The organism is Pseudomonas sp. GM55 (assembly GCF_000282395.1).
GTDB lineage: Bacteria > Pseudomonadota > Gammaproteobacteria > Pseudomonadales > Pseudomonadaceae > Aquipseudomonas > Aquipseudomonas fluorescens_CC.
In genome coordinates this window covers 1-55,370 of the sequence record NZ_AKJJ01000002.1, presented here as the reverse complement: position 1 = coordinate 55,370, position 55,370 = coordinate 1, and the positions used below count along the sequence as shown (strand labels likewise).

Here is a 55,370-nt window from a genome sequence, read left to right as displayed (position 1 = left end):
GGCAATACCAGAAACCCAATCAACTGGTGCTCAACACCACCCCGGCGTTTGCCCGGCATTGGTTGCTGCCGCGCCTGGGGGATTTTCGCCGGCAGCATCCGCAGGTAGACCTGTGGATTTTCAGCACGAATGAAGTGCCGGACATGGCCAGCCAGACCATCGACCTGGCGGTGCGCGACGACATCAGTTCCCAGGCCGAATGCAGTTTCAAGGTGCTGCACGCCGACCGCCTCTACCCGGCGTGTCACCCGAGCCTGCTGGCCGTGCCCGTGGAACAGCGCACCACCCTGCATGGCGAGCGGGAAATGGACTGGAGCCACTGGGCGGTGGAGTCGGGAATCGATGTGGGGCAGATGGATCAGGGGCTGAACTTTTCCGATCCGGGTTTACTGCTGGACGCGGCCTGCACCGGGCTCGGCATTGCACTGGTGAGCCGGTTGCTGAGTCGGCAGGCGCGGGCCACCGGGCTGTTGCAGCCGATGGTGGAGCAAACCATCCGCGGCCCGAACTGGGCGCTGCTGACGCACCGTGACAGCGAGAACATCCCGATGGCACGGGCCTTCACCGGATGGCTGGTGGACAATCTGGCGGCCGACCAGCAGACCACCGCATGATTACTGCGCCGGGAAGGTTTGCAGGTAGGCGAGCAAGTCTTCGATTTTTTCCGGGTCGCTGAGGCCCCAGAAAATCATGCGAGTGCCGGGGACGACTTTCTTCGGCGCTTCGAGGTAGGCGATCAGGGTTTCGCGGTCCCAGACCAGGTTGGCTGATTTCATCGCATCGGAATACACGTAGTCCGTGGTGGTGGCGGAGTGGCGACCGATCACGCCATTGAGCTGCGGGCCAAAGAAGGCGCGGGCCGATTCGCCGATCTGATGGCAGCCGCTGCAGAGGCGCTTGAACACTTTCTCCCCGGCCTGTGCATCGCCTGCGGCAAGGGCGGGTGTGCTGAACAGGCCGGCGGTGAGTAGCGACGCGAGGGTCAGTGCGGCGATTTTCTTCATGGTCCGTTTCCAGTCGGGTGTTGCCGGATGGCTATTGGAACATGCGCGCCGGGGATATCCCAAGTGGTCAAATGGACGCAATCCCTGTGGGAGCGGGCTTGCCAGCTCCCACAGGAGTTCAGTGCACTGGCTTTTTGCCCCTTGTAGGAGCTGGCTTGCCAGCGATGGTCGTTAACGATAACGCGTATGAACTGGAAAAACGCGGCGCACTTGAGTCCATCGCCGGCAATCGAGCGTCGACCGGCCGTTCCTACAGTTTCCCAGGAATGCGGGAAGAACCTCATTATTTGCTGTGCGAGGTATTGAGTTCAACGGCCGCCTGAATCAACGCCTTCAGGGCCTTTTCATCGATTTGCTCACCCTCGCGAATATCGATGGCACGCCGCGTGTTGCCTTCAAGGCTTGAGTTGAACAGCTTCGCTGGATCGTCCAGCGATGCGCCCTTGGCGAAGGTCAGCTTCACCACTTGCTTGTAGGTCTCGCCGGTGCAGATGATGCCGGCACAGGACCACACCGGCACGCGCCACTTCCACTCTTCGATCACTTGCGGGTCGGCCTGCTGGATGATCTTGCGAATGTGGGCCAGGGTTTCGCCGCGCCAGTCGGCCAGTTCCCGGATTCGCTCGTCGATCAGCGCCGAGGCTTCGTTTGATTCAACGTTGTCCGTTTTCATCACCGTCTACACCCTCATCATGATGGTTGTGACCGATGAGGGTAGACGGTGTTCGAGGCTTGTCAGGAATCGCTGACTGACGGCACCTGGGCCACGTGTCGGGTTTTCACCGTGATGAACATTTTGATGCGGTCGCCAATTTCCTGAAGGGTATGGCGAAACGGGTCGTGCCTTTCGCTGGTGGTCGGGTCTTCGAAACTCCAGACGATCACTTCACCGCTAAACGGCATGCGCGTGGCCTCTTCGGAGGCCTTGTCGCACAGGGTGATGACGTAGTCGAACGCCTGGCCTTCGAAATCCTCGAGGGACTTGCTGTGCAGACCGCTGGCATCGACATTGATGTGTTCGAGGGATTCGAAGGTGCGCGGGTCGATCGCGCTGGCCTCGAGCCCGGCGCTGAAGGCCTGGAAGTCGGCAGGGTCGGTGTGGCGAAGCAAGGCTTCGGCCATGGGTGAGCGGACATCGTTTCTGGCGCAGACGAACAGCACGCGACGGGGGGCGGTCATGGTTTAACCTCGGCTGGCAGGTTTTTAGTGTTTGCTCATCAATCCATGCAGCACGCCGAACCGCAAACCCGGTTCCGACGCAATCATATGCGTGATGCCGAACACCTTGAACGCCGCCAGCATCACCACCAGACCGCCGGGCAAAATGCTCAGGCGATGGGTGGGCAGCCCCGCCAGCTTGAGGTGTTTCACATGTTTGACTTCCAGCAGGCGCAACGACAGGCGCAACAGGCCGCCGTAGGTGATGCCGCTTTGACCGTCATCATTCAGGCCATTGGCCTTGAGCACCTTGGCCAGCATCCGCGCCGTCCCTGAAGAACCGATCGCCTGCTGCCAGCCCATGGCCCGGTAACGTCGGGCAATGCGTTCGAATTGCACCGTGGCCGCGCGTTCGGCCTCCAGCAGCGCTTCGGCGATGATCCGCCCGCCGTGGAAGTAATGCGCACCGAAGGTTCCGCTGCCGATGGCAATGCTCTCGGTGACCAGCAACCGGTTGCCACGGCCGATGATCATTTCCGTGGAGCCGCCGCCGATATCCACCACCAGCCGCATGCTCTGCGCCGGCAAGGTGTGGGCCACGCCGGCGTAGACCAATTGCGCCTCTTCGTGACCGGAAATGACGTCGATGCGAAAACCCAGGTGACGCTCGGCACTGGCCAGGAACAGCGGCGCGTTGTCCGCTTCGCGTACGGCACTGGTGGCCACCGCCCGCACGCGCCCGGCCTCGAAACCGCGCAGCTTCTTGCCGAATCGCGCCAGCGCCTGCCAGCCCCGGTCCAGCGCCAACTCATCGAGTGCCCCACCCTGCAGGCCTTCGGCCAGACGCACCGGTTCACGCAGGGTCTTCACTTCCTGGATGACCATCTGCTGGTTCCGTCTCACCGACTGGCCAATCATCATGCGAAACGCATTGGAGCCCAGGTCGATGGCGGCAAACAGCGGGGCGTCTTTCATACGGGGTTCCTTGCACATTCGTCTGCCGGCAGGCTGGCGGTCGCCGGGCACTCAAGACGGATTGCGAGGATCTTGCCATTACTTCGATGACACCCGGATGACAACGCCGGGCATCACCACTTCGTAACAAACTGCGACCAGGATCGGCGGTGCCCCGGGTCTTCCGGGTGGCCGCCCTGCCCGCGCCCAATGACCGCGAGCGCATGCTCGCCCGCTCTGGCATCCAGCTGATCAAGTACGGGTTCTCGATTTCCGGGCGAGAGGGCGTCCCCTTCACCACCATTGCTTGCCTGTCATCGAATCGTCATGTACCGGACGCCATACTCAGCCCATCCAATGCGTGCTTTAACTTTCTGCTGCCTCTCCCGGCGGCTTTTTTTTGCCTGAAATTGCGCTTACAGACATTCCTGCGCCGCACGCTCGAACGCCGACGGCACGAACGCCGACGCCAGCAGCTTGCGCTCGTACAGGAACACCTTGCCGCCATTGGAGGCCTTATAGGTTTCGAGCACGTTGTCCGCCGCCACTTTGCTGGATACGACGATCCGGTAGCTGCGCTGGGTCTGCGACACCGTGGGCGCCAGCGCATCGTGCTGCAACTTCGGCACCACGCAATGGGTGTATTCCTCGGGCGACTTGGTGGTCTGCAAGGTCAGCGTCGGATCGTTCGGTGTGGCACAACCGGCCAGCAGCAACGGGGCGAATACCAGGGTCGGGGCGAAAAAAGCGCGCATGGATCAGTCCTGAATAGAAATCAACGATTGTCTGGGTTGCCCGCCGTTCAATGGACGCCGGGCTAATTAATTTGTTGTTGCGGTTAATCCGGCGGTTACCAGCGCCTTCAACGACGCATCGAACTGTTTCAATGCAGTCAGTTGCAGGTCGCGTTGCTGTTCGATTTGCGCGGCAATCTCGGGCGCGGCCTTGTCATGCACCCACACCGACGGCAGTTGTTTTTCCACCGCGCCTTCGGCCTTGCCGATGTATTGCAGGCTGGCGTCGTAGAACCGCGCGGCGAAACGCGCCTCGACCCGGTCGTTACGCTGGGTCAGCAACTGATTGTGGGTATCGAGCATCACCACCACATCCGGATGGGCCTGCACCAGGGCATCGAGGTTGTCGTAGACCGTCACCGACAGAAAGGTGTGGTGCAGCGAACTCATCAGCCAGTCGATGGCCAGGTCCGGATCGGAGCTGTTGACGAACGCCTGGCGAATCCGCGCATCCAGGGCGTTCTTCGCGCCGTTCACCGCGACCGAGTGGTATTGCTCAAGGTACTGCAGGTTTTCCACGGTGTTTTCGCTGTAGAGCACCCCGACCGTCTGCCCGTATTGCAGCCCGCCCTGACCAGCGGTGATGGGCGGCAGATGGCAGCGTGTGTCTTCGGCATGGGCCGATGCGGTGGATGCAACACTGCCCAGCAACAGGGCAATCACAGCCAGTCGGGCCAACATTTTCATCGCGCAGGTTCCTTGAGCAGCGTATTCAATGCAGGCGATTTTCCGCCTTTGCACAAAAAACAGAACTTGCGATTCTTGATGGTGACTATTGACTGAACCGATAGTACGGGGCCTCTAGCGCATGCATCTGGTGCAAAACTACCGGTCAATGTCGAACAAACGGCTGTGCCGGACGCCCACGGTTCATTACAGTGGCGACTGCCCTCAAAACCAGATCAAGGAACGAAACAATGGTGACCTGCTACCTGAAATACGTGCTCGATCCCTACCAGCTCGACGCCTTCGAGCACTACGGCAAATTGTGGATTCCCCTGGTGGAAAAGTTCGGCGGCCAGCACCACGGCTACTTTTTGCCGTCGGAAGGCGCCAACAACATCGCCATGGCCTTGTTCACTTTTCCCAGCCTCGCGGCGTATGAACATTACCGGCAACAGTCCATGAGCGATCCGGAGTGCCTCGCGGCGTTCAAGTACGCCGAAGACCGGAAATTCATCCTCAGCTATGAGCGTTCGTTCATGCGCCCGGTATTTGGCGATGAAAAACAGCCAGCCTCCTGATTGAGTCGAACCTTGATCCGCGCCCCACAAGCGGCCAGTGGGGCGTCGCTCAGCGAGAACGATTGCCCGATAGTTTTTGTTGCGCTTGAACCAGTGCGCGCCCCGTCATTGACCATACTCAACGGTGATCTCAATCTCTCTGCCCTGTCGGTGAGTGAACATGAACCCTGTATGGCGTTGCGCCCACAAACTGTCCCTGCTTCTGCTGCTGTGCTGGCTGAATCCAGCCCTGGCACAACCCCAGTCCGGACTGCCCGCCGTTGAGCTGACCCCGGCCGAAGAAGCCGAAGTGCAAAGCCTGGTATTGCCGGTGCCCCAGCCCTGGGTCGGCGACTTCGAGGGCATGCGCGAACGCCGCTTGATACGCATCCTGGTGCCGTACAGCAAGACCTTCTTCGAACTCGATCGCGGTCGCCAGCGGGGTCTGACTTACGAGTTGGGCAAAGGGCTGGAAGCCTGGCTGAACAAGACCCAGCCCTACGCGAAGAAATCGATGCGATGGCGGGTAATGTTCATCCCGACCGCCCGTAACGAGCTGATGCCCAAGCTGGTCCAGGGCGTCGGCGACATCGCCGCCGGCGGCCTGACCATCACCGACGGACGCCTGAAAACCGTGGATTTTTCCGCTCCGTTTGCGGTGAACATCCCCGAAGTGCTGGTCACCGGACCTGGCAGCAAGCCTTTTGAGAAAATCGAAGACCTGTCGGGACAGGAAGTGACCGTCCGCGCCTCGAGCAGCTACTTCGAGCACCTTCAGGCGCTCAACGCTTCATTCAAGGAAAAGGGCCTGGCGCCCATCGACCTGAAGGCCGCCGATGAAAACCTGGAGTCCGAAGACCTGCTGCAAATGGTCAATGCCGGGTTGCTCAAGGCCACGGTGGTGGATCGTTACATCGCCATCATCTGGTCGCCGCTGTACACCGACATGAAAATCCACAACGAAGTGTTCCTGCATGAAAACTCGGAATTAGCCTGGGCGATCCGCAAGGACAGCCCACAATTCAAAAGCCAGTTGGCCGGGTTCGCCAAAACCCACAAGCTCGGCACTGCGTTCGGCAATAGCCTGAGAACCAAGTACGTCACCAACAGCAGCAAACGGGTGCTCAATGCCACGTCCGAAGCGGAAATGAAGAAATTCCAGGAGATGGTGGATATCTTCACCCGCCATGCGGGCACCTACGGTTTCGACCACCTGATGCTGATGGCCCAGGGGTTCCAGGAATCACAACTCGATCAGGGTGCCCGCAGCCCCCGGGGCGCGGTGGGCGTCATGCAGCTGCTGCCGAAAACCGCCAGGGACCCCACGGTGGCCATCGGCGATATCGATAAGAGCGCCGACAAGAACATCGAGGCCGGCAGCAAGTACATGCGCCTGCTCGCCGACAAGTACCTGAACGACCCGCAATTGAACCAGATGAACAAAACCCTGATGACCTTCGCCGCTTACAACGCCGGGCCGGGCAACCTGCGCAAATTCCGCGCATTGGCGGAAAAATCCGGGCTGGACAAGAACATCTGGTTTGGCAATGTCGAGCAATCCGCGGCGCAAGTGGTCGGCCGGGAGACGGTGGATTACGTCGGCAACATCTACAAGTACTACGTGGCGTACAAACTGGTGGAGGAAAAAAACGCGGCAAGTACAGCCAACGCCGCTCAGCAATGACGGCTGGGCGGCAGCCCGGCTCAGTCTTTTTTCAGATCCAGGCAATAGGTGTAGTAACCGGGGTCGCGCACCCAGCCCAGGGACTCGTACAAACGCTGGGCGGTGACGTTGTCGGTGGCGGTTTCCAGGGTCATGCCTTTGCCGCCGGCCAGCCTGGCAAAGTCCCGTGCGGTGTTCATCAGCAATGTGCCGACGCCTTTGCCCCGGGCGGCGGGTGTAGTGAACAGATCACCCAGCAGCCAGGTGCGATGCGCGTCGATGGAAGAAAAGGTCGGAAACAGCTGGACGAAGCCGAGGTTTTCGCCGTCGCTGTCCCGGGCAAGAAATATCACCGATTCGTCCCGGGCAATGCGCTCGGCGATGAAGGCGCGCGATTGCGCCAGGTTCGACGGCTGCTCGTAGAACATCCGGTAGGCGTCAAACAAAGGGGCGATCTGGTCGATATGCGATGCGTCGGCGCGCAGGGCCTGAATAGCCATGAGGGTGCTCCATTGCGGTCTCAAGGAATTACAGACTAGCAATGGCGACGGACCAGCGACGCACTTTTTTTTCGACGAACATCAGCTGTAGGAGCCGGCTTGCTGGCGAGCCAGTCGGCACGGTGTATCAGGTATACCGCCTTCGCTGGCAAGCCAGCTCCTACAGGGTCATGTGTGGATCAAACCCGCACGTTACGCCCCGGCAACGAAGTACGCTGGCTGTGCTCCCAGCCCTCGACCAGCCCCACCGGCACATCCGACGCCGGCAGCATCTGCACACCACGCACCAGATCGGCGGCGCGCTCGGCGAGCATGATGGTCGGTGCATTGAGGTTGCCGTTCGGTTCGGTCGGGAACACCGACGAATCGATTACCCGCAGACCGGCGATGCCACGCACGCGCAATTGGGAATCGACAACCGCCATGTCGTCCTCGCCCATGCGGCACGAACCGCAGGGATGGTAGGTGCTTTCCAGGTTATCGCGCACGAAGGCGTCGAGGTCTTCGTCGCTGGTCACTTGCGCACCCGGGGCGATTTCGCCGTCGCGGAAGCGGTCCATGGCTTTCTGGCCGATGATCTCGCGGGTCAGGCGGATGCAGCGGCGAAAGCCTTCGCGGTCCTCTTCCCGCTCCAGGTAGTTGAAACGGATTTCCGGATGCTCATACGGGTCGGCCGAGCGCACGCGCACATAGCCGCGACTTTTCGGTTTGTTCGGCCCGGTGAGCACCATGAAGCCGTGGCCCTTGATCGGCTTGTTGCCGTCGTAGCGCATCGCTGCCGGCAGAAAGTGAAACTGGATGTCCGGCCAGCGCAGGCCCTTCTCGGAGCGGATGAAACCACCGGCCTCGAAGTGGTTGGTAGCGCCCAGGCCGTCCTTGAACAGCAGCCAGCGCAAACCGATCATCAGTTTGCTCAGCGGGTCCATCTTGCTGTTGAGGGTCACCGGTTCCTTGCAGCCGAACTGGATGTACACCTCGGCGTGATCCTGCAGGTTCTCCCCGACTCCCGGCAGGTCATGGCGCACGCCGATCCCGGCCTTGCGCAGGACTTGCGCCGGGCCGATGCCCGAGCGTTGCAGCAGGTGCGGCGAGCCGATCGGCCCGGACGAGATGAGCACTTCACGGTTGCAGTACACCTGGTGAGTCTGGCCACCGTGGTCATACATGACCCCGACCGCACGCTTGCCTTCGAGGATAACCTGCCGCGTCATCGCATGGGTGATCACCGTCAGGTTCGGACGGCCCATGGCCGGGCGCAGATAGGCGTTGGCCGTGGAGCAGCGCACGCCGTTTTTCACGGTCATGTGCATGGCACCAAAACCTTCCTGCATGTAGCCATTGCAATCTTCGGTCTTGATATAGCCCGCCTCCGCGCCGGCTTCGACCCAGGCACCGTACAACGGGTTTTTCATGTGGTTGCCGTTGGTGGTGTGCAGCGGCCCGGTTTGCCCGCGGTAGCTGTCGCCGCCCGATTCATAGCTCTCGGCGCGCTTGAAGTACGGCAGGCAGTTGCGATAGCCCCAGCCTTCCGCGCCGAGGGATTCCCACTCGTCAAAGTCCAGCGCATGACCACGGATGTACACCAGGCCGTTGATCGACGACGAGCCGCCCAACACCTTGCCCCGCGGGCAGTGAATGCGCCGGCCGTTGAGGAAAGTCTCCGGCTCGGTCTCGTAGCGCCAGTTGTACTTCTTGGTGTTCATCGGGATCGAGAAGGCACTGGGCATCTGGATCACTACGCTCTTGTCGCTGCCGCCGAATTCCAGGACCAGCACCGAAGTGGTCGGGTCCTCACTCAGGCGGTTGGCCAACACACAACCTGCCGAGCCTGCGCCAATGATGATGTAGTCGTATTTTTGCGTGGTCATGACTATCTCCCGACCGTTGATTCAGTGAATACCGTCAGTGGTTGCTGTTTGTGGGTCAGCGTGTCGCCGGTGGTGTATTGCGGGGAGGTCTTTTCAATCTGCTGGATAACGGCTTCTTCGCGCTTGAGGTCGATCGAGCGGCTCAGCCAGTAGTACGCCAGTCCCGACACGATCAGCCCGACCAGCCAGGCGATGTCGATGCTGCCCAGTGCCTTGGCGAGCGGGCCGACATACACCTCGCGCTGTTCAACGCCGTCGAAGATGTAGAAGAACGGGATCATCGAGATAAAACCGATGGCATAGGCTGCGATACCGCGCAGTCCCCAGCTGCCATAAATGTTGCCGTGGGGCATGAAGAAGTGCGGGATGGCGTAGCGGCCCTTGCGCACGAAGAAGTAGTCGGTGAGGTTGACCGAGGTCCAGGGCACCAGGAAGTACAGCATCACCACCAGGTAGATCCCCAGCACCGACAGGCCTTTGCCGGAACTCTGGATGCTCAGGGCCACGCCCAGTTGCAGCAGGATCACGAAGCCGATGGCCAGGATGCGTGCCTTGCGCGTTGGTTCGATGTGCTTGATCGAGTCGACGCAGGTCAGGGTGGTCAGCTTGGCGCTGTAGATGTTCATCGCGATCACCGGCAGGAACGCCAGGATGGTGACGACCACCACCGCCGTGCCCACCAGCGGCGACACGGTGTTGCCGACTTGCCCGAGGGCGACCAGCACGTCAGTGGAGTGCAGGTGATCGGCCAGCCAGCCACCCACGGAGATCATCCACGCACCGGACAGCGAAGCCCCGAGGAACACCACCGCGATCAGCTTGCCGCTGGACGTGTTCTTCGGCAGGTAGCGCGAGTAGTCCGACACGTACGGGGCGTAGGCGATGTTGTAACTGGCGGCCGCCGCAAACTGCGCGATGAAACCGGTCCAGTTGAAACCCAGTGGCGCCGGGGCCGTTTCGCCCGCCGCCAACGCCGGCATGGCCGCGTCCGGCACCCAACCCATCAACACCGCCACGGTCACCAGGCCATACAGCGGCAACGACAGGAACAACGCCCATTTGAAGCTGCGGTGCATCCAGTCATGGCCGAGAATCGCCAGCACCGCCGCCGGTATGGTCACCGCCACCGCGATCACCGCCGGGTTGAACCCGAACAGCGTATGCAGCCCCTGCATCATCAGCACCAGGTTGACGATGTTGAAGCCGGCGAACACGAACAGCGTCGCCAGCAATACGAGGATCACCCCGCGATAACCGAACTGCGCACGGGACTGGATCATCTGCGGCAGGCCAAGGTGCGGGCCTTGCGAGCCGTGAAATGCCATGAAAAGTGTGCCGAACATGATGCCCAGCGTGCCGGCGAGCGTGGTCCAGAGCGCGGTCAGGCCGACGCTCGGGCCAACGAAGCCGATGGTCATGGTGAAGAAGGTGAAATTGCCGAGGAACCAGAACGGGCCCTGGCTCGACAGTTTGTCGGTGCGCTCGTTCTCGGGGATGAAGTCGATCGAATGCCCCTCGACGACGGATTTTTCGTCGAGGGCGGACACGCTCGTGGCGGACTTGGCGTTAGTGTTCATGACGGACTCTTATTGTTGGAAGATCATGACGAGATAACCGCGTTCTTTCGGGTGAACGACTCCCCTGTGGGAGCGAGCTTGCTCGCGATGGTCGTCAACGATAACGCTGGCAACCTGACACCCCGTGGTGTTCTTGGGTTCATCGCGAGCAAGCTCGCTCCTACAGGGATTGAGTTCACTCGTGCCTACCTGGCGTTGTTGCTGAAACCGTACAGGACTGTAGGACCAAGCTTGCTCGCGATGGTCGTCAACGATAACGCTGGCAACCTGGCACCCCGCGGTGTTCCGGAGTTCATCGCGAGCAAGCTCGCTCCTACAAGGTGATCCACACTGCCTTGGTTTCGAGCAGGTAATCGAGCTGCTCGGCGCCCAGGTCCTTGCCGAATCCGGACTGTTTGTAGCCACCGAACGGCATCGACGGATCAAGGGTGCCGTGGGCGTTGACGTAGACCGAACCTGCCTTGAGGCGCGGGATCAGGCTGTGCACTTTCCCAAGGTCGTTGGAATACAGTGCGGCAGCCAGGCCGTAAGGCGAGTCGTTGGCCAGGGCCAGTGCCTCTTCTTCATCGTCGAACGGTGCGGTGACCAGCACCGGGCCGAAGATCTCTTCCTGGACAATGCGCATGTCATTGCGGCAGTGGGCGAAGATGGTCGGCTCGACGAAGAAGCCAGGGCCATCGACCGGTTGGCCGCCGTAGACCAGTTCAGCGCCTTCGGCCTTGCCGGTTTCGATGTACTCGGTCACGCGCTGCTTTTGCAGGGCCGAGACCAGCGGGCCGATGAAGCAGTCCGGGTCCAGGCCCGGGGCCATTTTCAGGGTGCGTGTGTAGGCGATCAGCTCACGCAGGAATTCGTCGTAGACACTGCTATGAATATAGGCCCGCGTACCGGCGTCGCATACCTGCCCGGAGTTGAAAAACACGCCGTTGGCGACCGCTTGGGCGGCGGCCGGGATGTCGGCGTCGGCGCAGACGATGACCGGTGATTTGCCACCGAGCTCGAGGGTCAGGCGCTTCATCTCGTCGAGCGCGGCACGACCGACGGTACGGCCTACCGGCGTCGATCCGGTGAAGGTCAGTTTGTCGATGCCGGGGTGGGTGGCCATGGCCGCACCGACCACGCTGCCGCGCCCGGTGACAATGTTGATCACGCCGTCGGGGATGCCCGCTTCCTGCACCAGTTCAGCGAAGCGCAGAGCCGACAGCGAGGTCAGCTCGGCGGGCTTGACCACCACCGTGCAACCGGTGGCCAGCGCCGCGCCGAGCTTCCAGGCCATGGTTTGCAGCGGAAAGTTCCACGGCACGATGGCGCCGACCACGCCGACCGCTTCCTTGCGGGTATAGGCCAGGTAATTGCCCGGCAGCGAGGGTTCGACGGTACGGCCGTGCAGCTTGGTGGCCCAGCCGGCGAAGTAACGCAGGGTATCGACGGTGCCCTGGATGTCCACGTCCTTGGCGAAGGCAACCGATTTGCCCATGTCGATCGATTCGATTTCCGCCAGTTCAGCAGCGTTTTGTTCGATCAGGTCGGCCAGACGCTGCATCATGCGCTCGCGCTCGGCCGGTTTGGCCTGACGCCAGGCGCCGCCGTCGAACTGGGCGCGGGCGGCTTGCACGGCGCGGTCCAGGTCGTCGGTGGTGCCCATGGGAATGCGGGTGATCAGGCCTTCGGTCGAGGGTTCGATCACATCGGAAGTCTGGCCGTCACTGGCTTCGACCCAGGCGCCGCCGATGAACATCTTCTGGACCTTGCTGAGGAAGGTCTGGGTGGCTTCGCTGACGCCGAATTTCTGCAGGTAACTCTTGACGATCGTGTCCATTTTTATTCTCTCTGCCCGACAGTCAGGCACTGCCGGGGTATGTGGTTTCGATGATCAGGCTGGCCAGCTCTTAAGCCAGCGATTCGTTTTCGGCGGCGGCTCGCACCAAGCCCCGCTCGTGGAAGATGAAACCGATGCTGTTGAGCAGCAGTTGCGCGGCGAGAATCGAGGTCATGCCGGTCGGGTCGTACACCGGTGCCACTTCCACCAGGTCCATGCCGACGATGTTGCCCTTGCTACGCTTGGCCAGAGCCTGGATGATTTCCAGCACTTCGTAGTAGAGGAAGCCGCCGTGGCTCGGGGTGCCGGTGCCGGGGGCGATGGACGGGTCGAAACCGTCGATGTCGATGGTGATGTAGTAGTTGATGTTCTGCGGGATCAGCGCCAACACACCCTCGACGCCGAGGCGACGCACGTCGCGCACCGAGAGGATTTTCGAGCCGGCTTCATGGGCAGCCTCATAGTCATCACGGTTGGATGACGACACGTTGCGAATGCCCATCTGGGTCATGCCGACAATGTGGTTCATTTCCGAAGCGCGGCGCAGCGGGTTGCCGTGGCCGTAGCGCACGCCGTGGCGTTCGTCGACGAAGTCCAGGTGCGCATCGAAGTGAATGATGTGGATCGGGCCACGCCCTTCGAAGGCCTTGATCACCGGCGCGTGCACCGAGTGATCGCCGCCGAGCACCACCGGCATCACACCGGCATCGAGGATTTTGCGCACGGCGTATTCGGTGTTCTTGTTGCTGGTCGCCATGTCGGTGTGGACGATGTCGGCATCACCGACGTCGACCATGCGCACGTCCGAGGCGGTGAGGTACATCACGTCATCTTCGTGATCGTAGGCACCGGCATGACCGAAGGAAAACAGCGTCGATGCTTCACGAATCCCGCGTGGCCCAAAGCGTGCGCCGGAGCGCCACTGGGTGCCCATGTCGTTGGGCACGCCAAGCACCGCGACGTCGGCATCCAGGGCATCCCAATCGGTGCACACCGGGGACTTGCCAAAGGTGCAATGACCCACGAATGGCAGGTTCAGGCGACCGGATTCATAACCGTTGTTCGACATTTCTAGCCTCTCCACTTCTTGTTATCGGCCTGGCGGACTGCAAGGCGACCGCCGTTGGAAAGACTATGGGCGCAGGTTTTCGTGGAAAAAATGCTAAACATCAGATACTCATATCGGCATTCCCGATGCATCCCCCTGCCGGAGGTCCCAGATGATCCAGCTGCACGATGTCGACCTGAAACTGCTCAGGGTGTTTGCCACGATTGTGCGCTGCGGTGGCTTCTCGGCCGCGCAGGCGGCGTTGAATGCCGGACAGTCGACCATCAGCGAGCAGATGACCCACCTGGAAACCCGGCTCGGCGTCAAACTCTGCCAGCGCGGGCGCAGTGGCTTTCGCCTGACCGAACAAGGCGTGGCGATTCATGAAGCCACCCAGCGCCTGCTGTCGGCAGTGGAGAACTTCTGCATGGACGCCGATGTGCTCAAGCAGCACATCAGCGGCAAGCTCAACCTGGGGATCATCGATACCACGATCACCGACCCCGATTCACCGATTCCGCGCACCACCCAGCGCTTCGTCTCCCGCGGGCATGACGTGCACCTGAACGTGTACGTCGGCACCCCGGCGGAACTCGAAGAACGGGTGCTCGACGGTCGACTTCATCTCGCCATCGGGCACTTCCCGATCCATGTGCCGGGCCTGTTGCAAGCGCCGCTGTACCAGGAAGCCCTGGGCTTGTATTGCGGCCGGCGACACCCGTTGTTCGGCAGCCAGGCCGAGGGCGCCGAACTGCTCGAAGAAGTCGGCGCGGGGCGCATCGTCGTGCGTGGCTACATGCAGCAATACGACCTGGAACACCTGGGCATCACCAAGGCGGCGGCCACCGTGGACAACATCGAGGCGTCGGCCATCCTGATCATTTCCGGCGCCTATGTGGGCTTCCTGCCCGAGCACTTCGCCAGCCAGTGGGTGAAGAGCGGCGAGATGCATCAACTGGCGCCCGCGAGCCTGCGCCTGAAGTCGCCGTTCGACGTGATCACCCGACGCGGCGTGGCACCGCCGCCGATCCTCCAGGCGTTCCTCGAGGACCTGGCCGCCAGCGCCCGCAAAACCGCCAGGCCGTGATGTGACACTCGCCAAATTGAAATTTTGCCGGGCATACTGATTCGGTTCGTCAACCTTGCAGGCCCGTCATGCGCATCCACGTCACCTTCATCGACCGCGTCGGAATCACCCAGGAAGTGCTGGCACTGCTCGGTGGACGCAGTTTCAACCTGGACGCCGTCGAGATGGTGCCGCCGAACGTCTACATCGACGCCCCGACCCTCAGCGCCGACGTGCTCGAAGAACTGCGAGAGGCGCTTTTCGACGTACGCGGCGTGCAAGCGGTGACCCTGGTCGACATCCTTCCGGGGCAACGCCGGCGCCTGCAACTGGACGCCTTGCTGGCCGCCAGTTCCGACCCGGTGCTGGCGGTGGATGACCGTGGCCATGTGCTGTTGGCCAACCCGGCGCTGATCGCCCTCTGCGGGCGCGAACCGGCCGGTGAATCGCTGACCGCGCTGTTCGACGATGCCGACTTGCAACGCATCCTGATCGATCACCATTTCCGCCTGCCCATGCACGAGGTCAGTCTCGGTGGCCAGACGTTTCTCCTCGACGCGATGCCGATCACCGACGCCGGCGCCCTGCTCACCCTGTATCAACCCAATCGCATCGGTGAACGCCTGTCGGCGCTGCACCATGACCATGCCGAAGGCTTCGATGCGCTGCTCGGCGAATCACCGCCGATCCGCGCGCTCAAGGCGCGTGCGCAACGGGTGGCGGCCCTGGATGCACCGCTCTTGATCCAGGGTGAAACCGGCACCGGCAAGGAACTGGTGGCCCGCGCCTGCCACGCCATCAGCCCACGGCATGATGCGCCGTTTCTGGCCCTGAACTGTGCGGCACTGCCGGAGAGCCTGGCCGAAAGCGAACTGTTCGGCTACGCCCCCGGCGCCTTCACCGGCGCGCAACGGGGCGGCAAGCTCGGCCTGCTGGAACTGGCCGATCAGGGCACGGTGTTCCTCGATGAAGTCGGGGAAATGTCGCCCTACCTGCAAGCCAAACTGCTGCGTTTTCTGAGCGATGGCTGCTTCCGTCGGGTGGGTGGCGACAAGGAAGTCCGGGTCAATGTGCGGGTGCTCAGCGCGACCCACCGCGACCTGGAAAAAATGGTCGCCGAAGGGCGTTTTCGCGAAGACCTGTTCTACCGCCTCAACGTGCTCAACCTGCAAGTACCGCCGCTGCGCGAGCGCGGTCACGACATCCTGCTGATGGCCAATCACTTCATGCAACAGGCCTGTGCGCAGATCCAGCGACCGGCGTGTCGTTTGGCACCGAGCACCTTCAGCGCCCTGCTCGGCAACCGCTGGCCGGGCAACGTGCGGCAACTGCAAAACGTGATCTTTCGCGCGGCGGCGATTTGCGAAAATCCGCTGGTGGACATCGACGACCTCGACATCGCCCGCACTGCGGTTGAACGGCAAAACGACGGCGAAGTCGGCAGCCTGGAAGAGGCTGTGGGCGACTTTGAAAAGAACCTGCTGGAACAGCTATATCGCAGCTACCCGTCCAGCCGGTTGCTCGCTGCGCGGCTGCAGACGTCCCATAGCGCCATCGCGATTCGATTGCGCAAGTACGGGATTCCCGGTAAGGCCTGAGGATCCTCTCTGACAGCACTGAACCCTGTGGGAGCGGGCTTGCCCGCGATGGCGGTGGATCAGCCAACATCAATGTTGAATGTCAGTCAGCCATCGCGGGCAAGCCCGCTCCCACAGTGGTTTGTGTTGTAGCTGAATTCTTTGTCTGCAAATCGATACAGCGTCGCGAAATCGATACACACCCTTCCCTGCCAGCAATCACGGTGCCTGCATCCAAGGCCTTGCCTGTCTGTATTGATTTCAATACGGGCGAGATGCCACGAATATCACAAAAATCTCTCAAGACATTGTTTTATAACAACTAAGCAACCTTGGCACCGCCCTTGCTTTCACTCCTCCAACCCCGCTCGTCGCCCCGCCTCGAGCCTTAAAACAATAAGGAGTTGATATGAGCCAATTGCGTTTTACCGCCGATCACGAATGGCTGCGCCTTGAGAGCAATGGCCTGGTCACCGTCGGCATCACGGCGTTTGCCCAGCAGGCGCTGGGGGATGTGGTGTTCGTTCAGGTCCCTGAATTGGGCGCCTTCGCTGCAGGCGCTGAAGTGTCGGTACTGGAATCGGTGAAAGCCGCCAGCAGTATCGGCATGCCGCTGGAGGGTGAAGTGGTCGAGATCAATGTGACGCTCGAGAGCACTCCGGAACTGGTCAACGAAGACCCATTGGGCGAAGGCTGGTTCTTTCGCTTCAAACCGGTCGATGTCCAGGCGTTGAGCGATCTACTTGATCAAGACGCCTATGAACGCCTGACCGCAGAACACGCCGACGCTTGAAGCCCCCTGGGCATTTCCCGAATCCGAAAAAGGACCACACCATGTTCAGCAAGCACGACCAGATCCAAGGCTATGACGAAGAACTGCTGGCGGCGATGAACGCCGAGGACGCGCGGCAGGAACACCATATCGAACTGATCGCCTCGGAAAACTACACCAGCCAGCGGGTGATGCAAGCCCAGGGCAGCGGCCTGACCAACAAGTATGCCGAAGGCTATCCGGGCAAGCGCTACTACGGCGGCTGCGAGCACGTCGATGTGGTCGAGCAACTGGCCATCGACCGCGCCAAACAACTGTTCGGCGCCGATTACGCCAACGTCCAGCCGCACTCCGGCAGCCAGGCCAACGCGGCGGTTTATCTGGCCCTGCTGCAAGCCGGCGACACCGTGCTCGGCATGAGCCTGGCCCATGGCGGTCACCTGACTCACGGCGCCAAGGTGAGTTTTTCCGGCAAGCTGTACAACGCCGTGCAGTACGGCATCGACACCACCACGGGCCTGATCGATTACGACGAAGTCGAGCGCCTGGCTGTCGAGCACCAGCCGAAGATGATCATCGCCGGGTTCTCGGCCTATTCGAAGACCCTGGACTTCCCGCGCTTCCGTCAGATCGCGGACAAGGTCGGCGCGTACTTCTTCGTCGACATGGCCCACGTCGCCGGCCTGGTGGCCACGGGTCTGTACCCCAATCCCCTGCCCTACGCCGACGTGGTCACCACCACCACACACAAGACCCTGCGCGGTCCGCGTGGCGGTCTGATTCTGGCCAAAGCCAATGCGGAGCTCGAGAAAAAACTCAACGCCGCAGTGTTCCCCGGCGGTCAGGGTGGCCCGCTGATGCACGTGATCGCCGCCAAGGCGGTGTGCTTCAAGGAAGCCCTGGAGCCAGGCTTCAAGACCTATCAGACGCAAGTGATCCGTAACGCCCAGGCCATGGCGCAAGTGTTTATCGAGCGCGGTTATGACGTGGTGTCCGGCGGCACCGACAACCATCTGTTCCTGGTCAGCCTGATCCGCCAGGGCCTGACCGGCAAGGACGCCGACGCCGCCCTCGGCCGCGCCGGCATCACCGTGAACAAGAACGCCGTGCCCAACGATCCGCAGTCGCCGTTCGTGACGTCCGGCCTGCGCATCGGTACGCCGGCAATCACCAGTCGTGGCTTCAAGGAGTCGCAGAGCATTGCGTTGGCCGGGTGGATCTGCGACATCCTCGATCACCTCGGCGATGCCGATGTGGAAGCTCAGGTCGCTCAACAAGCTGCTGCCCTGTGCGCGGACTTCCCGGTCTACCGCGACTGATAACACAACATAGAACACTGTGGGAGCGGGCTTGCCCGCTCCCACAGGTTCCGTGCCGCTCCCTGAATAGCTGTTGCACAAGGAAACAACGATGAACGCCAATGTCGAGTCGACCGGCAACAGCCCGGCCAAAGTGGAGGTCGGCACCAAACTGCGCGGCGCGCAAAAGGTGGCGCGGATTCCGGTGAAGATCATTCCCACGGATGAGTTCCCGCGCAAACCCGACTGGATTCGTGTGCGCATGCCGGTCTCTCCCGAGGTCGAGCGGATCAAGCAACTGTTGCGCAAGCACAAGCTGCACAGCGTCTGCGAAGAAGCCTCGTGCCCGAACCTCGGTGAATGTTTCTCCGGCGGCACCGCGACCTTCATGATCATGGGCGACATCTGCACCCGTCGCTGCCCGTTCTGCGATGTCGGCCATGGCCGGCCCAAGCCGCTGGACGTCAACGAGCCAATGAACCTGGCCGTGGCCATCGCCGAACTGCGCCTGAAGTACGTGGTGATCACCTCGGTGGACCGCGACGATTTGCGCGACGGTGGTGCCCAACACTTTGTCGATTGCCTGCGCGAGATCCGCAAGCTGTCGCCCGGCGTGCAACTGGAAACCCTGGTGCCGGATTATCGTGGACGCATGGACGTGGCCCTGGCGATCACCGCCGATGAGCCACCGGATGTGTTCAACCACAACCTGGAAACCGTTCCGCGCCTGTACAAGGCAGCGCGGCCGGGCTCGGACTTCGAGTGGTCACTGGACCTGCTGCAAAAATTCAAGCTCGCCGTGCCCCGGGTACCGACCAAATCCGGCCTGATGCTGGGCCTGGGCGAGACCGACGAGGAAGTCATCGAGGTCATGCAGCGCATGCGCGAGCACGACATCGACATGCTGACTCTCGGCCAGTACCTGCAACCCTCGCGCAGTCACCTGCCGGTACAGCGTTTCGTGCACCCGGACACCTTTGCCTGGTTCGCCGAGGAAGGCACGCGCATGGGCTTCAAGAACGTGGCGTCGGGGCCGCTGGTGCGTTCGTCCTATCACGCCGATCAACAACTTCATGGAGGTGCAGACGGTTTCAAGCCATGATGAGGTGACTGGTCATGCATGGAGCCGTTCCCGATGTTTCGTTCACCCTGTCTGTCGATGCTGTGCCTGAGCCTTGCCCTGCCGTGCATGGCCGACGAGCCGAAACCCGGGCACATGGTGTATGTGCGCAGCGTTGCCCCGGGCATCGCGCAGGACATCCGCTACGCCAGCGCCCACAACTTCACCGGGCACCCGCTCGACGGCTACCTGGCGGCAGAATGTTTGCTGTCGGCAGATGCCGCCAACGCCCTGGCCCGGGTGCAAACGGCGCTTGAAGCCGAGGGCTACGGCTTAAAGGTGTTCGATTGCTATCGCCCCCAGCGTGCGGTGGCAGACATGGGCCGCTTTGCCACAGAACCCGGCGACCCGCTCAAGACCGAGTTCTACCCACGGGTCGACAAGCAAGACTTCTGGCGCCTGGGTTATGTCGCCCGGGTGTCCAATCATTCCCGGGGCAACACCGTCGACCTGACCCTGACCGGCCCCGACGCCCTGCCCGCCGACACCTGGACACCTGCGGCCACGCCGGTGGATTGCACCGCACCCTACGGCCAGCGCTGGCACGACGGCGCACTCGACATGGGCACCGGTTTCGATTGCTTCGATGAGCGTGCGCATACGGACTCGACGCAGATCAGTGCGATAGCCAAAGCCAACCGACAGCGGCTCAACGACGCGATGCAAAAACAGGGCTTTGTGGGTTATTCGGCCGAGTGGTGGCACTTCACCTATAACGGGAATGCACAGAAGCCGGACGTCATGAACTTCCCCATCACACCGTTGATACCATGAACAAGCTGATCAAGACCCTGTTGCTGCTGTTGTTTCCACTGATCGCCATGGCACAGGGGCTCGACGGCAGCGATCAACTGATCGTGGTCACCAGCAAAAGCTGGGATGACATCCAGGCCACTGCCCAGCGCTATGAACGGCGCGGCAAGTCCTTTGAAAAGTTCGAAGCTCCGTTTGCGGTGGTGCTCGGCAAGAACGGCATGGGCTGGGGTAAGGGCCAACTCAACCCCGGGCGACCTGAAGGGCCGGTCAAACAGGAAGGCGACGGCAAGGCCCCGGCTGGAGTGTTCGGTCTGGGCACGGCGTTTGGCTACGAACCTTCGACCAATACCCGCCTGCCCTACCTGCCGCTGACAGCGACCATCGAATGCGTGGACGACAGCCAATCGGCTCACTACAACGCATTGGTCGACAGCTCGGCCGTTGCAAGAGACTGGAGCAGTTCCGAACGCATGCGCCGCAGTGATGACTTGTACCGCCAGGGCATATTCATCCGGCACAACACCCTGGCCACTCCCGCCGCCGGATCGTGCATTTTCTTCCACATCTGGCGCGGCCCCACGGCACCGACTCGCGGCTGTACCGCCATGGCCCCGGCAGATATCGCGCGGTTGTTCAACTGGCTGGACCCGGGCAAATCCCCGGTGCTGGTGCAACTGCCTGAAGCGCAGTACGAACAGTTGCGCCAGCGCTGGGAACTGCCGAAGCGTTAATCAACTGCTCCCTCGCCACAAATGCCGGTATCAACCCCGCTCAACGGCCACCGCACTCATCGACGGCTTGGCCAGCGCGTAATAGATCACACCCGGCACCAACAGCCCGACGATCCAGGAAATATCCACGCCGCCCAGTTGCGCAACCATTGGCCCGGAATAGAAGTGGGTATCGACAAAGGGCAACTGGATCAATACGCCGATCACATAGACGCTGATCCCCAACACGTTCCAGCGACCGTAGCGCCCTGCAGGGTCGGACAGTGCCGGGATGTCGTAACGCTCCTTGTTGATGAAGTAGTAATCCACCAGGTTGATCGCGCTCCAGGGTGTGAAGAACGTCAGCAAGAACAGGATGAAGTACTTGAACGAGTTGAGGAACGAGTACTGCCCGAGCAACGCCAGCGCAGTGGATGCCGCGACGATCAGCAGCACGAACAGCATGCGCTGGCGGGCGGTGATTTCCAGGCGGCGACGGAAGCCGCTGAGGATGGTCGCCACGCACATGAAGCTGCCGTAGGCGTTGAGGGTGGACACCGTGACCTTGCCGAACACAATGCTCAGGTACAGCAAGGCCGCGATCACACCGCTACTGCCCAGACCGACAATGGTCGCCACTTCATGCCCGCGGAAATTCGCCCCGGCCAACGCGGCGGCGAACACCCCCAGCACCATCGAAGCCTGAGCCCCCAATACGGTGCCGAGACCGACGGCGGCGAAGGTTTTCCACGACGAGGTCTTGCTCGGCAGGTAGCGCGAGTAGTCCGCCACATAAGGGCCGAAGGCGATCTGCCAGGACGCCGAGAGCGACACCGCCAGCAGGAAGGTGCTCCAGCCGAAATGACGGTTGTCGAGCAGCAGGCCGATGTCGTTGAGGGTCATCAACCGGGTGAACAGGTAGGCGAACGCGATGATGCCCAGCACGCTGGCCACCCGCCCCACCAGGTGAATCACCCGATAACCGAAGATCGTCAGGAACGCGATGCTCGCCGCGAAAATCAGGATGCCGGCGCTGTCGCTGACACTGATCAGCTGCGCAATCGCCTGCCCCGACAGCACCGCGCCGGTGGCGCTGAAACCGAGGTACATCAGGCACACCAGAACGATCGGGATCGCCGCGCCATACACCCCGAACTGCACGCGGCTGGAGATCATCTGCGGCAGCCCGAGCTTGGGCCCTTGCGCCGCGTGCAGCGCCACCACGGCACCGCCGAACAACTGCCCCACCAGCAAGCCGATCAGCGACCAGAACACATCGCCGCCCAGTACCACGGCGAGGGCGCCGGTGACGATGGCGGTGATTTGCAGGTTGGCGCCGAGCCACAGGGTGAACTGGCTGTAGAGACTGCCGTGACGCTCAGCCTCGGGAATGAAATCGATCGAGCGGGTCTCGATCAGGGGACTGCGTTGCGCACTCATGAGGGTGTTTCCTTTGAGGAACTGTTTTTGTTGTCGGGGTTGAACTTAGAAAGTCTTGGTTGCGCTGGCGACAATCGTTGCCGAACAAAGGTCGTCATAGCCGTACCAACTGCTGCACTCGCTTTTCGACAAGTCGGTGTCGACGTAGCTCAGGCCCCAGGTCACGCCGACAAAGTCGCGGGTCAACTTGGCTTCCCATTCGTAATAAGCCTCGCGGTTGTCGCCGTTGGCGGACCAGAAAGCCGGGTCTTTCACATCGTTGCGCCCCACCCGCAGCTCCAGGCCGACTTCGGCCGGCAGCGTGAACTTGTAGCCGACGTAGGTGTAGAGCGTGTCCTGGTCTTCGCCGAAAACGTTCGGTGTATCGTTCGAGTAATAGGCGCCGAGCTTCACGCCATAGACGTCGAGAATGGCGTAGATCTCGCTCAGGTTGAATTCGGAATTCTTCGGGTAGTCGTACTTGATGTAGCCCAGATCGAGACTGATCGCGTCCGTCGCCTGCCAGTAGTAACCGGCATAGTACTCAAGCTCCTGGCGGGTATCGAAGTCGCCGCCGAAATCCACGCTGGAAGTCCAGGCACCGATGTACAAGCCGCTGCCGTGCATCAGTGTCGCGCCGCCCTGCACGGCCGGATCGCCCAGGCTTTGCGAGATACCGCGGGAACGGTAGTCGCTGACGACACCCAGGGTCATGTCCAGGCTGAAATCATCGTTGAGGACCAGGGCCTGGCTGGTCAACGGAGCCAAGGCCAGCGTAGCGAGGGTCAATGCTGAAAATGCGTTCATACAATTCTCTTGTTGTTATGGCGTACGGGGAATTTCAGGCATGGCGATGCCACACCCCTCGCGCTGCGAGGGGCTGGCGGTTATTACGTGTGTCGGGGCGCGCGCAGGTCAGGACGCGGGGGCGTAGACCTGCTTGCCGGCGAAGAAGGTGTTCAGGACTTTGGTTTCGAACAGCTCGTCATCGCTGACCTTGAACACATCGCGGTCGAGGATGATCAGGTCGGCCTGCTTGCCCGGTGCCAGCGAACCGATCTGCCGATCAAGGCGCAGGGTTTTCGCCGCGTTGAGGGTGTAGGCGTAGAACATGGTCTGGCGGTCGATGCTTTCCTTGGCATTGAGTACGCCCAACGGACCTTTGCGCGTGCTGGCCTGGGCAATGGCGTTGAACGGATTGGCGCTCGACACCGGCCAGTCGCTGCCACCGGCAATCGTCGCGCCGGCGTTATGCAGGGACCGCGCGGGATACTGGTAGCCGTAGGCAAAGGCGCTGATGTAAGGCTTGACCAGTTCGACGGTGTAGGACTCGCCAGTGGCCCACAGCAGTTGCATCGAGGCGATCACGCCCAGTTGCTTGAAGCGCGGAAACTCCTTGGGGTTGACCAGTTGCAGGTGCGCGATGCTGTGGGGTACAGGTGTCGGGCTGAGCTTGCGCGCATACGCCACGCCATTGAGCGCTTCACGCACCGCGCGGTCGCCGACGGCGTGCATGTGCACGATCCAGCCGCGTTTTTCCGCCGCCACCACCAGTTCACCGAAGTGCGCCGGGTCGGTCAGCAACTGACCATTTTTATGGCTGTTCTTGAACGGCACGATGACCGCTGCGGTTTGCCCCGGGAATTCGAGAATGCCGTCGACAAACACCTTGATGCCGGGGAACGTCAGGTTTGGCACGCCCTCGAATTGCTTCATCACGGTGGCGATCACTTCCAGGTCGGCGGGTTTGCTCTTCGGATTGGTGACCATCAACGCGGCGACGTGGGCACTGAGTTCGCCGTTCTTCGCCAGCTCCTTGTACAGCGGCAGTACGCCGACACTTTGCGCGGTGGCATGGAAATCGAACAGCGAATCTTCACTGCCGCCGTTCGCCGCCGCGTCCATCCAGGCGGTGACGCCGAATTGATTGTTGATCTTCACCGCCTCGCGAGCGGCCTTGAGCATGGCCTCCGGGGTAGGCGCCGGAATCCCGTTGCGCACCACGTCCCAACGGGATTCGGCAAAGTAGCCGTTAGGGGTGAAGTCTGCTTCATGGCCGATGTAGCCGCGCTCTTTTTCCGGCAGGCTCTTGACCAGTGCCGCATCGATGTTCAGGCGTTTGAGCATCGCGTTGTTGGCCCAACCGGTGTGCCCGTCGATGCCGCTGAAGACAATCGGCTGATCGGCCCAGCGCCCCTGATTGAACACCTTGCCCAGCTCACGGCTTTTCTCCCAGTAGGCCGAGCTGACCCCGGCGACGCTGATCACATCGCCGGACCGGGCACGCCCGGCCTTGTCTTGTTCAATCAACCACTGCTCAAGTTCCGGCATCGGTTTGACTTCGTCCAGCAGGTTGGCCTTCATGCTGTCGAACGCCCCCACCACCGGGTGGCTGTGGGTGTCGATCATGCCTGGCATCAGCACCTTGCCCGCCAGGTCGATACGCTGGGTCCCGGCATCGGCCAGGGCATTAATTTCGGCATCGCTGCCCACTTTCAGAATCTTGCCGTCTTGCACCGCAACAGCCTCCACCAGCGCCTGGCCGGGTTCGGCGGTAAAGACTTTGCCGTTGAACAACACCAGGTCAGCGGCGGCCATGGCCTGCACCGACGACAAGGCCAGCGCGGCGGCCAACAGGTTTGGAATCAATCGCATCGGAACGCTCTCTGGTTTTTATTGGACGGATCGGGAACTGACGACTTGGGAAACCACCTGTGGCGCAAGCCCGAGGAACGGCGCCTTGGCCCACACGACCTTGCCGCCGACCAGCGTCAGCAGCACGTCGTTGCGCCCCAGCTCCTCCTCGGGCACCTGCATGAAGTTCTTGTCGAGCACGATCAGGTCAGCGAACTTGCCGACTTCGACCGACCCCAGCACCGCGTCCAGCTTCAGCTGTTCGGCGGAACTGAGGGTGATGCTGCGTAGCACTTCGGCTCGCGACAGCGCCGGATCGGCGTTGAGTCGCCCGGCATACTTCGGCCCATAGCTGTGTGGATTGGTGGGATCGCCGGAGCGGGTGACACCGACTTTCAGCGCCAGGAACTCATCGAGGGGATCGACCGGCCAATCGCTGCCAAACGCCACGCGGCCGCCGGCATGGGCGATGCTGCCCGAAGGTTCCATGCGCTCGAATCGCTCGGCGCCAAGGTGATCACTGGTGCCGTCGACCGTGGACGGTGCCTGCTGCGCCCACTGGAACGACATGGTGGCCGTGACGTCCAGTGCCTTGAAGCGCGAATAGTCGGCAGGATCGACTGACTCGGCGTGCGCGATGGCCGGGCGGAAGTCTTGACCGGGCAGCGCCTTGCGCACGTAGGCGACGCTGTCCAGCGCATCGCGTACCGCGCGCTCGCCGGTGGCGTGCAGGTGCGGATCGAAACCGGCCTTGACCGCTTGCAGCAACAGCGGATTGAGCACTTGCGGCGGGAAGTACAGTTCACCCAGGTTCTTGCCCGGCGTCCACTTCGGCGCCTGGTCGGTGCCGCTGTTGTGCAGATACGGCGTCAACATGGCACCGGTGTCCGCCGGGGCATTGATGATGCCGTCCATGAACAGTTTGACGTGGCGCATGTTCACGCCCGGCACGACCTTCACTTCACCCTGGTCGTAGGTGCTGGCCAGGGCCTTGGCCTCGGCGATGGTTTTCACCGGGTCGGCGGCAGCGGCGGCCGGGTCCAGCTTGATCGCCAGCAAGGCCCGGGCGGTCAGTTCGCCGGACTTTTGCAGGCGGGTGAAGGCTTTGCCGTTTTCCGGCCCCGACAGCGCATCGAAGAAACTGGTGATGCCTTGCTGGCGCATGGCGTCGAGGGCCGCTCGAATCTGGGTGAGTTTTTCCGCGTCGGTCGCCGGCGGCACCACGGCGGCCATCGATTCGGCGGCGCCGTCTTCGCAGATACCGTTCGGGTTGCCGGCGCTGTCACGTCGGTATTTGCCGTCTTCCGGATCGGCAGTGTGCTTGTTGATCCCGGCCAATTCCAGGCCACGAGAGTTGGTCAGCACCGTGTGGAAGTCAGTGGAACGCACCTGGATCGGGCGCCTGGTCTTGAGCGCGTCCAGGGTCGATTTGTCGGCATCGCCGTCGAGCCCGGTCATGCCCATGCGGTCCCAGCTTCCGACCTCCAGCCAGACATCCGGGCCCTTGTCCTTGTCGGCATCGAGGCAGGCCTGAATGCTCGCCTGAAACTGCGCGCGGGTCAGGGTCTGGTATTTCAGGTCACACAAGGTCATGGCGCGACCGCCATCCCCCGGGTGCATGTGCGCATCGACGAAGCCCGGCATCAGCATGCGCCCGGCCAGGTCGATCAGTTGTGTTTGCTTGCCGATGAAGCCAGCGACCCCGGTATCGCTGCCGACATAGACGATCTTGCCGCCCGAAATGGCAATGGCCTGTTGCACGGAATTCTGGCCATCGACGGTGTAGACGTAGCCATTACGCATGACCGTGTCGGCGGGTGTCGCCGCCAACGCCATGCCGGAAAATGCCGTTGTCGACGCAACGGCGATGAACAACCTGGAAAGTCTCAAATGCCTCACCCCTGTTCTTATTGTTTTGAAGCGGCCCGAAGCGACTGCACAAGCCCTTGTATAGACAGGGCCTACCCTATAGGGCGCAGCACGCGAATGGACCTCTGCAAATGAGGAGGGGTCAGGCAAATAATTGAAACGGCCGGGATCAGTCCCGGCGCGCGGACTCCGCCAGCGCACCCGGCGAACGCAGGACGGAGCCCAGCTCCACCTTGCTTTTCACACCGAGCTGCAAGTAGCAGTTACGCAAATAGGTGCGCACGGTAGAGGGGCTCAGGGCGAGGATTTTGGCGATCTCTTTGTAAGAGTGACCGGCGGCGAACAGCATCGCCGCCGTGCGCTCCCGTGGCGCCAGGCCGTCCCCGCCGGATGGCGCATCGAGGGACAGGATGACGTGTTCGGCGTTGGGGCTCAGGGTCAGGGCGCAGCGGCCCAGGCGGATCACGCAGGGTGCCTTTGGCAGTTGCGCGACCACCTCGCCCGGCAGCATTGAACCGCTCCAGCCCGGTAATTCGCGTTGAATGGCGGCGCACAGCCTGGCCCCGACATACAGCAGACTGCCGTCCAAGCGTGCCACGCCAAAGTCACTCGCGCCGTTTTCGCTGTCGAAGCGAATCATGTCCTGCACCTGAAACCGCCACAGCTGGAACAGGTGATCACAGAACGCCGAAAACAGCTCGGCTTCGTTCCCCTCGAACGCCTGTTCATCCTGACCACGGTAGAGACAGACGAAAAACATCATGCCGCTTTCGGGCAGCTCAAAGGTGATGCTCATCAAGTGATAGAGATCGTGGCGCCGGGCGAAATCGTTGACCGCCTCGCAAGGGTCGTTGAAACCACTGTCACGCACCACCTCACCGGGACGATTGAGCGTGGCGTGGGAGAACTGATCGTTTGCCGCCACCGGATGCCATTCGGCGACAAAGGATTCGGGGAGATTGATGCTTCCATGCATCCAGCTTTGCGGAGGTACATTGGGACCGGGTGAAGACATTTCGCCCCACCAGGCAGACGCGAAGGGCACCAGTTGACCGAATGCCTGCAGGCCGTCGGCGATGAACCGCGACGCCCCGCTTTCCCGTGCCAGCCGCCCCAAGTGCAATACGCAATGATTGAATGCCTTCAGCGTTGCCAGCGACCTGTTGTCGTCGACCTTGTTTCCCTCCTCCATCTTTGCGATCCCGTTCATGGCATGATCTGTTGCCTGGACGATGCCATAGCGCCGGGAATGGCGTCCAGCGCGCCGTGACAGGGTTAGTGGGTGTACACAGAATCTGCGGGCAACGGAAAATACTGTGTGTGGGCTTGCCCGCGATGGCGCCAGGTCAGCCGACATCCATGTTGAATGTGCTGGCCTCATCGCTGGCAAGCCAGCTCCCACAGTTCATTTGGTGGGCCTGGCATGTGTGTGTGTGTGTGCAATGCGATCCCTGTGGGAGCGGGCTTGCCCGCGAAAGCGGCGGGTCAGTCAGCATCGATATTGGCTGTAATGGCGCCTTCGCGAGCAAGCCCGCTCCTACAGGGGAATGTGGGAGATTCAGAGTTGAATGTCCTTGGCCGGTATCACATCGATCCGCGCCACGGAGCCGGTCAGGTGTGCCAGGTCCTTGTTGTGCTCGGCAATGATGTCTTCGGCGGTAAGGTTGCCGTTGTCGACAGTGGAATGTGCGTCAGCCGCCAGCACCACGTCATAGCCCAGTTTCAGTGCCTGACGCACGGTGGCATTGACGCAATAATCGGTTTGCAGACCGCAGATGACCAGGCGTTCGAAGTCCTGTACCGGCACCAACTGTTGCAGGTTGGTCTGATAGAACGAATCGCCAGTGGTTTTGCGTACGCGATGATCTTCGGGCGATGTCTGCAGTCCTTCGGCCAGTTGCCAGCCTGGGACACCGTGCTTCAACAGACCATCCTCTTCTTCGTGCTGGATGAGCACCACCGGAACGCCGGCCTTTCTAGCCCGGGCACTGAGAGCGTTGATGGTGTCGATGACGCGCCTGATCTCGAAGCACTCGTACTCGCCTGAACACAAAGCCTGCTGGACGTCGATGATTAACAACGCAGTGGTCATGATTTCCTTCCTTGATATGTCGAGGGATCAGGGGACGAACATAAGCCCGTCCCCCTCCAGACACAAGCCTCAATAACCCAATGACAACCCGGTATTGCGCCGTGGGTCGTTGGCCCCGAAAAAACGGTTCTTGCCTACCGGTTTGCCACCCAGGGATGGCGCGCCGACCAGGATCGCCGCCAGGTGGTTGGCGTCCTGGGGACCAGTAAACTTGTGCCCCCAGCTTTCGAGGATTTTCACCGTGTCCGGGCTGGTGGTGAAGGCTTCCAGAATGGTCATGAATCCACCGCCGCCGAGGTTGCCGGCCGCGGGGGTAGACCACCGCCAGCGCATAGCCTGCCGCGACCGCCGCATCCACGGCGTTGCCGCCGTTCTTGAGCACATCCACACCCACATGGCTGGCCAGGTGCTGGGCCGTGACCACCATGCCGTTTTACCCGGTAGCCGGGGCCACGGAGGCGGCATGGGCGGTCAGGCAGCTGAGTGCCAATGAGGTCGCAATCAGCGATTTGGCAAAAGGTTCGTACTTCATGAGTCGGTCTCTTCTTGTTATTTCGTAGGAAAACGCTTCAAAAGCCATAGCCACGTATGGTCGGGATTACGTATTGCGCCTCCCCGTCGAGACAGTATCCTTAACGCCTGTTCAGCAATTTCGCGCGAGCCCTGACATGACCTATACCTGCATCACCGTGGCTTCCCCGGTCGGCCAGTTGAAGCTGGTCGCGAACGGCTCACAACTGGCGGCCATCCTCTGGGAAAACGACAAACCCGGTCGGGTGCGCCTTGGTCCGATGAGCGAAGCGCCGGACAACCCGATCCTGGTGCGCACGGCCACGCAGTTGCACGAATATTTTTCCGGCACCCGCGATCGCTTCGAACTGGAACTGGATTTTGCCGGCACGGAATTTCAGAAGAAGGTGTGGGCGGCGCTGCTGACCATCCCGTTCGGCGAGACCCGCAGCTACAGCCAGATCGCCGAACAGATCGGCAACCCGACGGCGGTCAGGGCCGTGGGTGCGGCGAATGGCAAGAACCCGATTTCGATCGTGGCGCCGTGTCACCGGGTGATAGGCGCGTCGGGCAAGCTCACCGGGTTTGCCGGTGGGCTTGAGGCTAAGGAGTTGTTGCTGACACTTGAAGGCGGGCACTGGCCTGGCACTGCACGACTGCCAGGCTTTTGATCCTGTAGGAGCTGGCTTGCCAGCGATGGCGGTCTTGAGTGCAGCATCGCAATTGAGGACGCCATCGCTGGCAAGCCTGCTCCTACAGGTTGGTGTTTGTCAGGATTGGGCGAAGAGGTTTTTCATCGCCGCATACTGCAACAGCATGATGGTCTTGGCGTCGCAGATCTCGCCGCGGTAAAACGCTTCGAGCGCGTCCTCGAACGCCCACTCCAGCACTTCCAGCTCCTCGGTTTCCGCCTCCAGCCCGCCGCCGTCGCTGACCTTCGACTTCGCGTCGTATTCGGCAATGAAGAAGTGCAATTTTTCCGTCACCGATCCCGGGCTCATGTACGCCTCGAACACCTTCTGCACATGGTGCACGCGATAACCCGTCTCCTCCTCCGCCTCATCGCGGATGCGGTCCTCAGGCGCCGCGCCTTCCAGCAGTCCCGCTGCCACTTCGATCAACAACCCATCGTGACCGTTGACGAACACCGGCAGGCGAAATTGCCGGGTCAGCACCACGGTTCGCTTTGCGCGGTTGTACAGGAGAATCGCCGCGCCATTGCCACGGTCGTAGACTTCCCGGGTCTGGCGTTGCCACTCGCCGTTGTTGCGTTGGTAATCGAAGGTGATTTTCTTGAGCAGGTACCAGTCGTGGGACAACACCTGAGACTCGACGATGTTGACCCGTTCGGCCGTGTTCGACATGACAACGCGTCCTGTTATTGGTCTGAGGGTGCGCATGATAAGTGAAAACGGACAGCGCTTGCCCCCCCCAAGCAAGCCGCGCGTTGGCGACGGTTCAACTTTTCCAGGGATGGAACAATCGCTGCAACCGGGATAGGCTGCGGCTTCAATGCCATAAGGACATAGCCATGAACCTGCGTATCGAACTGTCGCAAAACCCCACGGAAGAACAACGCCAGGCCATCCTCAAACCGCTGCGCGCCTACAATGGCTCGAAGGCCGAAGGTAACGTGCCCGAGCACATCGCCTTGCTGGTGCGCGACGACAACGACGAGATCCTCGGCGGCCTGCATGGCCGATTGTTTTACCAGTGGCTGTACATCGACTTGCTGGTGGTGCCGGAACAGGCCCGGGGACAGGGCCTGGGTTCGCAACTGATGCAGATGGCCGAGGACCTGGCGCGGGAACGGCGCTGCGTCGGACTCTGGCTCGACACCTTTGAATTCCAGGCGCCAGCGTTCTACAGGAAGTGCGGCTACAGCGAGATCGGGCACATTGCCGACTATCCACCGGGCCACAAGCATTTCTTCTTCCAGAAGCGCCTGAGCTACTGACCCATACCGCCCCCCCTGTAGGAGCGAGCCTGCTCGCGATGGTCGTCAACGAAAACGCTGGATGCCTGACACCCCGCGGCGTTCCGATTTTTTTCGCGAGCAAGCTCGCTCCTACAGGGGGGGAACAGCGTCAGATCACAGGCAAGTCGCCAACGCCGCCAGCCGGCGCTTGGCCACGAAATCATCCTTCTGTGCGTAGTAGCTCAACACCGTGCCCGAGGCATCACTGGTCACGTCGACGAAAGACTCCGCCGAGCGGGTGTAGACGGTCGTACCGCCCTTCTCGCCAGCTTGCAGATAGGCAGCGGCATCGACGCCGAACACGGCCTCGTCCTGCCAGGAAAACTGCACGCACTGGGCGACGTCTTTTCCCGGTTTTTCCGACTTCAGGGTCTTGTACGGGGCCTTGGTGCGGGCATCGTTCATCGTCGAGCCGGCGCATCCCGCCAGCAACGTCACGGCCAGCGCCACCATCAGAATTCGCATTGCATTCACTCATCAGGAAAAAGCGGACTTTATCACCCCGGCAGCCCGTATCGTTCTGCTTTACTTCATTTATACCGCGACACCGCGCAACGATTCGCGCACCCTGTCGCGTCAATAACGCCCCATCGCACCCCTGACTGGAAATCTGATGACACCTAATGCCGAGTTCTACAAACCGAGCACTGAATATGCCGACAAGCTGATCAGCCAGATCGGTCAGACGCCTTCCTGGATCGCCAAGCGAATCGGCGTCACCGACAAGCGGATTCGCTACATCCTCGACGGCGAAAGAACCGTCAAAGGCGAAACCACGCCGATCCAGATGACCTACACCGAACAGTTTGCCCTCGAATGCCTGGCGGCAGCGGCCAAGGCCAGCAAGAAGCAGTCTTCGTAATCCCCACTCAAGGAGCGACCATGGCGGCAACCGAACAACAACACGAGCTGGCACTGAAAAGGTTTCTCGACGAACGCCCCGGGTTGCGCGAAGAACTCGATCACCTCAACCCGCTGTTGGCTCAGGCCAAGGGCGAAACGGCGGCACAGTATCGCGAGGAACGACTGCACGAAGCGTTTGAAGCTGAAGCAGAACGCCAGAAGTTGTTCGCTTGGGAACTGACGTTGCAATTTACCGCCGCCACGCCCCAGGACTATGAGGCGCAACGCCTGGAAGTGCACCGGGAAGTGGCGGAAATGGCCGGCATGGACTGGCTGGAATATTGCGAGTTGAATGGGATAAAACCGTAAGTACCGTTCAGGGATACCATCGCCGATGCTGCCCAACACCGCCAGGACCCACGCCAGCCCCGGTCATTTGCACACGCAGAAATGGCGCGGGCGCATAGGTCTGAGCCTGGTGGCCATGCTCTCGGTACTCGCCGGCATGACCGACGCCATCGGCTTCATGGCCAGCGGCGACTTCGTCTCGTTCATGAGCGGCAATACCACTCGGATGGCGGTCGCCATCAGTGCTGGCGACCTTGGGTTGACCCTGCGCCTGGTGATCCTCGTCGCTACCTTCATCGTCGGCAACGCGCTGGGCATTATCGTCAGCCGCCTGGGTGGCCGCCGGGCCCTGCCGCTGCTGTTGTGCATCGCCACCCTGCTGTGCGCCGCCGCGGCCTGGCCTTATGAGGCGCAACTGCCGGCCCTGCTGGCGGCGATCATCGCGATGGGCATGCTCAACGCCGCGGTGGAAGAAGTGAACGGCCTGCCGGTTGGCCTGACTTACGTCACCGGCGCCCTGTCGCGTTTCGGCCGCGGGCTGGGCCGCTGGATGCTCGGAGAGCGTCGTAACGGCTGGCGCGTGCAACTGATCCCCTGGACCGGCATGTTCGCCGGCGCGGTACTCGGTGCCGTGCTGGAACATCACCTGGGGCTCAAGGCGTTGTTTGCCAGTGGCCTGCTGGCTGCCGGGCTCGGGGTGTTGTCGTTGAAGATCCCGCGGCGCTGGCAGCTGGGGTATATGCCGCGCTGATTCTGGTGTTGACTGTGAGGCCGTCATCGCGGGCAAGCCCACACAGTAGTGATCTTTAGTGCGGCTTGATTTTGTGAACAACGCAAAACCCTGTGGGAGCGGGCTTGCCCGCGATGAGGCCAGAACAGACAACATCACTTTAGCCGCCCCGCCGATAAAGCATTATCATGGCCGCAGTTTCGCTGATCGAGTCCGTCATGAAGTTCGCCATCGCCGTGTTTTCCGCCGCCCATGCGCCCTCCTCGCGCCGCGCCCTGCTGTTCGCCCAAGCGGCGCTGGCCGGCGGGCACGAGATTGTCCGGCTGTTTTTCTATCAGGATGGCGTCTACAACGCTTCCGCCAGTGTGGTCACGCCCCAGGACGAGCAGGACTTGCCCAAGCAATGGCGTGCATTCGTCAGCGACCATCAGCTCGATGGCGTAGTGTGTATCGCCGCCGCGCTACGTCGTGGCGTGTTGAACGAGGAAGAAGCCAAGCGCTATCAGCGCGAGGCTGTTGCCGTCGGTGCGCCGTGGGAGTTGTCCGGACTCGGCCAATTGCATGACGCGGCGCAGGATGCCGACCGCCTGATCTGTTTCGGAGGCGCATGACATGGCCAAATCCTTGTTGATCATCAGCCGTCAGTCGCCATGGTCCGGCCCGGGCGCGCGGGAAGCGCTGGATATCGTACTGGCCGGCGGCGCCTTCGATCTGCCGATTGGCCTGTTGTTTCTCGATGACGGCGTGTTCCAGCTGGCCGCCCGTCAGAACGCCAGGGCCGTGCAACAGAAAGACCTGAGTGCCAATCTGCAAGCCCTGCCGATGTTCGGTGTCGAGGAACTGTTTGCCTGCGGCGACAGCATCATCCAGCGCGGCCTGGACCCCAACGGCCTGTCGCTGGAAGAAACCCGGGTGTTGGCCGCCCACGAAATCACCGCCCTCATTGACCGTTACGACCAGGTGATCACCCTCTGATGTCGACTTTGCATGTGTTGTCTCATTCCCCGTTCGGCGACGAACGCCTGACCAGTTGCCTGCGCGTGATCGGCGCCAACGACGGCTTGCTGCTGTCCGGTGATGCAACCTATGCGTTGCAGCCCGGCACCGCACCGTTCACTGCGCTCAGCACCCGTGACCTGAAACTGTTCCTCCTGGCCGAAGATGCCCAGGCCCGTGCGCTTGTGGTTCCAGACTGGGCCGAGGCCATCGATTACCCGGCCTTCGTCGAACTGTCGATTCACTACGACAAGGTCAACAGTTGGCTATGAATGCATTGACGGTCGGCGCCCGCGCCATCGAGCTGGACAAGGACGGTTTCCTGGTCGAACTGAGTGACTGGTCTGCCGATGTGGCCAGTGCCCTGGCCGCTGTCGAAGACATCCAGTTGACGCCCGAACACTGGGAAGTCCTCGAACTGCTGCGCAGCTTCTACGCTGAATTCCAGCTGTCACCGGCCACCCGCCCGTTGATCAAGTACACCGCCCTGAAACTCGGCCCGGAAAAAGGCAACAGCCTGCACCTGAACCGACTGTTCAAAGGCACTCCCGCCAAACTCGCCGCGAAACTGGCGGGCCTGCCCAAACCGACGAATTGCTTATGACTGATTACCCAGCACTGACACTCGAAACGCCCGCCGAGCATCCGTTCGCCCAATTCGTGCGGATCCTTGGCAAAGGCAAACGCGGCGCCCGTGACCTGACCCGGGTCGAGGCCTGCGAGGCCATGGGCATGGTGCTCGATGAAAAGATCGAGGAAACCCAGCTCGGCGCCTTCCTGATGCTGTTGCGGCACAAGGAAGAAAGCGCAGAGGAGATGGCGGGCTTCACCGAGGCATTGCGCGAACGCCTGAATCCTCCGGCGCTGGCGGTAGACCTGGATTGGCCGACTTACGCCGGCAAGAAGCGGCACCTGCCGTGGTATCTGCTGGCGGCCAAGTGCCTGGCACAGAACGGCGTGCGGATTTTCATGCACGGCGGCGGCGCCCACACGGCCGGTCGCTTGTACTCCGAGCAACTGCTGGGCGATTTGAACATCCCACTGTGCCGCGACTGGCAACAGGTCGGCTCGGCGCTGGATAACGGCGGCCTGGCCTTCATGCCGCTGGTGGACTGGGCACCGCAGCTGCAACGGATGATCGACCTGCGCAACACCCTCGGCCTGCGCTCGCCGATCCACTCGCTGGCGCGGATTCTCAATCCGCTGGGCGCGCGTTGCGGCCTGCAGAGCATTTTCCACCCCGGCTATCAGGCCGTGCATCGCGATGCCAGCGGACTGCTCGGGGATACCACCATCGTGATCAAGGGCGATGGCGGCGAAATCGAGATCAATCCGGACGCCGACAGCCACCTGTACGGCACCAGCGGTGGCGAGAGCTGGGATGAGGAATGGCCGCAGTTGTCAGCGCAGCGTCATGTCAAACCCGCCACGCTCGATCCCGAGCACTTGAAAGCGGTGTGGCGCGGTGACGTGGTCGACAGCTACCCGCAAATGGCCTTGATTTCGACCATGGCCCTGGCACTGCGTGGCCTCGGTCAGAGCCGCGAACAAGCCTTCGAAACCGCCGAGCAATACTGGGCCGCCCGCAACAAATCGATTTAACCGATCATTCGCGCCCGATCTTTGCGCTTTTTGTTCGAACTCATCGGAATAGACTCAACCCCAACGATTATGGGTTTCGGGAGTCTTGAACATGGGTTTGTTAGTGGATGGCCGCTGGCAGGACAAGTGGTACGAAAGCAGCAAGGACGGCGCGTTCCAGCGTGAACAGGCGCAGCGGCGCAACTGGTTGACCGCAGACGGCAAGCCGGGACCGACCGGCGTCGGTGGTTTCGCGGCCGAACCCGGGCGCTATCACCTGTACGTGTCCCTGGCCTGTCCGTGGGCCCATCGCACGCTGATCCTGCGCAAACTCAAAGGCCTCGAAAACCTCATCGACGTCTCGGTGGTCAGTTGGTTGATGCTGGAAAACGGCTGGACCTTCGACCAGAACCTGGGTTCGACCGGCGACAAGCTCGACCACTTCGAATTCATGCACCAGCGCTACACCGCCGACACTGCCGACTACACCGGCCGCGTCACCGTACCGGTACTGTGGGACAAACAGCTCAAGCGCATCGTCAACAATGAATCATCGGAAATCATCCGCATGTTCAATGGCGCCTTCGACGATTTGACCGGTAACGACCTGGACTTCTACCCGGCGCCGCTACGTGGTGAGATCGATGCGCTGAACGAGCAGATCTATCCCGCGGTGAACAATGGCGTATACCGCGCCGGCTTTGCCACGTCACAACAGGCTTATGAAGAAGCCTTCGATGAGGTGTTTGCCGAACTGGACCGACTGGAGCTGCTGCTGGGCGCCAACCGCTATCTGGCGGGCGAGTACCTGACTGAAGCGGACATCCGCCTGTTCACCACGCTGATTCGCTTCGATGCGGTGTACTACGGGCACTTCAAGTGCAACCTGCGACGGATTGCGGATTATCCGAACCTGTCGAACTGGCTGCGGGAAATCTATCAGTGGCCGGGGGTTGCCGAAACGGTGGATTTCACCCACATCAAGAATCACTACTACGCCAGCCATCGGACCATCAACCCGACAGGAGTGGTGCCGAAAGGTCCGGCACAAGACTTCACCGCGCCCCATGATAGAGAGCGGTTGAGCGGGAAAGGGGTTTGGCGCAGGGCCTGAGATTTTATGCAGGTATTGAGGGCCCCATCACGGGCAAGCCCGCTGCCACAGGTTTTGCGTTTGGCACAAATCCTGTGGGAGCGGGCTTGCCCGCGATGGGGACGACGTGGTCTCTAAACTTGCCCCTGAGCCCCTTCAAACCACGCCAGTTTCTCGCGCAGTTGCACCACTTCGCCCACGATCACCAATGTCGGCGCATGCACTTCATGCTCCGCCACCAGCCGTGGCAAGTCCGCCAGGGTGCCGGTAAACACCCGCTGGTTGACCGTTGTACCCTGCTGGATCAAAGCTGCCGGGGTGTCAGCACCGCGACCGTGCTTGATCAACTGTTCACAAATGATCGGCAGGCCCACCAGCCCCATGTAGAACACCAGAGTCTGCGCGGGTGCGACCAGGTCGGCCCAAGGCAAATCGGTGGAACCATCCTTCAGGTGCCCGGTGACAAAGCGTACCGATTGCGCGTAATCGCGGTGCGTCAGCGGAATCCCGGCATAGGCCGAGCAGCCACTGGCCGCCGTGATCCCCGGCACGACCTGGAACGGGATGCCCTGCGCCGCCAGTTCTTCGATCTCTTCACCACCACGACCGAAGATGAACGGATCGCCGCCCTTCAATCGCACCACCCGCTTGCCCTGTTTGGCCAGATCCACCAACTGCTGGTTGATCTGATCCTGCGGCACTGCGTGATCGGCACGGCGCTTGCCGACGTAAACCCGCTCGGCGTCGCGACGGCACAGTTCGAGAATCGCCGGCGCCACCAGGCGGTCGTACAGCACCACGTCGGCTTGTTGCATCAGGCGCAAGGCGCGGAAGGTCAGCAGGTCGGGATCGCCCGGGCCGGCGCCCACCAGATAGACTTCGCCAGTCGCTACCGGCGCTTCGCCATCGATTTTCGCCTGAAGCAGACGCTCCGCTTCAGCGCCCTGCCCGGCCAGCTGCCGATCGGCAACCGGGCCCTGGAAAACATCTTCCCAGAACGCCCGACGCTGCTGCACATCCGGAAACAGGCCTTTGACCTGATGACGGAAACGCGCCGCCAACCCGGCCAATTGACCGTAGGTGGAAGGAATCCAGGTTTCGATCTTGGCGCGGATCAAGCGCGCCAGCACCGGCGCATCGCCGCCGCTGGACACCGCGATGATCAGCGGAGAACGGTCGACGATCGCCGGGAAGATCACGCTGCACAGGGCTGGCGCGTCCACTACGTTGACCGGCACGCAACGCCGATGGGCATCGGCGGAGACTTGCGCGTTCAGCGTTTCGTCGTCGGTGGCGGCAATGATCAGCCCGCAACCGTCCAGATCCGTTTCGGCGTAGCCACGCAACAGGCACTCGCCACCGCTGCCGGCAACCAGTTCGCGCAATTGCGCTTCGATTTCAGGTGCAACCACCCGCAGCAGCGCACCGGCATCGGCCAGCAGGCGGGATTTGCGCAAGGCAATCTCCCCCCCGCCGACGACCAACACACGACTGCCGCGAAGATTGTGAAACAGCGGCAGATAGTTCATTTAACCAATGACCTCAAGGCCACCCATGTACGGTTTGAGGACTTGCGGCACACGGATCGAACCGTCGGCCTGCTGGTAGTTCTCCAGCACCGCCACCAGGGTACGACCGACCGCCAGGCCGGAACCGTTCAGGGTGTGTACCAGTTCCGGCTTGCCGGTTTCCGGGTTGCGGAAACGCGCCTGCATGCGGCGGGCCTGGAAGTCGCCGCAGTTGGAGCACGACGAGATTTCGCGGTATTTGTCCTGGCTCGGGATCCACACTTCCAGGTCGTAGGTCTTGACCGCGCTGAAGCCCATGTCACCGGTGCACAGTGCCAGGGTGCGATAAGGCAGTTCCAGCAGTTGCAGGACTTTCTCGGCGTTGGCGGTCAGGCCTTCCAGTGCTTCCATCGACTTCGACGGCTCGACGATCTGCACCATTTCAACCTTGTCGAACTGGTGCTGGCGGATCATGCCGCGGGTGTCACGACCCGATGCACCGGCTTCGCTGCGAAAGCACGGCGTATGGGCAACGAACTTGATCGGCAGCAGTTTCGAATCGACGATTTCGCCGGCGACGATGTTGGTCAGCGACACTTCGGCGGTCGGGATCAGGTACAGATCGGCTTCGCCTTCGCGCGCGATCTTGAACAGGTCTTCTTCGAACTTCGGCAACTGGCCGGTGCCTTGCAGCGCCGGCGCCTGGACCAGATAAGGCGTGTAGGCCTCTTCATAGCCGTGCTCGGTGACGTGCAGGTTGATCATGAACTGCGCCAGGGCGCGGTGCAGACGGGCAATCGGGCCGCGCAGCAGGGCGAAACGGGCGCCAGACAGTTTCGCGGCGGTTTCGAAGTCCAGCCAGCCGAACTTCTCGCCCAAGGCCACGTGGTCCTGGACCGGGAAGTCGAAAGCCTTCGGCGTGCCCCAACGGCGCACTTCAACGTTGCCGTCTTCGTCATCGCCAACCGGCACCGATTCGTGCGGCAGGTTCGGAATGCCCAGCAGGATCGAATCCAGCTCGGTCTGGATCGCGTCCAGTTCGACTTTACCGGCGCTCAACTCGCCCGCCATGCGCTCGACGTCCGCCATCAACGGCGCGATGTCTTCGCCGCGCTGCTTGGCCTGACCGATGGATTTGGAGCGTGCATTACGTTCAGCCTGCAGTGATTCGGTGCGGGTCTGGACGGTCTTGCGCTGTTCTTCCAGCGCTTCGATGCGCGCAACATCCAGCACAAAGCCACGGGATGCCAGGCGGTCCGCTACGTCCTGAAGGTTGCTACGTAACAGTTTGGAATCGAGCATGTCGGTTTCTCGTTTATCAAAGTTTGGTCAAGGACAGGCCGGCCCAGGTGGCAAGCAGCCCGCCGAATACGCTGAGTGCCGCATAGCCCAAGGCCAGCGGCACTTGTCCGCTTTCCAGCAGGCGCACCGTATCCAGTGAAAAGGATGAAAAAGTCGTCAGCCCCCCGAGGAAGCCGACCATCAACCCGGCACGCACCTCGACAGGCACCTCCGGGCGTATCAAAAACAGACCGTATAGAACGCCGATCAGCAAACAGCCCACGATATTAACGGCCAGCGTCGCGGTATAGAAGTGCCGCGGCCAATTCGCGTTGATCCAGTTGCCCGTGGCAAAGCGCAACAATGTACCGGCTACCCCGCCAACGGATACCGCAACGATCAAAGGAAGCACTATTTTCTCCGCTGTCGGGGGCTTAAACGGTCGAGTTTCGCCAGGTGATTGAGTTTTTCGCCGATTTTCAGTTCCAGGCCACGGGGCACCGGTTGATAGAACGGAATCGGCTCGAGCTCTTCCGGGAAGTAATCTTCCCCGGCGGCATAGGCGTCCGGCTCATCGTGGGCATAACGGTATTCATCGCCATAGCCCAACTGCTTCATCAGCTTGGTCGGCGCGTTGCGCAGGTGCAGCGGCACTTCCAGCGAGCCGTGTTCGGCGGCGGCGCGCAATGCGGTCTTGAAGCCCATGTACACCGCGTTGCTTTTCGGTGCGCAGGCCAGATAAGTGATGGCCTGGGCCACCGCCAGTTCACCCTCGGGGCTGCCAAGGCGTTCCTGAACTTCCCAGGCTGCCAGGCACAAACTCAGGGCGCGCGGGTCGGCATTGCCGATGTCTTCGCTGGCCATGCGCACCACGCGCCGGGCCAGGTACAGCGGGTCGCAGCCACCGTCGATCATCCGCGCAAACCAGTACAGCGCGCCGTCGGGGTTGGAACCGCGCACCGATTTGTGCAGCGCGGAAATCTGGTCGTAGAACGCTTCGCCACCTTTGTCGAAACGCCGACGGGTATCGCCGAGCAGGCTTTGCAGAAGGTCGGTGCCCATTTCGCTGTTGTCTTCGGCCAGATCCGAGGCGTTTTCCAGCAGATTCAGCAGGCGCCGGCCATCGCCATCGGCGGCGGACAGCAGCATCTGGAAGCCCTCATCGCTGAGGGTCAGGTTGCGCTTGCCCAGGCCCCGCTCTTCGGTCAGCGCACGCTGCACCAGCTTGCGCAGAGCCGCTTCGTCGAGGCTCTTGAGCACATAGACCCGTGCCCGTGACAGCAAAGCGTTGTTCAATTCAAACGAGGGGTTCTCGGTGGTGGCGCCGATGAAAATCAGCGTGCCGTCTTCGACATAGGGCAGGAACGCATCCTGCTGGGACTTGTTGAAACGGTGCACTTCATCGACGAACAGGATGGTGCGCTTGCCGTATTGCCCGGCCTGCTGCTTGGCGATTTCCACCGCCTGACGGATTTCCTTCACACCGGCGAGCACCGCCGACACCGTTTCGAAGTGCGCATCCGAGACTTCCGCGAGCAATCGCGCCAGGGTGGTCTTGCCCACGCCAGGCGGCCCCCAGAAAATCATCGAATGCAGGGCACCCTGCTCCAGCGCTTCGCGCAAGGGCTTGCCGCGAGCGAGCACGTGTTCCTGACCGACGTACTCGTCCAGATTGGTCGCGCGCAGGCGGGCGGCCAATGGCTGGGCGATCGGGGTGCTGCGAAACAGGTCCACTATCTCTGAAACCTCAATTAAACACCGTCTCCACTGTAGGAGCGAGCATGCTCGCGATGGACGTCAACGATAACGCTGACAGCCTGACACCCAGCAGTGTCTTTGAGTTCATCGCGAGCATGCTCGCTCCTACAGGGGTTTGCGTGTTACTCCTGGATCACGTCCGCACCCTTGGGGATGTCGAACTTGAACTTGGACGCCGGGATCGGCTCGTTGGCCTTCACCCCGGTGAACAGGATGTTGGTGCGCTGGCCGACGCTGTCGATCAGTTGCATGTCATTGACCAGGCCATTGCGGAACGACAGGCGCAGACTGTCGAACAAGGTGTCCTTGGTTTTCGGCTTCAGGGTGAAGTCGATTACGCCGCCGGCTTCCTTGGCACTGATGTCGAAGCTCTGGCTGATCTTGGACACGTCACCGGACAGCAGCAACGCAGGCGTCTGGGTCAGACGCTCATCGAGTTTCTTGATGGTGGCCTGTTCCAGGTCCGGGTCCCACAGGGTGACCTTCTTGCCATCGGAGACCATGGTCTGCTCGGCTGGCGCATCGGTGTGCCAGTAGAACAGGCCCGGACGCTGCAGCGACATGTCGCCGGCGGTTTCCTGCAACTGGGTGCCGGTGCCGTCCAGGGTCAACTGAGAGAAACGTGCGGTGAGGGTCTGGGATTTTTCCAGCAATTGGGTCAGGCGTGCCACGTCCTTGTCATCGGCGTTAGCCTGGAGCGTGGTCAAAGCCAGTACCGGCAGCAACAGCATGCGGATCAGACGCATGGGAGTCCTCATAACATTCGTGGGAGTGCGAGCGGTGCCAAAGGCACCACTCCTTTCATACTCGGGTCAGTCGCGCACCGGGCCCGGGGCCAGGACTTCACGCGAACCGTTGGTGTTCATGGACGTCACGACTCCGGCCATTTCCATGGCTTCGATCATGCGCGCGGCGCGGTTGTAGCCGATCTTGAGCTTGCGCTGAACCGCGGAAATGGAGGCGCGACGGCTTTCCAGCACGAACTGGACCGCCTCGTCGTACAGCGCATCGGCCTCAGGATCATCGCCATCGCCGCCACCGCTGCTGCCTTCGAAGCCGCTACCCGCCTCTTCGACGCCATTGAGAATGTCGTCGTTGTATTCCGGCGCGCCTCGTAACTTCCAGGCTTCCACCACGCGGTGAACCTCATCGTCGGACACAAAAGCACCGTGAACACGAATCGGCAGACTGGTACCCGGCGGCATGTAGAGCATGTCACCGTGGCCCAGCAGTTGCTCGGCACCGCCCTGGTCGATGATGGTCCGGGAGTCGATCTTGCTCGATACCTGGAACGCCATGCGGGTCGGGATGTTGGCCTTGATCAGACCGGTGATCACATCCACCGACGGACGCTGGGTCGCGAGGATCAAATGGATACCGGCCGCACGAGCCTTTTGCGCGATACGGGCAATCAGCTCTTCAACCTTCTTGCCGACGATCATCATCATGTCGGCGAATTCGTCGACCACCACCACGATGGTCGGCAGCTTGCTCAGCAGCGGTGCTTCGTCGTGGATGCTCTCGCGCTTGTACAGCGGATCGCTCAACGGTTCGCCGGCGTCCTGGGCTTCCTTGACCTTGGCGTTGAAGCCCGACAGGTTGCGCACGCCCATCTTGGCCATCAGCTTGTAGCGGCGTTCCATCTCGGCAACGCTCCAGCGCAGGGCGTTGGCGGCGTCCTTCATGTCGGTGACCACCGGGCACAGCAGGTGCGGAATGCCTTCGTAGATCGACAGTTCCAGCATTTTCGGGTCGATCATGATCAGCTTGGCGTCTTCCGGGCCGGACTTGAACAGGATCGACAGGATCATCGCGTTCACGCCCACCGACTTACCGGAACCGGTGGTACCGGCCACCAGCAGGTGCGGCATCTTCGCCAGGTCGGTGATGACCGGTTTGCCGCCGATATCGTGGCCCAGGGCCAGGGTGACCGGGGATTTGAAGTTGTCGTACTCGGGGGTCGACAACACCTCGGAGAAACGCACGATCTGCCGGTCTTCGTTGGGAATCTCGATACCCACCGTGGTCTTGCCCGGAATCACTTCCACCACGCGCACGCTGGTCACGGCCAGGGAACGGGCCAGGTCTTTGGCCAGGTTGGAAATGCGGCTGACCTTGACGCCAGCGGCCGGCTGGATTTCGTAACGGGTAATCACCGGGCCCGGGTGGATCGAATCGACCGCGACTTCAACGCCGAATTCCTTGAGCTTGATTTCCAGCAAGTGGCCAACCGCAGCCAGGGATTCAGGCGAGTAATTGAGCTGTTTCTTTTCCGCGGGATCGAGAATCGATATCGGCGGCAAGGTGCCTTCCACGGCGCTGTCGACGAACAGAGGCGCCTGTTTCTCTTTTTCGACGCGTTTGCTCGGTGCGGCAGGCTTCGGTGGCGCGGGCGCGATCACCGGCGGCACCTGCTTCTCGCGTTCGGACATGTGCTTGCTCAGGGCTTGCTCACGCTCGATCAGCCGCTCCTTGACCTTGGCCTGCTCGCGTTTGTCGGTGACGGTCGGCGCAACCACTTCATCCATACGGTCGTCGACTTCACGCAACTGGGCGACCAGTTGTTTGCGCTCGGTACGGGCCGCCCACCAGCGATTGGCCGCGCCCTGGAAGAGTTCGAACAGGTCGAGGGTGATCTTGCCGGTGATATCCATCACCTTGAACCACGACAGGTCGGTAAACACCGTCAGGCCGAACAGGAACAACGCGATGAACAGCAGGGTGCTGCCCTGGATATTCAGGGCGTTCCGGGCCAGGTCGCCGAGGCTTTCGCCCAGCGCACCGCCCGCACCGGCCGGCAGACCGGTCGCGGCATGGAAATGGATATGGGCCAGAGCGGCGCCCGACAGCACCAGGAACACCAGGCCGATCAGGCGCCAGGAGAACAGCCAGCCGCTCCACTGCCACGGTTCGTGCCGCTGGCGGAAGATCTGGTACGCCTTGATCGCCAGCAGCAACGGGAAGATGTAGGCGAAGTAACCCAGCACCATGAACAGGATATCGGCGCTGTAGGAGCCCGCTGGCCCGCCGAAGTTCTGCACGTCATCGATCTTGCTGTTATGGCTCCAGCCCGGATCATCCTTGCCATAGGTCAACAAGGCCATCATCAGGAACAGGCACAAGGCACCGATGGCGATCAGCGCACCTTCCTTGAGTCGGTAGTGCAAGTGCTGGCGCCAGAGCGGAACGACGGCTGGTTTAGGTGCTGCGGTGGATTTCTTCAAAACGCTTCTTTTCCTGCGCCATGGGCGCGTCCATCTGGTGAATGTCTATAAAAACTGGCAAAAAACTGCCCAATCCAGGCAGGTAAAAAAGTTAACACGCGTAACCGGGACTACTTTTAACACTGCGCCGCGGTTTTTATAAACACAGCGCGCACTGAATATATGTAGCACGCACGGCATTGTACGGGTTTGTACGCACGACGCCATGCTTGAGACCCTTGGGTGTAGCATAGTCAACAGCACATGACATGCTGTTCAATTTGAGCATGCATTCTCTTTTGTGACAAAGGCTTATGAGGTGTTTTTATGAGCGAAGCGAAGCATTCCCGCCTGATTATCCTGGGCTCCGGCCCTGCCGGTTACAGCGCAGCCGTTTATGCCGCCCGCGCCAACCTCAAGCCCGTTGTCATTACCGGCATACAGGCAGGTGGCCAACTCACCACGACCGTCGAAGTCGATAACTGGCCAGGCGACGTCGAAGGCCTGACCGGGCCGGTCCTGATGGAGCGCATGCAAAAACACGCCGAACGCTTTGCCACCGAGATCGTTTACGACCACATCCATACGGCCAAGTTGCAACAACGGCCGTTCGAACTGATTGGCGATGGCGGAACTTACACCTGCGACGCGCTGATCATTGCCACCGGCGCTTCTGCGCAATATCTGGGCCTGCCGTCGGAAGAAGCGTTTGCCGGCAAAGGGGTTTCGGCGTGCGCGACCTGTGATGGATTTTTCTATCGCAATCAGGTGGTTGCGGTGGTCGGCGGCGGCAACACGGCGGTCGAAGAAGCGTTATACCTGTCGAACATCGCCAAAGAAGTGCACCTGATCCATCGGCGCGACAAACTGCGCTCGGAGAAAATCCTCCAGGACAAACTCTTCGAAAAGGCCGCCAATGGCAATATCCGCCTGCACTGGAACCAGAATCTGGACGAAGTACTTGGCGATGCCAGCGGCGTGACCGGCGCCCGGCTGCGGGACAGCCACACCGGCGAAACCCGGGAACTGCCACTGGCCGGGGTGTTTATCGCCATCGGCCACAAGCCCAACACCGACCTGTTCACCGGACAACTGGAAATGCGAAACGGGTATCTGCTGGTCAAGGGTGGCAGCGAAGGCGATGCCACCGCCACGGCGATAGCAGGCGTGTTTGCCGCCGGCGACGTGGCCGACCACGTCTATCGCCAGGCCGTTACGTCTGCCGGGGCCGGTTGCATGGCGGCACTGGACGCCGAAAAATACCTCGACGACATTCCTGCCATTTGAAGGCAAACTTTATAGCGAGCCAACACCACCACTGCCCTCCCCTTCTGCAAGCCCGGATGCCATGCTGACTTGGTTACAACGCAACACCTTGCATTTCCCACCGCTGGAAAAGGCCATGCGCGACCCCAACGGGCTCCTGGCTGCCGGCGGTGATCTGTCCGCCGATCGGCTGGTCTCGGCCTATCGCCATGGCTGCTTCCCATGGTTCTCCGAAGGCCAGCCGATCCTCTGGTGGTCTCCGGACCCGCGCACGGTTTTGTTTCCCGACGAACTGCACGTCTCGCGCAGCCTGAACAAACTGCTGCGCCAGCAACGCTACCAAGTGACCTTCGACGCGGATTTTGCCGCCGTCATCCGCGCCTGTGCGGCCCCCCGGGATTATGCCGACGGCACCTGGATCACCGAGGCGATGCAAGATGCCTACATCGAACTGCACAGGCGTGGTCACGCGCATTCGGTGGAAGTGTGGGACGGGGACGAACTGGTCGGCGGGCTGTATGGCCTGGCGATGGGCCGGTTGTTTTTCGGCGAGTCCATGTTCAGCCGCGTCGACAACGCCTCGAAATTCGGCTTTGCCACACTGGTTCGACATCTGAAAGACTCGGGTTTTGTCCTGATCGATTGCCAGATGCCCACCGATCACCTGCACAGCCTTGGAGCCCGGGCGATACCCCGCCACGAGTTTGCCAGCTATCTGACCAGGTATCTGGACCAACCCAACGCCGCCACCTGGGTTTGCTGAGCGTCTTTTGCGCGTGTGGCTTACACTTAATCAAAAGCATTATCCCGAGGGTTGATCATGACCGAGTTGGCGCGCTTGAAGTTCTATGCCACTCAGCCGCACTCTTGCAGTTATCTGCCCGATGAGCAGGCCACGACCCTGTTCCTCGACCCTAGCCAGCCCATGGATGTGCATGTCTATGCAGACCTGTCAGAGATGGGCTTTCGTCGCAGCGGCGATCATCTCTACCGGCCGCATTGCCAGAACTGCAATGCGTGCGTTCCGGCGCGCATTCCCGTGGGACAGTTCACGCCCAACCGGCAACAGAAACGCATCTTCAAACGTAATACGGATTTGCAGGTGCGTCCGGCCAAGCCCGGCTTCAACGAAGAGTACTTCGACCTTTACCAGCGTTATATCGAACAGCGTCATGCCGATGGCGATATGTACCCGCCAAGTCGCGACCAGTTTTCGACATTCCTGGTGCGGGACCTGCCGTTTTCACGTTTTTATGAGTTCCGCCTGAACGGACGGCTGCTGGCCGTCGCCGTCACCGATTTACTGCCGAACGGTCTTTCGGCGGTCTACACCTTCTACGAGCCTGCCGAAGAGCGCCGCAGCCTTGGGCGCTATGCAATTCTCTGGCAGATCGCCGAGGCCAGCCGGCTTGGGCTGGAAGCGGTCTACCTCGGCTACTGGATCAAAAACTGCAAAAAAATGAACTACAAGACTCAATATCGCCCCATTGAGTTGCTGATTAATCAGCGCTGGGTGGTTCTAAACTAGAGCCGGCCCTAAACCCCTTGGCTTAAACCCCACTTTTCGGGCACAATGCACGCCGCTTTTGCCTGGCGCAGTTGCACCGGGCCATTCATTGGACACCGAGGGCTTTACTGCATGTCGAAAGAAGACAGCTTCGAAATGGAAGGCACTGTCGTCGACACCCTGCCCAACACCATGTTTCGTGTGGAGTTGGAAAATGGGCACGTCGTAACCGCGCACATCTCCGGCAAGATGCGCAAGAACTACATCCGTATTCTTACCGGCGACAAAGTGCGCGTAGAGCTGACTCCCTATGACTTGAGCAAAGGGCGCATCACTTACCGCGCTCGCTAAGGTAGGAGCGAGCTTGCTCGCGAAAAACCTGAGGGCGCCGCGTCAAGTCAGACTCCCCGCATCATCGTTGACGACCATCGCGAGCAAGCTCGCTCCTACAGTGATAGGGCCCGCTCGCTAATCAAGTCAATACAAGACGCCCGGCTTATGCCGGGCGTTTTTGTTTGCGCACAGTTTCCGACCATCACCGCAAAACCCTGTGGGAGCGGGCTTGCCCGCGATTACGATGGATCAGCTTGCATAGATGTTGAATGTGCGGCCGTCTTCGCGGGCAAGCCCGCTCCCACAGGGATCTGCGGCGACGGTTCAATTCGAGCAAATAGCAAAAAGCAAAAAGCAAAAAGGCGCCTCTCGGCGCCTTTTTGTTTTGCTTTTGAACGTCAGGCCATCTCGGCGGTAGTCTCGAACTCGAAGGTCAGTTCGCCGTCCTTGATGTCGATGTGCACCACACCGCCATGTTCGGCCAGTTCGCCAAAGAGAATCTCCTCTGCCAGCGGACGCTTGATCTTGTCCTGGATCAGGCGCGCCATTGGGCGAGCACCCATCGCCGCGTCGTAGCCACCTTCGGCGAGCCAGCTGCGAGCCGCATCGGAGACCTCCAGCAACACTCGCTTGTCTTCCAGCTGCGCCTGAAGCTCGGTAAGGAACTTGTCCACCACGCTCTTGATGACCTCATGGCTGAGGCGACCAAACTGGATGATGGTGTCCAGACGGTTGCGGAATTCCGGCGTGAAGCTCTTCTTGATCACTTCCATCGCATCGGAGGAGTGATCCTGATAGGTGAAACCGATCGAAGCGCGAGCTGCAGTCTCGGCACCGGCGTTGGTCGTCATGATGACGATAACGTTACGGAAATCCGCCTTGCGCCCGTTGTTATCGGTCAACGTACCGTGATCCATGACCTGCAACAGCAGGTTGAAGACTTCCGGATGCGCCTTCTCGATCTCATCGAGCAACAGCACGCAGTGTGGCTGCTTGGTAATGGCTTCGGTGAGCAGACCGCCCTGATCGAATCCGACATAACCCGGAGGCGCACCGATCAGACGCGATACGGTGTGGCGCTCCATGTACTCGGACATGTCGAAACGAATCAACTCGACACCCAGCGCCTTGGCCAACTGACGCGCCGCTTCGGTTTTACCGACACCGGTAGGCCCTGCGAACAGGAACGAACCGACAGGCTTGTCAGGGGACTTGAGGCCGGCACGGGACAGCTTGATCGCGGTTGCCAGCGAGTCGATTGCGGCATCCTGACCGAACACGGTCAACTTCAGGTCACGCTCGAGGTTACGCAACAGTTCCTTGTCGGAACTGGTGACGTGCTTGGGCGGAATCCGCGCAATTTTCGCGACAATGTCCTCGACCTGAGGCACTTCGATGCGTTTAACACGCATCTCGATCGGCTGCAGGCGCTGATAGGCACCCGCCTCGTCGATCACATCGATCGCCTTGTCCGGCATGTGTCGGTCATTGATATAGCGCGAGGCCAGTTCGGCGGCGGCGCGCAGGGCTTCATCACTGTATTCGATATTGTGATGGCTTTCGAAACGCCCCTTCAGGCCGCGCAGAATGCCAATGGTGTCTTCCACCGAAGGCTCCGACACATCGACCTTCTGGAAGCGCCGGGCCAAGGCACGGTCCTTCTCGAAAATGCCGCGGAACTCCTGGAAGGTGGTCGAACCGATGCAACGGATATCACCCGAGGACAGCAGCGGCTTGAGCAGATTCGAGGCATCCATGACGCCACCGGACGCGGCACCCGCACCGATGATGGTGTGGATCTCGTCGATGAACAGGATCGCCTGCGGACGTTTTTTCAGTTCATTGAGCAACGCCTTGAAGCGCTTCTCGAAATCACCACGATACTTGGTGCCCGCGAGCAGAGCGCCAAGATCGAGGGAATAAACAACACTGTTGGCCAGCAGGTCCGGCACCTGGTTGTCGACAATGCGCTTGGCCAGGCCTTCGGCAATCGCGGTTTTACCCACGCCCGCCTCGCCCACCAGCAGCGGATTGTTTTTGCGACGACGCGCCAGGATCTGCGCGACACGCTCGACTTCCAGCTCTCGCCCCACCAACGGATCGATACGACCCTGGCGCGCGAGTTCATTGAGATTGCTGGCATAAGCATCCAGGGGATTGCCCGAGGAAGAAGACTCACCGCCCTCGTCGTCCTGCATATCTTGCTCACCTTCAGAATGATCGCCATGCCCCGGCACCTTGGAAATGCCATGGGCGATGTAGTTGACGACATCTATACGGGCAACGCTCTGCTGTTTCAGCAGGAACACTGCCTGACTCTCTTGCTCACTGAAGATCGCGACCAGCACGTTGGCACCAGTCACTTCGCGTTTGCCCGAGCTCTGTACGTGAAACACAGCACGTTGCAGTACACGCTGGAAGCCCAGGGTTGGCTGGGTTTCGCGATCCTCGTCATGCACGGGGATCAATGGCGTGGTGGAGTCGATGAACTCCTGCAGGTCATGCTTGAGTTTGTCGAGGTTTGCGCCGCAGGCACGCAAAACGGTGGCGGCAGCCTCATTGTCCAATAGGGCCAGCAGGAGATGCTCGACGGTCATGAATTCATGACGCTTCGAACGGGCCTCCTTGAAGGCAAGATTGAGGGTGACTTCGAGCTCGCGGTTTAACATAGCTTCACCTCATACCCAAGTGTCCGGCGATTAACCGTCCTTCTCGATTTCACAGAGTAGCGGATGCTGGCTTTCCCTGGCGTACTGGTTGACCTGCATGGCCTTGGTCTCGGCGATGTCGCGGGTAAACACTCCACATACTGCCCGTCCTTCCGTATGGACGGCCAGCATGACCTTGGTCGCCAGCTCGCGATTCAGGTTAAAAAACACCTCGAGCACTTCGACGACGAAATCCATCGGTGTGTAGTCATCATTGAACAAAACCACCTTGTACATCGGCGGCGCCTGTAGTGCAGGCTTTGCCTCCTGAACAGCAATGCCTGTGGAATCGTCGTCGTGTAAATCAGGGTGATCCTGATTGAATGTTAGTCGAATCTGGCTGATTGCATGCATGGAAAGAAAGGTTCGTCAGTGGTTCAAATACAGTGGTGGGGACGGCTATCAGCGTTTTCAACTCCGACTGCCCGGTCAGCTTGACTATCGGCAAAACGGTGTTACAACCAATAGAGCCCACAGTGGGTAAAAAAGGTCCGCGGAGTCAATCTTATTTACAGATTCGACTGCGGATGTACTGGATGATACTCCAGTGATGGAGTCTGTAGCAGAGGGATATGGGTATGGCTGTCGGCAAGGTGAAGTGGTTCAACAATGCCAAGGGTTACGGATTCATCAACGAGGAAGGCAAGACAGAAGATCTGTTTGCCCACTACTCAGCCATTAAAATGGATGGTTATAAAACCCTGAAAGCCGGGCAAGCTGTCGTATTCGAGATCATCCAGGGCCCCAAAGGCCTGCACGCGGTCAACATCGGCAACCCGGTGGACGCTTCGAAAGCGGCAACATCCCCCGTGCAACAGACCGTTACGGTGTAAGTCCACACCATCATCCCGCCATAAAAAAACCGCCTGACTCAAATGCTTGAATCAGGCGGTTTTCATATGCCTGCGTTTTCTTACATGTGCGAGATCAGCGCATCACCGAAACCGGAAGACGACACCAGTTTCGCCCCGTCCATCAGACGCTCGAAGTCATAGGTCACGGTCTTGGCGGAAATCGCGCCGTTGGTGCCCTTGATGATCAGGTCGGCTGCTTCGGTCCAGCCCATGTGGCGCAGCATCATTTCAGCGGACAGGATCAGCGAACCCGGGTTGACCTGGTCCTTGCCGGCGTACTTCGGTGCCGTACCGTGGGTGGCTTCGAACATGGCCACGGTGTCGGACAGGTTGGCACCCGGCGCGATACCGATCCCCCCCACTTCGGCCGCCAGGGCGTCGGAGAGGTAGTCACCGTTCAGGTTCAGGGTCGCGATCACATCGTACTCGGCCGGGCGCAGCAGGATCTGCTGGAGCATGGCGTCGGCGATGGCATCCTTGACGACAACGTTCTTGCCGGTTTTCGGGTTCTTGAACTGCATCCACGGACCACCGTCGAGCAGGGTCGCGCCGAACTCTTCAGCCGCCACTTCGTAGGCCCATTCCTTGAAGGCACCTTCGGTGAACTTCATGATGTTGCCTTTGTGCACGATGGTCAGCGAATCGCGATCGTTGTCGACCACATATTGCAGGGCCTTGCGCGCCAGACGCTTGGTGCCTTGCAGCGACACCGGCTTGACGCCGATACCGCAGTTCTCGTCGAAACGGATCTTGGTAACGCCCATTTCTTCTTTCAGGAACTTGATGACCTTGGTGGCTTCCGGCGTACCGGCCTTCCACTCGATGCCGGCGTAGATGTCTTCGGAGTTCTCGCGGAAGATGGTCATGTCGACATCGCCCGGCTTCTTGACCGGGCTAGGCACGCCTTCGAACCAGCGCACCGGGCGCAGGCAGACGTACAGGTCGAGCTGCTGACGCAGGGCCACGTTCAGGGAACGGATGCCGCCACCGACCGGCGTGGTCAGCGGGCCCTTGATGGAAACCACGTAATCCTTGACCGCGTCCAGGGTTTCCTGAGGCAGCCAGGTGTCCTGATCGTAAACCTGAGTCGCTTTCTCCCCGGCGTACACTTCCATCCAGGAAATCTTGCGCTCGCCACCGTAAGCCTTCTTAACAGCAGCATCGACAACCTTGATCATGACCGGGCTGATGTCGACACCAATGCCGTCGCCTTCGATGAAGGGGATGATCGGGTTATTAGGAACATTGAGAGAATGGTCTGCATTGACGGTGATTTTGTCGCCGACGGCTGGAACCTGAATCTTCTTGTAACCCATGCTGAACTCCATTGATTGGATTGAACATCTGGCCTGGTTCGAGCGTAACCCAGTTGAATCGGCGCGCAAACCCTATGTTCAGTCCATCTGCCGCAAAGCCTTGCCTCTCGCGAGCTACAAGCCTGAAAGCAAAGGGAAAAGCGCCAATCTCAAGCACGACGAACGACCTTACGCCCTGGCGGCCCCTGCGACCTTTAGACCAATGGACGACATTCGTTGCGTATGAAGCATCGGCAGATTGCCAGCTACCTATGTATAATGCCGCCGCTGACTAAAGGGTCACGACGTGCCGAACAGCTCTACGACGAGTGTTCAGGCCCGATAAGCCGGTCTGTTACCGCAGCCCGGCTGCTTGACACCCTACTGATGCACCCAACATCACAGCAACGAAACCTCGATATTCGGCTCATGGATGACTTTGAACGAACGCGCTTACCCGGCGCCCTCGAGTTTCTGCGCACGCTTTAGCAAAGAAGAGAGAGTTAATCCGAATATGCCCACCCGCTCGAAGATCATCTATACCTTCACCGACGAAGCTCCTGCCCTCGCCACCTATTCACTGTTGCCTATCGTAGAGGCGTTCACCGCCTCGGCTGATATCGCCGTTGAAACCCGCGATATCTCTCTTGCAGGGCGCATCCTGGCCAGCTTCCCCGAGCAACTGGGCGACAAAGCCGTAGCCGACCACCTCGCCGAACTGGGCGCCCTGGCCGTTACGCCTGAAGCCAACATCATCAAGCTGCCGAACATCAGTGCTTCGGTTCCACAGCTGCAAGCCGCGATCAAAGAACTGCAAGCCCAGGGCTACAACCTGCCGGACTACCCGGAAACCGTGACCTGCGACGCCGACAAAGAAGCCAAGGCGCGCTACGACAAGGTCAAGGGCAGCGCCGTGAACCCGGTTCTGCGTGAAGGCAACTCCGACCGTCGCGCCCCGCTGTCGGTCAAGAACTACGCACGCAAGCACCCGCACAAAATGGGCGCCTGGGCCAAGGACTCCAAGTCCCACGTCGCGCACATGAGCACCGGCGATTTCTACGGCAGCGAAAAAGCCGCCCTGATCGACGCCGCTGACGCCGTGAAAATCGAATTGATCGCTCAGGACGGCACCGCCACCGTCCTGAAAGAAAAGACCAGCGTACAAGCCGGTGAGATCCTCGATTGCGCGGTCATGAGCAAAAACGCCCTGCGCAGCTTCATCGCGGCCGAAATCGAAGACGCCAAGGCACAAGGCGTGCTGCTGTCGGTTCACTTGAAAGCCACCATGATGAAGGTCTCCGACCCGATCATGTTCGGCCAGATCGTTGCCGAGTTCTATAAGGACGCACTGGCCAAGCACGCTGACGTGCTGGCACAGATCGGCTTCAACCTGAACAACGGCATCGGCGACCTGTACGCTCGCATCAAGGCATTGCCTGCCGAGCAACAAGCCGCCATCGAAGCTGACATCCAGGCGGTCTACGCCGTTCGCCCTTCCCTGGCGATGGTCAACTCCGACAAAGGCATCACCAACCTGCACGTGCCGAGCGACGTGATCGTCGACGCCTCGATGCCGGCGATGATCCGTGACTCCGGCAAGATGTGGGGCACCGACGGCCAGCTGCACGACACCAAGGCCGTGATCCCGGATCGCTGCTACGCCACCATCTACCAGGCAGTGATCGAAGACTGCAAGGCCAACGGCGCGTTCGATCCAACCACCATGGGCAGCGTGCCGAACGTTGGCCTGATGGCGAAGAAAGCCGAAGAGTACGGCTCCCACGACAAGACTTTCCAGATCAAGGCTGACGGCGTTGTTCGCGTCACCGACAGCAAGGGCAACCTGCTGCTGGAGCAGTCGGTTGAAGCCGGCGACATCTTCCGCATGTGCCAGACCAAAGACGCGCCGATCCAGGACTGGGTCAAACTGGCCGTCAACCGCGCTCGCGCCAGCAGCACTCCAGCGATCTTCTGGCTGGACCCGCTGCGCGCCCATGATGGCGTGGTGATCGAGAAAGTTCAGGCTTACCTGAAGGACCACGACACTGCCGGTCTGGACATCCAGATCATGTCGCCTGTCGACGCGATGAAGTACACCCTGCAGCGTACCCGCGAAGGTAAAGACACCATCTCGGTAACCGGCAACGTACTGCGCGACTACCTGACCGACCTGTTCCCGATCATGGAACTGGGCACCAGCGCCAAGATGCTGTCGATCGTGCCGCTGATGAACGGCGGTGGCCTGTTCGAAACCGGCGCCGGCGGCTCGGCTCCGAAGCACGTCCAACAACTGCTGGAAGAAAACTTCCTGCGCTGGGATTCGCTGGGTGAATTCCTGGCCCTGGCTGCGTCCCTGGAACACCTGGGCGTGACCTACAACAATCCAAAGGCGCTGGTTCTGGCCAAGACCCTGGATCAGGCCACCGGCCAGTTCCTGGACAACAACAAGTCGCCATCGCGCAAAGTCGGCAACATCGACAACCGCGGCAGCCACTTCTACCTGGCGCTGTACTGGGCTCAAGCCCTGGCTGCCCAGACCGAAGACACTGCACTGCAAGCGCAGTTCGCGACTTTGGCCAAGACCCTGACCGAGAACGAGGCGACCATCGTTGCCGAGCTCAACGCCGTTCAGGGCAAGCCAGTGGACATCGGCGGGT

The 55,370-nt window shown here is 60.9% G+C and carries 58 protein-coding genes and 2 pseudogenes (1 of these 60 running past the window's edge); 30 read left to right on the top strand and 30 right to left on the bottom strand.

Annotation, left to right across the window (positions count from 1 at the left end; all coding sequences use genetic code 11):
- Positions 1-614, top strand: the 3' portion of a protein-coding gene (locus PMI31_RS00940; RefSeq protein ID WP_008015617.1) for a LysR substrate-binding domain-containing protein. The gene continues 262 nt to the left of window position 1, outside the view; the window shows 614 of its 876 coding nt (coding positions 263-876); its start codon lies beyond the left edge, outside the window; the stop codon is at positions 612-614.
- On the opposite strand, the gene PMI31_RS00935 is transcribed toward PMI31_RS00940, so the two are convergent.
- From PMI31_RS00935 to PMI31_RS00920, 4 genes are all read right to left on the bottom strand, one after another.
- A complete protein-coding gene (locus PMI31_RS00935; RefSeq protein WP_008015616.1) occupies positions 615-1,004 on the bottom strand; it encodes a c-type cytochrome in 390 nt (129 codons plus the stop codon).
- A 283-nt stretch (positions 1,005-1,287) separates the two neighbouring features.
- Positions 1,288-1,677 (bottom strand): DUF1801 domain-containing protein, encoded by a 390-nt coding sequence (locus PMI31_RS00930; RefSeq protein ID WP_008015614.1) that lies wholly within the window; start codon positions 1,675-1,677, stop codon positions 1,288-1,290.
- A 62-nt stretch (positions 1,678-1,739) separates the two neighbouring features.
- Positions 1,740-2,183, bottom strand: a complete 444-nt coding sequence (locus PMI31_RS00925; RefSeq protein ID WP_008015613.1) for an arsenate reductase ArsC — start codon at positions 2,181-2,183, stop codon at positions 1,740-1,742.
- A 24-nt stretch (positions 2,184-2,207) separates the two neighbouring features.
- Complete coding sequence (locus tag PMI31_RS00920) at positions 2,208-3,137, bottom strand: Ppx/GppA family phosphatase (RefSeq protein WP_008015611.1); 930 nt, start codon at positions 3,135-3,137, stop codon at positions 2,208-2,210.
- Between the two features lie 152 nt (positions 3,138-3,289).
- On the opposite strand from PMI31_RS00920, the pseudogene PMI31_RS31750 reads away from it, so the two are divergent.
- Positions 3,290-3,400, top strand: a pseudogene (locus PMI31_RS31750) (hypothetical protein); the annotation flags it as partial.
- A 132-nt stretch (positions 3,401-3,532) separates the two neighbouring features.
- Here the strand turns inward: PMI31_RS31750 and PMI31_RS00915 are convergent.
- On the bottom strand, positions 3,533-3,871 hold the full coding sequence (locus PMI31_RS00915) for a hypothetical protein (RefSeq protein ID WP_008015610.1): 339 nt from the start codon (positions 3,869-3,871) through the stop codon (positions 3,533-3,535).
- Between the two features lie 66 nt (positions 3,872-3,937).
- On the bottom strand, positions 3,938-4,597 hold the full coding sequence (locus PMI31_RS00910; RefSeq protein WP_008015609.1) for a hypothetical protein: 660 nt from the start codon (positions 4,595-4,597) through the stop codon (positions 3,938-3,940).
- A gap of 230 nt (positions 4,598-4,827) precedes the next feature.
- Here PMI31_RS00910 and PMI31_RS00905 point away from each other — a divergent pair, with 230 nt between their 5' ends.
- Positions 4,828-5,154: an NIPSNAP family protein gene (locus PMI31_RS00905; RefSeq protein WP_008015608.1), complete on the top strand. Its 327-nt coding sequence runs from the start codon at positions 4,828-4,830 to the stop codon at positions 5,152-5,154.
- A gap of 160 nt (positions 5,155-5,314) precedes the next feature.
- Positions 5,315-6,817: a lytic transglycosylase F gene (locus PMI31_RS00900; protein ID WP_008015607.1), complete on the top strand. Its 1,503-nt coding sequence runs from the start codon at positions 5,315-5,317 to the stop codon at positions 6,815-6,817.
- A 20-nt stretch (positions 6,818-6,837) separates the two neighbouring features.
- Here the strand turns inward: PMI31_RS00900 and PMI31_RS00895 are convergent, their stop codons facing one another.
- The 3 genes from PMI31_RS00895 to PMI31_RS00885 all read right to left on the bottom strand — a co-directional run bounded on the left by PMI31_RS00895 (position 6,838) and on the right by PMI31_RS00885 (position 10,741).
- A complete protein-coding gene (locus PMI31_RS00895) occupies positions 6,838-7,296 on the bottom strand; it encodes a GNAT family N-acetyltransferase (protein WP_008015606.1) in 459 nt (152 codons plus the stop codon).
- A 179-nt stretch (positions 7,297-7,475) separates the two neighbouring features.
- Positions 7,476-9,164, bottom strand: coding sequence for a choline dehydrogenase (gene betA, locus PMI31_RS00890; protein WP_008015604.1), 1,689 nt, complete (start codon positions 9,162-9,164; stop codon positions 7,476-7,478).
- A 2-nt stretch (positions 9,165-9,166) separates the two neighbouring features.
- Positions 9,167-10,741: a purine-cytosine permease family protein gene (locus PMI31_RS00885; RefSeq protein ID WP_008015601.1), complete on the bottom strand. Its 1,575-nt coding sequence runs from the start codon at positions 10,739-10,741 to the stop codon at positions 9,167-9,169.
- A gap of 15 nt (positions 10,742-10,756) precedes the next feature.
- Here PMI31_RS00885 and PMI31_RS30920 point away from each other — a divergent pair, with 15 nt between their 5' ends.
- On the top strand, positions 10,757-11,065 hold the full coding sequence (locus PMI31_RS30920) for a hypothetical protein (RefSeq protein WP_162130424.1): 309 nt from the start codon (positions 10,757-10,759) through the stop codon (positions 11,063-11,065).
- Here PMI31_RS30920 and PMI31_RS00875 read toward each other — a convergent pair.
- A complete protein-coding gene (locus tag PMI31_RS00875) occupies positions 11,055-12,560 on the bottom strand; it encodes an aldehyde dehydrogenase family protein (protein WP_008015600.1) in 1,506 nt (501 codons plus the stop codon). The two genes, PMI31_RS30920 and PMI31_RS00875, sit on opposite strands and share 11 nt — an antisense overlap.
- 70 nt (positions 12,561-12,630) lie before the next feature.
- Positions 12,631-13,629, bottom strand: a complete 999-nt coding sequence (gene speB / locus PMI31_RS00870) for an agmatinase (protein ID WP_008015599.1) — start codon at positions 13,627-13,629, stop codon at positions 12,631-12,633.
- Positions 13,630-13,780: 151 nt separating this feature from the next.
- Here speB and PMI31_RS00865 point away from each other — a divergent pair, with 151 nt between their 5' ends.
- The 7 genes from PMI31_RS00865 to PMI31_RS00835 all read left to right on the top strand — a co-directional run bounded on the left by PMI31_RS00865 (position 13,781) and on the right by PMI31_RS00835 (position 20,928).
- Positions 13,781-14,695, top strand: coding sequence for a LysR family transcriptional regulator (locus tag PMI31_RS00865; protein WP_008015598.1), 915 nt, complete (start codon positions 13,781-13,783; stop codon positions 14,693-14,695).
- 68 nt (positions 14,696-14,763) lie between these two features.
- Positions 14,764-16,272 carry a sigma-54-dependent transcriptional regulator gene (locus PMI31_RS00860; protein ID WP_008015597.1) on the top strand — a complete coding sequence of 503 codons (1,509 nt, stop codon included), beginning with the start codon at positions 14,764-14,766 and terminating at the stop codon, positions 16,270-16,272.
- A 388-nt stretch (positions 16,273-16,660) separates the two neighbouring features.
- Positions 16,661-17,044 (top strand): glycine cleavage system protein GcvH, encoded by a 384-nt coding sequence (gcvH, locus tag PMI31_RS00855; protein ID WP_008015595.1) that lies wholly within the window; start codon positions 16,661-16,663, stop codon positions 17,042-17,044.
- Positions 17,045-17,085: 41 nt separating this feature from the next.
- Complete coding sequence (glyA, locus tag PMI31_RS00850) at positions 17,086-18,342, top strand: serine hydroxymethyltransferase (protein ID WP_008015594.1); 1,257 nt, start codon at positions 17,086-17,088, stop codon at positions 18,340-18,342.
- 91 nt (positions 18,343-18,433) lie between these two features.
- Positions 18,434-19,423, top strand: coding sequence for a lipoyl synthase (lipA, locus tag PMI31_RS00845; protein ID WP_008015593.1), 990 nt, complete (start codon positions 18,434-18,436; stop codon positions 19,421-19,423).
- A gap of 33 nt (positions 19,424-19,456) precedes the next feature.
- Positions 19,457-20,215, top strand: a complete 759-nt coding sequence (locus tag PMI31_RS00840; protein ID WP_008015590.1) for a M15 family metallopeptidase — start codon at positions 19,457-19,459, stop codon at positions 20,213-20,215.
- Complete coding sequence (locus PMI31_RS00835; RefSeq protein WP_008015589.1) at positions 20,212-20,928, top strand: L,D-transpeptidase family protein; 717 nt, start codon at positions 20,212-20,214, stop codon at positions 20,926-20,928. Before PMI31_RS00840 ends, PMI31_RS00835 begins: the two co-directional genes overlap by 4 nt.
- 30 nt (positions 20,929-20,958) lie before the next feature.
- Here PMI31_RS00835 and PMI31_RS00830 read toward each other — a convergent pair whose 3' ends face one another.
- From PMI31_RS00830 to PMI31_RS31145, 8 genes and pseudogenes are all read right to left on the bottom strand, one after another.
- Positions 20,959-22,347: a purine-cytosine permease family protein gene (locus tag PMI31_RS00830; RefSeq protein WP_008015588.1), complete on the bottom strand. Its 1,389-nt coding sequence runs from the start codon at positions 22,345-22,347 to the stop codon at positions 20,959-20,961.
- A 45-nt stretch (positions 22,348-22,392) separates the two neighbouring features.
- The gene (locus PMI31_RS00825; protein ID WP_008015587.1) at positions 22,393-23,133 is read right to left on the bottom strand and encodes a TorF family putative porin; all 741 of its coding nucleotides are present in this window, start codon (positions 23,131-23,133) and stop codon (positions 22,393-22,395) included.
- Between the two features lie 108 nt (positions 23,134-23,241).
- Entirely contained in the window at positions 23,242-24,981 is a 1,740-nt protein-coding gene (locus PMI31_RS00820) for an amidohydrolase (protein WP_008015582.1), read from the bottom strand.
- An 18-nt stretch (positions 24,982-24,999) separates the two neighbouring features.
- Entirely contained in the window at positions 25,000-26,796 is a 1,797-nt protein-coding gene (locus PMI31_RS00815) for an amidohydrolase (protein WP_008015581.1), read from the bottom strand.
- Positions 26,797-26,998: 202 nt separating this feature from the next.
- A complete protein-coding gene (locus tag PMI31_RS00810) occupies positions 26,999-28,021 on the bottom strand; it encodes a helix-turn-helix transcriptional regulator (protein WP_008015580.1) in 1,023 nt (340 codons plus the stop codon).
- Positions 28,022-28,387: 366 nt separating this feature from the next.
- Complete coding sequence (locus PMI31_RS00805) at positions 28,388-28,921, bottom strand: cysteine hydrolase family protein (RefSeq protein WP_008015579.1); 534 nt, start codon at positions 28,919-28,921, stop codon at positions 28,388-28,390.
- A gap of 69 nt (positions 28,922-28,990) precedes the next feature.
- On the bottom strand, positions 28,991-29,200 hold the full coding sequence (locus tag PMI31_RS31745; protein WP_008015578.1) for a hypothetical protein: 210 nt from the start codon (positions 29,198-29,200) through the stop codon (positions 28,991-28,993).
- Positions 29,192-29,453, bottom strand: a pseudogene (locus PMI31_RS31145) (gamma-glutamyltransferase); the annotation flags it as partial. The pseudogene PMI31_RS31145 and the gene PMI31_RS31745, both read right to left, overlap by 9 nt.
- 136 nt (positions 29,454-29,589) lie before the next feature.
- On the opposite strand from PMI31_RS31145, the gene PMI31_RS00795 reads away from it, so the two are divergent.
- Entirely contained in the window at positions 29,590-30,102 is a 513-nt protein-coding gene (locus PMI31_RS00795) for a methylated-DNA--[protein]-cysteine S-methyltransferase (RefSeq protein ID WP_008015576.1), read from the top strand.
- A gap of 99 nt (positions 30,103-30,201) precedes the next feature.
- Here the strand turns inward: PMI31_RS00795 and PMI31_RS00790 are convergent, their stop codons facing one another.
- A complete protein-coding gene (locus tag PMI31_RS00790; protein ID WP_008015574.1) occupies positions 30,202-30,795 on the bottom strand; it encodes an NUDIX domain-containing protein in 594 nt (197 codons plus the stop codon).
- Between the two features lie 167 nt (positions 30,796-30,962).
- On the opposite strand from PMI31_RS00790, the gene PMI31_RS00785 reads away from it, so the two are divergent.
- Positions 30,963-31,388, top strand: a complete 426-nt coding sequence (locus PMI31_RS00785) for a GNAT family N-acetyltransferase (RefSeq protein ID WP_008015573.1) — start codon at positions 30,963-30,965, stop codon at positions 31,386-31,388.
- A gap of 135 nt (positions 31,389-31,523) precedes the next feature.
- Here PMI31_RS00785 and PMI31_RS00780 read toward each other — a convergent pair whose 3' ends face one another.
- A complete protein-coding gene (locus PMI31_RS00780; RefSeq protein ID WP_008015572.1) occupies positions 31,524-31,874 on the bottom strand; it encodes a hypothetical protein in 351 nt (116 codons plus the stop codon).
- 148 nt (positions 31,875-32,022) lie between these two features.
- On the opposite strand from PMI31_RS00780, the gene PMI31_RS00775 reads away from it, so the two are divergent.
- The 9 genes from PMI31_RS00775 (at position 32,023) to PMI31_RS00735 (ending at position 37,021) form a co-directional block, all read left to right on the top strand.
- Positions 32,023-32,271 carry a hypothetical protein gene (locus PMI31_RS00775; RefSeq protein ID WP_008015571.1) on the top strand — a complete coding sequence of 83 codons (249 nt, stop codon included), beginning with the start codon at positions 32,023-32,025 and terminating at the stop codon, positions 32,269-32,271.
- Positions 32,272-32,291: 20 nt separating this feature from the next.
- Complete coding sequence (locus PMI31_RS00770; protein WP_008015569.1) at positions 32,292-32,621, top strand: DUF6388 family protein; 330 nt, start codon at positions 32,292-32,294, stop codon at positions 32,619-32,621.
- Positions 32,622-32,646: 25 nt separating this feature from the next.
- Positions 32,647-33,351 (top strand): YoaK family protein, encoded by a 705-nt coding sequence (locus tag PMI31_RS00765; protein WP_008015567.1) that lies wholly within the window; start codon positions 32,647-32,649, stop codon positions 33,349-33,351.
- Between the two features lie 197 nt (positions 33,352-33,548).
- On the top strand, positions 33,549-33,941 hold the full coding sequence (tusD, locus tag PMI31_RS00760; protein WP_008015566.1) for a sulfurtransferase complex subunit TusD: 393 nt from the start codon (positions 33,549-33,551) through the stop codon (positions 33,939-33,941).
- A gap of 1 nt (position 33,942) precedes the next feature.
- Positions 33,943-34,305, top strand: coding sequence for a sulfurtransferase complex subunit TusC (tusC, locus tag PMI31_RS00755; RefSeq protein WP_008015565.1), 363 nt, complete (start codon positions 33,943-33,945; stop codon positions 34,303-34,305).
- A complete protein-coding gene (tusB, locus tag PMI31_RS00750; RefSeq protein ID WP_008015564.1) occupies positions 34,305-34,598 on the top strand; it encodes a sulfurtransferase complex subunit TusB in 294 nt (97 codons plus the stop codon). Before tusC ends, tusB begins: the two co-directional genes overlap by 1 nt.
- Positions 34,595-34,930, top strand: a complete 336-nt coding sequence (locus PMI31_RS00745; RefSeq protein WP_008015563.1) for a TusE/DsrC/DsvC family sulfur relay protein — start codon at positions 34,595-34,597, stop codon at positions 34,928-34,930. Before tusB ends, PMI31_RS00745 begins: the two co-directional genes overlap by 4 nt.
- Positions 34,927-35,928 (top strand): glycosyl transferase family protein, encoded by a 1,002-nt coding sequence (locus tag PMI31_RS00740; protein ID WP_008015561.1) that lies wholly within the window; start codon positions 34,927-34,929, stop codon positions 35,926-35,928. Before PMI31_RS00745 ends, PMI31_RS00740 begins: the two co-directional genes overlap by 4 nt.
- A gap of 91 nt (positions 35,929-36,019) precedes the next feature.
- Complete coding sequence (locus tag PMI31_RS00735) at positions 36,020-37,021, top strand: glutathione S-transferase family protein (RefSeq protein ID WP_008015560.1); 1,002 nt, start codon at positions 36,020-36,022, stop codon at positions 37,019-37,021.
- 113 nt (positions 37,022-37,134) lie between these two features.
- Here PMI31_RS00735 and cysG read toward each other — a convergent pair whose 3' ends face one another.
- From cysG to PMI31_RS00705, 6 genes are all read right to left on the bottom strand, one after another.
- On the bottom strand, positions 37,135-38,529 hold the full coding sequence (gene cysG / locus PMI31_RS00730) for a siroheme synthase CysG (protein ID WP_008015558.1): 1,395 nt from the start codon (positions 38,527-38,529) through the stop codon (positions 37,135-37,137).
- Positions 38,530-39,810: a serine--tRNA ligase gene (gene serS, locus PMI31_RS00725; protein WP_008015557.1), complete on the bottom strand. Its 1,281-nt coding sequence runs from the start codon at positions 39,808-39,810 to the stop codon at positions 38,530-38,532.
- A gap of 16 nt (positions 39,811-39,826) precedes the next feature.
- Positions 39,827-40,201 carry a fluoride efflux transporter CrcB gene (gene crcB / locus PMI31_RS00720; protein ID WP_008015556.1) on the bottom strand — a complete coding sequence of 125 codons (375 nt, stop codon included), beginning with the start codon at positions 40,199-40,201 and terminating at the stop codon, positions 39,827-39,829.
- On the bottom strand, positions 40,201-41,523 hold the full coding sequence (locus tag PMI31_RS00715; protein WP_008015555.1) for a replication-associated recombination protein A: 1,323 nt from the start codon (positions 41,521-41,523) through the stop codon (positions 40,201-40,203). Before PMI31_RS00715 ends, crcB begins: the two co-directional genes overlap by 1 nt.
- A gap of 146 nt (positions 41,524-41,669) precedes the next feature.
- Positions 41,670-42,293, bottom strand: a complete 624-nt coding sequence (lolA, locus tag PMI31_RS00710; RefSeq protein WP_008015553.1) for an outer membrane lipoprotein chaperone LolA — start codon at positions 42,291-42,293, stop codon at positions 41,670-41,672.
- A gap of 66 nt (positions 42,294-42,359) precedes the next feature.
- Entirely contained in the window at positions 42,360-44,771 is a 2,412-nt protein-coding gene (locus PMI31_RS00705) for a DNA translocase FtsK (RefSeq protein ID WP_008015552.1), read from the bottom strand.
- A gap of 306 nt (positions 44,772-45,077) precedes the next feature.
- On the opposite strand from PMI31_RS00705, the gene trxB reads away from it, so the two are divergent.
- From trxB to infA, 4 genes are all read left to right on the top strand, one after another.
- Positions 45,078-46,037 carry a thioredoxin-disulfide reductase gene (gene trxB, locus PMI31_RS00700; protein WP_008015551.1) on the top strand — a complete coding sequence of 320 codons (960 nt, stop codon included), beginning with the start codon at positions 45,078-45,080 and terminating at the stop codon, positions 46,035-46,037.
- Between the two features lie 61 nt (positions 46,038-46,098).
- Positions 46,099-46,779 (top strand): leucyl/phenylalanyl-tRNA--protein transferase, encoded by a 681-nt coding sequence (aat, locus tag PMI31_RS00695; RefSeq protein ID WP_008015550.1) that lies wholly within the window; start codon positions 46,099-46,101, stop codon positions 46,777-46,779.
- A 57-nt stretch (positions 46,780-46,836) separates the two neighbouring features.
- Positions 46,837-47,544 (top strand): arginyltransferase, encoded by a 708-nt coding sequence (locus PMI31_RS00690; protein WP_008015549.1) that lies wholly within the window; start codon positions 46,837-46,839, stop codon positions 47,542-47,544.
- Positions 47,545-47,655: 111 nt separating this feature from the next.
- Positions 47,656-47,874, top strand: a complete 219-nt coding sequence (infA, locus tag PMI31_RS00685; RefSeq protein WP_002553999.1) for a translation initiation factor IF-1 — start codon at positions 47,656-47,658, stop codon at positions 47,872-47,874.
- Positions 47,875-48,254: 380 nt separating this feature from the next.
- Here infA and clpA read toward each other — a convergent pair whose 3' ends face one another.
- Positions 48,255-50,525: an ATP-dependent Clp protease ATP-binding subunit ClpA gene (gene clpA, locus PMI31_RS00680; RefSeq protein WP_008015547.1), complete on the bottom strand. Its 2,271-nt coding sequence runs from the start codon at positions 50,523-50,525 to the stop codon at positions 48,255-48,257.
- Between the two features lie 30 nt (positions 50,526-50,555).
- Positions 50,556-50,918, bottom strand: coding sequence for an ATP-dependent Clp protease adapter ClpS (gene clpS / locus PMI31_RS00675; protein WP_033052565.1), 363 nt, complete (start codon positions 50,916-50,918; stop codon positions 50,556-50,558).
- A gap of 224 nt (positions 50,919-51,142) precedes the next feature.
- On the opposite strand from clpS, the gene cspD reads away from it, so the two are divergent.
- The gene (gene cspD, locus PMI31_RS00670; RefSeq protein ID WP_008015545.1) at positions 51,143-51,397 is read left to right on the top strand and encodes a cold shock domain-containing protein CspD; all 255 of its coding nucleotides are present in this window, start codon (positions 51,143-51,145) and stop codon (positions 51,395-51,397) included.
- A gap of 80 nt (positions 51,398-51,477) precedes the next feature.
- Here cspD and icd read toward each other — a convergent pair whose 3' ends face one another.
- Positions 51,478-52,734: an NADP-dependent isocitrate dehydrogenase gene (gene icd / locus PMI31_RS00665; protein WP_008015544.1), complete on the bottom strand. Its 1,257-nt coding sequence runs from the start codon at positions 52,732-52,734 to the stop codon at positions 51,478-51,480.
- Here icd and PMI31_RS00660 point away from each other — a divergent pair.
- Both PMI31_RS00660 and PMI31_RS00655 read left to right on the top strand, forming a co-directional pair.
- Positions 52,733-52,960, top strand: a complete 228-nt coding sequence (locus PMI31_RS00660; RefSeq protein WP_043302084.1) for a hypothetical protein — start codon at positions 52,733-52,735, stop codon at positions 52,958-52,960. The genes icd and PMI31_RS00660 overlap by 2 nt on opposite strands.
- A gap of 267 nt (positions 52,961-53,227) precedes the next feature.
- A partial coding sequence (locus tag PMI31_RS00655; protein ID WP_043302083.1) for an NADP-dependent isocitrate dehydrogenase occupies positions 53,228-55,370 on the top strand: 2,143 nt, incomplete at its 3' end.

Excerpts from the sequence above, each read along its gene's own strand:
- PMI31_RS00765 (WP_008015567.1), top strand. The coding sequence starts at position 32,647 with ATGCTGCCCAACACCGCCAGGACCCACGCCAGCCCCGGTCATTTGCAC.
- PMI31_RS00795 (WP_008015576.1), top strand. The coding sequence starts at position 29,590 with ATGACCTATACCTGCATCACCGTGGCTTCCCCGGTCGGCCAGTTGAAG.
- PMI31_RS00825 (WP_008015587.1), bottom strand. The coding sequence starts at position 23,133 with ATGAACGCATTTTCAGCATTGACCCTCGCTACGCTGGCCTTGGCTCCG.
- clpS (WP_033052565.1), bottom strand. The coding sequence starts at position 50,918 with ATGCATGCAATCAGCCAGATTCGACTAACATTCAATCAGGATCACCCT.
- PMI31_RS00900 (WP_008015607.1), top strand. The coding sequence starts at position 5,315 with ATGAACCCTGTATGGCGTTGCGCCCACAAACTGTCCCTGCTTCTGCTG.
- PMI31_RS00915 (WP_008015610.1), bottom strand. The coding sequence starts at position 3,871 with ATGCGCGCTTTTTTCGCCCCGACCCTGGTATTCGCCCCGTTGCTGCTG.
- tusC (WP_008015565.1), top strand. The coding sequence starts at position 33,943 with ATGGCCAAATCCTTGTTGATCATCAGCCGTCAGTCGCCATGGTCCGGC.
- infA (WP_002553999.1), top strand. The coding sequence starts at position 47,656 with ATGTCGAAAGAAGACAGCTTCGAAATGGAAGGCACTGTCGTCGACACC.
- PMI31_RS00865 (WP_008015598.1), top strand. The coding sequence starts at position 13,781 with ATGATCCAGCTGCACGATGTCGACCTGAAACTGCTCAGGGTGTTTGCC.
- PMI31_RS00930 (WP_008015614.1), bottom strand. The coding sequence starts at position 1,677 with ATGAAAACGGACAACGTTGAATCAAACGAAGCCTCGGCGCTGATCGAC.
- icd (WP_008015544.1), bottom strand. The coding sequence starts at position 52,734 with ATGGGTTACAAGAAGATTCAGGTTCCAGCCGTCGGCGACAAAATCACC.
- PMI31_RS00780 (WP_008015572.1), bottom strand. The coding sequence starts at position 31,874 with ATGCGAATTCTGATGGTGGCGCTGGCCGTGACGTTGCTGGCGGGATGC.
- PMI31_RS00770 (WP_008015569.1), top strand. The coding sequence starts at position 32,292 with ATGGCGGCAACCGAACAACAACACGAGCTGGCACTGAAAAGGTTTCTC.
- PMI31_RS00905 (WP_008015608.1), top strand. The coding sequence starts at position 4,828 with ATGGTGACCTGCTACCTGAAATACGTGCTCGATCCCTACCAGCTCGAC.
- trxB (WP_008015551.1), top strand. The coding sequence starts at position 45,078 with ATGAGCGAAGCGAAGCATTCCCGCCTGATTATCCTGGGCTCCGGCCCT.
- PMI31_RS00810 (WP_008015580.1), bottom strand. The coding sequence starts at position 28,021 with ATGGAGGAGGGAAACAAGGTCGACGACAACAGGTCGCTGGCAACGCTG.
- betA (WP_008015604.1), bottom strand. The coding sequence starts at position 9,164 with ATGACCACGCAAAAATACGACTACATCATCATTGGCGCAGGCTCGGCA.
- PMI31_RS00790 (WP_008015574.1), bottom strand. The coding sequence starts at position 30,795 with ATGTCGAACACGGCCGAACGGGTCAACATCGTCGAGTCTCAGGTGTTG.
- lipA (WP_008015593.1), top strand. The coding sequence starts at position 18,434 with ATGAACGCCAATGTCGAGTCGACCGGCAACAGCCCGGCCAAAGTGGAG.
- glyA (WP_008015594.1), top strand. The coding sequence starts at position 17,086 with ATGTTCAGCAAGCACGACCAGATCCAAGGCTATGACGAAGAACTGCTG.
- tusB (WP_008015564.1), top strand. The coding sequence starts at position 34,305 with ATGTCGACTTTGCATGTGTTGTCTCATTCCCCGTTCGGCGACGAACGC.
- PMI31_RS00910 (WP_008015609.1), bottom strand. The coding sequence starts at position 4,597 with ATGAAAATGTTGGCCCGACTGGCTGTGATTGCCCTGTTGCTGGGCAGT.
- speB (WP_008015599.1), bottom strand. The coding sequence starts at position 13,629 with ATGTCGAACAACGGTTATGAATCCGGTCGCCTGAACCTGCCATTCGTG.
- cysG (WP_008015558.1), bottom strand. The coding sequence starts at position 38,529 with ATGAACTATCTGCCGCTGTTTCACAATCTTCGCGGCAGTCGTGTGTTG.
- PMI31_RS00660 (WP_043302084.1), top strand. The coding sequence starts at position 52,733 with ATGCTGAACTCCATTGATTGGATTGAACATCTGGCCTGGTTCGAGCGT.
- clpA (WP_008015547.1), bottom strand. The coding sequence starts at position 50,525 with ATGTTAAACCGCGAGCTCGAAGTCACCCTCAATCTTGCCTTCAAGGAG.
- PMI31_RS00920 (WP_008015611.1), bottom strand. The coding sequence starts at position 3,137 with ATGAAAGACGCCCCGCTGTTTGCCGCCATCGACCTGGGCTCCAATGCG.
- aat (WP_008015550.1), top strand. The coding sequence starts at position 46,099 with ATGCTGACTTGGTTACAACGCAACACCTTGCATTTCCCACCGCTGGAA.
- PMI31_RS00815 (WP_008015581.1), bottom strand. The coding sequence starts at position 26,796 with ATGGCGTTGGCGGCGACACCCGCCGACACGGTCATGCGTAATGGCTAC.
- PMI31_RS00785 (WP_008015573.1), top strand. The coding sequence starts at position 30,963 with ATGAACCTGCGTATCGAACTGTCGCAAAACCCCACGGAAGAACAACGC.
- PMI31_RS31745 (WP_008015578.1), bottom strand. The coding sequence starts at position 29,200 with ATGACCATTCTGGAAGCCTTCACCACCAGCCCGGACACGGTGAAAATC.
- PMI31_RS00735 (WP_008015560.1), top strand. The coding sequence starts at position 36,020 with ATGGGTTTGTTAGTGGATGGCCGCTGGCAGGACAAGTGGTACGAAAGC.
- PMI31_RS00895 (WP_008015606.1), bottom strand. The coding sequence starts at position 7,296 with ATGGCTATTCAGGCCCTGCGCGCCGACGCATCGCATATCGACCAGATC.
- PMI31_RS00775 (WP_008015571.1), top strand. The coding sequence starts at position 32,023 with ATGACACCTAATGCCGAGTTCTACAAACCGAGCACTGAATATGCCGAC.
- PMI31_RS00740 (WP_008015561.1), top strand. The coding sequence starts at position 34,927 with ATGACTGATTACCCAGCACTGACACTCGAAACGCCCGCCGAGCATCCG.
- lolA (WP_008015553.1), bottom strand. The coding sequence starts at position 42,293 with ATGCGTCTGATCCGCATGCTGTTGCTGCCGGTACTGGCTTTGACCACG.
- PMI31_RS00745 (WP_008015563.1), top strand. The coding sequence starts at position 34,595 with ATGAATGCATTGACGGTCGGCGCCCGCGCCATCGAGCTGGACAAGGAC.
- gcvH (WP_008015595.1), top strand. The coding sequence starts at position 16,661 with ATGAGCCAATTGCGTTTTACCGCCGATCACGAATGGCTGCGCCTTGAG.
- PMI31_RS00835 (WP_008015589.1), top strand. The coding sequence starts at position 20,212 with ATGAACAAGCTGATCAAGACCCTGTTGCTGCTGTTGTTTCCACTGATC.
- PMI31_RS00935 (WP_008015616.1), bottom strand. The coding sequence starts at position 1,004 with ATGAAGAAAATCGCCGCACTGACCCTCGCGTCGCTACTCACCGCCGGC.
- PMI31_RS00840 (WP_008015590.1), top strand. The coding sequence starts at position 19,457 with ATGTTTCGTTCACCCTGTCTGTCGATGCTGTGCCTGAGCCTTGCCCTG.
- PMI31_RS00885 (WP_008015601.1), bottom strand. The coding sequence starts at position 10,741 with ATGAACACTAACGCCAAGTCCGCCACGAGCGTGTCCGCCCTCGACGAA.
- PMI31_RS00875 (WP_008015600.1), bottom strand. The coding sequence starts at position 12,560 with ATGGACACGATCGTCAAGAGTTACCTGCAGAAATTCGGCGTCAGCGAA.
- PMI31_RS00925 (WP_008015613.1), bottom strand. The coding sequence starts at position 2,183 with ATGACCGCCCCCCGTCGCGTGCTGTTCGTCTGCGCCAGAAACGATGTC.
- PMI31_RS00830 (WP_008015588.1), bottom strand. The coding sequence starts at position 22,347 with ATGAGTGCGCAACGCAGTCCCCTGATCGAGACCCGCTCGATCGATTTC.
- cspD (WP_008015545.1), top strand. The coding sequence starts at position 51,143 with ATGGCTGTCGGCAAGGTGAAGTGGTTCAACAATGCCAAGGGTTACGGA.
- PMI31_RS00690 (WP_008015549.1), top strand. The coding sequence starts at position 46,837 with ATGACCGAGTTGGCGCGCTTGAAGTTCTATGCCACTCAGCCGCACTCT.
- PMI31_RS00820 (WP_008015582.1), bottom strand. The coding sequence starts at position 24,981 with ATGCGATTGATTCCAAACCTGTTGGCCGCCGCGCTGGCCTTGTCGTCG.
- tusD (WP_008015566.1), top strand. The coding sequence starts at position 33,549 with ATGAAGTTCGCCATCGCCGTGTTTTCCGCCGCCCATGCGCCCTCCTCG.
- PMI31_RS00860 (WP_008015597.1), top strand. The coding sequence starts at position 14,764 with ATGCGCATCCACGTCACCTTCATCGACCGCGTCGGAATCACCCAGGAA.
- PMI31_RS00805 (WP_008015579.1), bottom strand. The coding sequence starts at position 28,921 with ATGACCACTGCGTTGTTAATCATCGACGTCCAGCAGGCTTTGTGTTCA.
- serS (WP_008015557.1), bottom strand. The coding sequence starts at position 39,810 with ATGCTCGATTCCAAACTGTTACGTAGCAACCTTCAGGACGTAGCGGAC.